General features: G+C 70.4%; 42 protein-coding genes and 1 pseudogene (2 of these 43 running past the window's edge). 20 read left to right on the top strand and 23 right to left on the bottom strand.

Annotated features, from left to right (window positions below):
* Both WMF19_RS41545 and WMF19_RS41540 read right to left on the bottom strand, forming a co-directional pair.
* A protein-coding gene (locus WMF19_RS41545; protein WP_437895434.1) for an RCC1 domain-containing protein crosses the window boundary here: on the bottom strand, window positions 1–724 show its start. 1,256 nt of this gene lie to the left of the window's left edge; only the first 724 of its 1,980 coding nucleotides appear in the window; it begins with the start codon at window positions 722–724; the stop codon falls past the left edge of the window.
* A gap of 530 nt (window positions 725–1,254) precedes the next feature.
* Window positions 1,255–1,693: pseudogene (locus WMF19_RS41540) on the bottom strand (helix-turn-helix domain-containing protein).
* A 349-nt stretch (window positions 1,694–2,042) separates the two neighbouring features.
* Here WMF19_RS41540 and tnpA point away from each other — a divergent pair.
* A complete protein-coding gene (gene tnpA / locus WMF19_RS41535; protein WP_437895433.1) occupies window positions 2,043–2,444 on the top strand; it encodes an IS66 family insertion sequence element accessory protein TnpA in 402 nt (133 codons plus the stop codon).
* A gap of 110 nt (window positions 2,445–2,554) precedes the next feature.
* Here tnpA and WMF19_RS41530 read toward each other — a convergent pair whose 3' ends face one another.
* The 6 genes from WMF19_RS41530 to WMF19_RS41505 form a co-directional block, all read right to left on the bottom strand.
* Window positions 2,555–2,680 carry a hypothetical protein gene (locus tag WMF19_RS41530; protein WP_437895432.1) on the bottom strand — a complete coding sequence of 42 codons (126 nt, stop codon included), beginning with the start codon at window positions 2,678–2,680 and terminating at the stop codon, window positions 2,555–2,557.
* A 74-nt stretch (window positions 2,681–2,754) separates the two neighbouring features.
* Window positions 2,755–4,389: a hypothetical protein gene (locus tag WMF19_RS41525; RefSeq protein WP_437895431.1), complete on the bottom strand. Its 1,635-nt coding sequence runs from the start codon at window positions 4,387–4,389 to the stop codon at window positions 2,755–2,757.
* A 279-nt stretch (window positions 4,390–4,668) separates the two neighbouring features.
* The gene (locus WMF19_RS41520) at window positions 4,669–6,399 is read right to left on the bottom strand and encodes a sialidase family protein (protein ID WP_437895430.1); all 1,731 of its coding nucleotides are present in this window, start codon (window positions 6,397–6,399) and stop codon (window positions 4,669–4,671) included.
* 757 nt (window positions 6,400–7,156) lie between these two features.
* On the bottom strand, window positions 7,157–7,936 hold the full coding sequence (locus WMF19_RS41515; protein WP_437895429.1) for a sialate O-acetylesterase: 780 nt from the start codon (window positions 7,934–7,936) through the stop codon (window positions 7,157–7,159).
* Window positions 7,937–8,596: 660 nt separating this feature from the next.
* On the bottom strand, window positions 8,597–13,747 hold the full coding sequence (locus tag WMF19_RS41510; protein ID WP_437895428.1) for an AAA family ATPase: 5,151 nt from the start codon (window positions 13,745–13,747) through the stop codon (window positions 8,597–8,599).
* A 331-nt stretch (window positions 13,748–14,078) separates the two neighbouring features.
* The gene (locus WMF19_RS41505; RefSeq protein ID WP_437895427.1) at window positions 14,079–14,885 is read right to left on the bottom strand and encodes a helix-turn-helix domain-containing protein; all 807 of its coding nucleotides are present in this window, start codon (window positions 14,883–14,885) and stop codon (window positions 14,079–14,081) included.
* A 251-nt stretch (window positions 14,886–15,136) separates the two neighbouring features.
* Between WMF19_RS41505 and WMF19_RS41500 the strand changes: the two genes are divergently transcribed.
* From WMF19_RS41500 to WMF19_RS41475, 6 genes are all read left to right on the top strand, one after another.
* The gene (locus WMF19_RS41500) at window positions 15,137–16,027 is read left to right on the top strand and encodes a glycoside hydrolase family 16 protein (RefSeq protein WP_437895426.1); all 891 of its coding nucleotides are present in this window, start codon (window positions 15,137–15,139) and stop codon (window positions 16,025–16,027) included.
* 226 nt (window positions 16,028–16,253) lie between these two features.
* On the top strand, window positions 16,254–18,632 hold the full coding sequence (locus WMF19_RS41495; RefSeq protein ID WP_437895425.1) for an alpha-amylase family glycosyl hydrolase: 2,379 nt from the start codon (window positions 16,254–16,256) through the stop codon (window positions 18,630–18,632).
* Window positions 18,633–18,783: 151 nt separating this feature from the next.
* On the top strand, window positions 18,784–19,269 hold the full coding sequence (locus WMF19_RS41490; protein ID WP_437895424.1) for a hypothetical protein: 486 nt from the start codon (window positions 18,784–18,786) through the stop codon (window positions 19,267–19,269).
* Window positions 19,270–19,356: 87 nt separating this feature from the next.
* Window positions 19,357–23,373, top strand: a complete 4,017-nt coding sequence (locus WMF19_RS41485) for a kelch repeat-containing protein (RefSeq protein ID WP_437901727.1) — start codon at window positions 19,357–19,359, stop codon at window positions 23,371–23,373.
* Window positions 23,313–23,639 carry a 2OG-Fe(II) oxygenase family protein gene (locus WMF19_RS41480; protein WP_437901726.1) on the top strand — a complete coding sequence of 109 codons (327 nt, stop codon included), beginning with the start codon at window positions 23,313–23,315 and terminating at the stop codon, window positions 23,637–23,639. Before WMF19_RS41485 ends, WMF19_RS41480 begins: the two co-directional genes overlap by 61 nt.
* Before the next feature lie 143 nt (window positions 23,640–23,782).
* Window positions 23,783–24,433 carry a hypothetical protein gene (locus tag WMF19_RS41475; protein ID WP_437895423.1) on the top strand — a complete coding sequence of 217 codons (651 nt, stop codon included), beginning with the start codon at window positions 23,783–23,785 and terminating at the stop codon, window positions 24,431–24,433.
* An 84-nt stretch (window positions 24,434–24,517) separates the two neighbouring features.
* On the opposite strand, the gene WMF19_RS41470 is transcribed toward WMF19_RS41475, so the two are convergent.
* A complete protein-coding gene (locus WMF19_RS41470; protein ID WP_437324704.1) occupies window positions 24,518–25,555 on the bottom strand; it encodes a D-alanine--D-alanine ligase in 1,038 nt (345 codons plus the stop codon).
* Between the two features lie 760 nt (window positions 25,556–26,315).
* Here WMF19_RS41470 and WMF19_RS41465 point away from each other — a divergent pair.
* Window positions 26,316–27,917, top strand: coding sequence for an ATP-dependent DNA ligase (locus tag WMF19_RS41465; RefSeq protein ID WP_437895422.1), 1,602 nt, complete (start codon window positions 26,316–26,318; stop codon window positions 27,915–27,917).
* Window positions 27,918–28,124: 207 nt separating this feature from the next.
* Here WMF19_RS41465 and WMF19_RS41460 read toward each other — a convergent pair whose 3' ends face one another.
* From WMF19_RS41460 to WMF19_RS41440, 5 genes are all read right to left on the bottom strand, one after another.
* Complete coding sequence (locus WMF19_RS41460) at window positions 28,125–29,567, bottom strand: hypothetical protein (RefSeq protein WP_437895421.1); 1,443 nt, start codon at window positions 29,565–29,567, stop codon at window positions 28,125–28,127.
* A 1,008-nt stretch (window positions 29,568–30,575) separates the two neighbouring features.
* Window positions 30,576–33,332, bottom strand: a complete 2,757-nt coding sequence (locus tag WMF19_RS41455) for an ATP-binding protein (protein WP_437895420.1) — start codon at window positions 33,330–33,332, stop codon at window positions 30,576–30,578.
* Window positions 33,333–33,486: 154 nt separating this feature from the next.
* Window positions 33,487–34,086 carry a hypothetical protein gene (locus WMF19_RS41450; RefSeq protein WP_437895419.1) on the bottom strand — a complete coding sequence of 200 codons (600 nt, stop codon included), beginning with the start codon at window positions 34,084–34,086 and terminating at the stop codon, window positions 33,487–33,489.
* Window positions 34,087–34,202: 116 nt separating this feature from the next.
* Entirely contained in the window at window positions 34,203–35,234 is a 1,032-nt protein-coding gene (locus WMF19_RS41445) for a hypothetical protein (protein WP_437895418.1), read from the bottom strand.
* 101 nt (window positions 35,235–35,335) lie between these two features.
* Window positions 35,336–36,028 (bottom strand): hypothetical protein, encoded by a 693-nt coding sequence (locus WMF19_RS41440; RefSeq protein WP_437895417.1) that lies wholly within the window; start codon window positions 36,026–36,028, stop codon window positions 35,336–35,338.
* 744 nt (window positions 36,029–36,772) lie between these two features.
* Between WMF19_RS41440 and WMF19_RS41435 the strand changes: the two genes are divergently transcribed.
* From WMF19_RS41435 to WMF19_RS41425, 3 genes are all read left to right on the top strand, one after another.
* Window positions 36,773–37,897, top strand: a complete 1,125-nt coding sequence (locus tag WMF19_RS41435; RefSeq protein WP_437895416.1) for a hypothetical protein — start codon at window positions 36,773–36,775, stop codon at window positions 37,895–37,897.
* Window positions 37,872–38,444 (top strand): hypothetical protein, encoded by a 573-nt coding sequence (locus WMF19_RS41430; RefSeq protein ID WP_437895415.1) that lies wholly within the window; start codon window positions 37,872–37,874, stop codon window positions 38,442–38,444. The genes WMF19_RS41435 and WMF19_RS41430 overlap by 26 nt, the downstream gene beginning before the upstream one ends.
* A 61-nt stretch (window positions 38,445–38,505) precedes the next feature.
* Entirely contained in the window at window positions 38,506–39,660 is a 1,155-nt protein-coding gene (locus tag WMF19_RS41425; RefSeq protein WP_437895414.1) for a hypothetical protein, read from the top strand.
* Between the two features lie 20 nt (window positions 39,661–39,680).
* Here the strand turns inward: WMF19_RS41425 and WMF19_RS41420 are convergent, their stop codons facing one another.
* From WMF19_RS41420 to WMF19_RS41385, 8 genes are all read right to left on the bottom strand, one after another.
* On the bottom strand, window positions 39,681–40,235 hold the full coding sequence (locus tag WMF19_RS41420; RefSeq protein WP_437895413.1) for a hypothetical protein: 555 nt from the start codon (window positions 40,233–40,235) through the stop codon (window positions 39,681–39,683).
* Between the two features lie 373 nt (window positions 40,236–40,608).
* On the bottom strand, window positions 40,609–41,970 hold the full coding sequence (locus WMF19_RS41415) for a protein kinase domain-containing protein (RefSeq protein ID WP_437895412.1): 1,362 nt from the start codon (window positions 41,968–41,970) through the stop codon (window positions 40,609–40,611).
* A gap of 53 nt (window positions 41,971–42,023) precedes the next feature.
* Window positions 42,024–42,980, bottom strand: coding sequence for a hypothetical protein (locus WMF19_RS41410; protein WP_437895411.1), 957 nt, complete (start codon window positions 42,978–42,980; stop codon window positions 42,024–42,026).
* A gap of 310 nt (window positions 42,981–43,290) precedes the next feature.
* Entirely contained in the window at window positions 43,291–43,713 is a 423-nt protein-coding gene (locus WMF19_RS41405) for an arsenate reductase ArsC (protein ID WP_437324718.1), read from the bottom strand.
* Window positions 43,710–44,429, bottom strand: coding sequence for an aquaporin (locus WMF19_RS41400; RefSeq protein WP_437895410.1), 720 nt, complete (start codon window positions 44,427–44,429; stop codon window positions 43,710–43,712). The genes WMF19_RS41405 and WMF19_RS41400 overlap by 4 nt, the downstream gene beginning before the upstream one ends.
* Window positions 44,413–44,895 carry an ArsI/CadI family heavy metal resistance metalloenzyme gene (locus tag WMF19_RS41395; protein WP_437895409.1) on the bottom strand — a complete coding sequence of 161 codons (483 nt, stop codon included), beginning with the start codon at window positions 44,893–44,895 and terminating at the stop codon, window positions 44,413–44,415. Before WMF19_RS41395 ends, WMF19_RS41400 begins: the two co-directional genes overlap by 17 nt.
* 46 nt (window positions 44,896–44,941) lie before the next feature.
* Window positions 44,942–45,247, bottom strand: a complete 306-nt coding sequence (locus tag WMF19_RS41390) for an ArsR/SmtB family transcription factor (protein ID WP_437895408.1) — start codon at window positions 45,245–45,247, stop codon at window positions 44,942–44,944.
* A 127-nt stretch (window positions 45,248–45,374) separates the two neighbouring features.
* Entirely contained in the window at window positions 45,375–45,656 is a 282-nt protein-coding gene (locus WMF19_RS41385) for a cupin domain-containing protein (RefSeq protein WP_437324721.1), read from the bottom strand.
* A gap of 942 nt (window positions 45,657–46,598) precedes the next feature.
* On the opposite strand from WMF19_RS41385, the gene WMF19_RS41380 reads away from it, so the two are divergent.
* Entirely contained in the window at window positions 46,599–47,294 is a 696-nt protein-coding gene (locus WMF19_RS41380) for a hypothetical protein (protein ID WP_437895407.1), read from the top strand.
* Between the two features lie 215 nt (window positions 47,295–47,509).
* On the opposite strand, the gene WMF19_RS41375 is transcribed toward WMF19_RS41380, so the two are convergent.
* Window positions 47,510–48,412 carry a nucleotidyltransferase domain-containing protein gene (locus WMF19_RS41375; protein WP_437895406.1) on the bottom strand — a complete coding sequence of 301 codons (903 nt, stop codon included), beginning with the start codon at window positions 48,410–48,412 and terminating at the stop codon, window positions 47,510–47,512.
* Window positions 48,413–48,591: 179 nt separating this feature from the next.
* Between WMF19_RS41375 and aroA the strand changes: the two genes are divergently transcribed.
* The 8 genes from aroA to WMF19_RS41335 all read left to right on the top strand — a co-directional run.
* Complete coding sequence (gene aroA / locus WMF19_RS41370) at window positions 48,592–49,968, top strand: 3-phosphoshikimate 1-carboxyvinyltransferase (RefSeq protein ID WP_437895405.1); 1,377 nt, start codon at window positions 48,592–48,594, stop codon at window positions 49,966–49,968.
* Window positions 49,969–50,006: 38 nt separating this feature from the next.
* Complete coding sequence (gene cmk / locus WMF19_RS41365; RefSeq protein WP_437895404.1) at window positions 50,007–50,819, top strand: (d)CMP kinase; 813 nt, start codon at window positions 50,007–50,009, stop codon at window positions 50,817–50,819.
* Complete coding sequence (locus tag WMF19_RS41360) at window positions 50,803–51,786, top strand: hypothetical protein (RefSeq protein WP_437895403.1); 984 nt, start codon at window positions 50,803–50,805, stop codon at window positions 51,784–51,786. The genes cmk and WMF19_RS41360 overlap by 17 nt, the downstream gene beginning before the upstream one ends.
* A 4-nt stretch (window positions 51,787–51,790) precedes the next feature.
* Window positions 51,791–52,939, top strand: a complete 1,149-nt coding sequence (locus WMF19_RS41355; protein WP_437895402.1) for a hypothetical protein — start codon at window positions 51,791–51,793, stop codon at window positions 52,937–52,939.
* Entirely contained in the window at window positions 52,840–54,924 is a 2,085-nt protein-coding gene (locus WMF19_RS41350) for a 30S ribosomal protein S1 (protein ID WP_437895401.1), read from the top strand. The genes WMF19_RS41355 and WMF19_RS41350 overlap by 100 nt, the downstream gene beginning before the upstream one ends.
* A 189-nt stretch (window positions 54,925–55,113) precedes the next feature.
* Window positions 55,114–55,677, top strand: a complete 564-nt coding sequence (locus tag WMF19_RS41345) for a hypothetical protein (protein ID WP_437895400.1) — start codon at window positions 55,114–55,116, stop codon at window positions 55,675–55,677.
* Window positions 55,678–55,799: 122 nt separating this feature from the next.
* On the top strand, window positions 55,800–56,351 hold the full coding sequence (locus WMF19_RS41340; RefSeq protein ID WP_437895399.1) for an HIT family protein: 552 nt from the start codon (window positions 55,800–55,802) through the stop codon (window positions 56,349–56,351).
* 23 nt (window positions 56,352–56,374) lie between these two features.
* Window positions 56,375–57,671, top strand: the 5' portion of a protein-coding gene (locus WMF19_RS41335) for an AI-2E family transporter (RefSeq protein ID WP_437895398.1). 137 nt of this gene lie beyond the right edge of the window; 1,297 of the gene's 1,434 nt are visible here — the first part of the coding sequence; the start codon lies at window positions 56,375–56,377; the stop codon falls past the right edge of the window.

Raw genomic sequence — 57,671 nt, 5'->3', positions numbered from 1 at the left:
CGCAGACGCACCCCGCGCCCTCCTCGTTGGCCTGCCCGTCGCAATCGTCGTCCGCGGCGCTCGTGCACGTCTCGACCGAGGGCAGCACCTCGCCCGTGCAGGCCTCGTAGCCCGTCCCCAGCGCGTTGCAGGTCTGCGTGCCCGCGTGGCAGGCGCCCACGCCCTCGGTGCCAGCGGGGCCGCCATAACAAGGCTGCGCCGATCCCGGGACGCAGGCGCACCCCGCGTCCTCCTCGTTGACCTGCCCGTCGCAATCGTCGTCGGTGATCGTGCCGCACGCCTCGGCCGAGGGCAGGACCTCGCCGGTGCACGGGCCATAGCCCGAGCCCAGCGCGTCGCAGATCGTGAAGCCCGCCGCGCAGGCGCCCACGCCCTGGGTGCCGGCCGGGCCGGTGTAGCAAGGCGCCAGGGCGTCGGGCTGGCAGAACGTGCTGGGCTCTCCCCCGCCATGCCCGCCGGCCCCATCGCCGCCCTGCCCCCCCGCGCCGCCCTGCCCCCCCGCGCCGCCCTGCCCGCCGTCGCCGCCCTGCCCGCCGTCGCCGCCCTGCCCCGCACCCCCGGCGCCGTCGCCGCCCTGGCCCTCGCCGCCGTGACCGCCGCTGCTCGTCGTGGTGCTGGAGCCCGTGGGCCCCGGCTTCGGCTCCTCGGCGCTGTTCTCGCAACCCGCGCTGGCCGCGGCCAGCCAGGTGCCGAGCATCACCGCCGGGATCTTCAACGTTCGCATGAATTTCCGCTCTCCGTTCAGGTGGGCGCGGACAGAGCAAGATGGGAGCCAGCGCTCGAGGCTTCCTGGACAGGCGTGAGATCCCGGGGAAAATGCCCGGCAAGCAAGGTGTTGCTTGCGCCGAGTCTGCTCAACTTGAGCAGACTCGGACCAATCCGCCATCTCCCCGAGGAGGTGCAACCATCCCTCCGAGGAGGTGCGGCTATCTCCCCGAGGAAGTGCAGCCATCTCCCCGAGGAGGTCCGGCCATCTCTCCGAGGAGGTCCGGCCATCTCTCCGAGGAGGTCCGGCCATCTCTCCACCTCCTTGTACGAGCGGAGCCCTGGTAACACTTCTGACCGGGAGCCGCGGTGACACTTCCTTGAGCCACTGGCCCCTGCTCCGGGAGGACTCGAAACAGGAGCCGGATCCTCGTCGACGCGATACGCTCGCCGCGCTTTCTCGGACCGCCAGGATCTATACACAAAACGCTCACCACGGTCTCGGTCTACACGAGCCTGTCGTCACGATCCGGCGTGCGCGCTCGCAGGTCAGCGCATCTTCGAGAGCTGCAGCTCCTTGTTCTTCAGGGTGACCTGCGCGAGCAGAACAGGACCGTAGTACAGCTCCCAGACGTCGTCCGCGATCGGAAGCAGCCCCACCGGCTCATTGGCGATCAGCTTGGAGACGAACGTGTGCGCGCCCCCGAGGTTCACCTTTCGCGTGTGGTCGAGGCGTCGAATGGTCATCGTGTCCGGGTACTCCGGCGACGAGGGCGTGCTCGGCAGCATGCGGGAACGTGTGCGCCACAGGCCGCCGCTCCTCCAGGCCGCGAGGTCCGGCTTGCTCGTAGCGCTCCACCCACTTGTACCCCGTCTTCCGGCTGATGCCGAACCGCCGGCACAGCTCCGCGAACGTCTCGTCCGACTCGTTGACCTGCGCGATGAACTGAAGCCTCTCGTCCACTGAACATGTCTCTTTCCAGGGCACCGGCGCTCCTCCGTCGCCGGTCCTCTACGACATGTGTCACCTAAGCTCCCGGTCCGTCCAGGTGCTACCCAGGCTGCCGGTCAAAACCGTTACCCAGGCCACCGGTCCGTACCAAAATCCCCGGGGAAGCGACGGATCGCGACGGTTCAGCGCCGCGGAACAGTCCCGCCAGAGAAACCGGTCGATAGCGACCGGCAGCATCCGCCGGTTGGGCCGCTTGGATGAGAAAAGCGTATCTGCGATTGAACGACGCATGCGATGCTGGCGCCGTAGGATGTCGCGATTGGTGGTATCCGTTCGTGTAACCACGTCGTGACGAGCGCTGAGCCAGGGGCGCAGAGTGCCGGGCATGGCAGAAGAGCACTCTCGGGTCCCTCGGGAGGAGTGGCGGAAACGTGTCGAGCGGTGGCGTGACAGCGGGCTGACGGCGGCCGAATTCGCCGGCGAGCTCGGCATCAACCCGCGCACGCTGATGTACTGGAAGTGGCTGCTGGCGCGCGACGACAAGGCCTCTACGCCTGCGCTCGAGCGCAGACAGTCGCCGAAGCAGGCGCGCGTCGAAGCAGGCCCAGCTGGCTGCCGCGGTGCCGGTGGCTGGGGATCGCGCCGGCTTGATCGAGATCCGGTCCGCGCCAGCGGACGCGCGGTTCGGCTCGCGAGCTGGGCGCGATGGGGCTCCTCTGAGTCAGCGCGCGCGCCGGTAGTGCAAAGATGTGCAGCTGCAGGGATTCCTGAGTCCCCCCTACACTAGGTGGGACGTTTTCGGTAGCGGCCCAGGGGACAAGTCGGCTCACGTTCGAGGAGACTTGGGTCTCCTGCGTCGCCAAGGTTGATGTGAGCTTGTCTACCATCAGCGCAACGTCAAACCGGGTGCCTGCAGCTGCAGTGCCAGCGCGTAGGTAAATGCAGCTCTTCGCGGGTGGCCACCTCGACGTCGAACCCTGCGCCCACCACGCAGACGTCGGCTTCGATATTCGTCGCATTCATCGCGCGAACATACAGGAAGCGCGCAGCTTTGTCCTGGCCCCCCCGCCTGCGCGCTCCGAGGATGAGGCGCAGGATCAGCCGCCGCCCCGCCCGACCACCACGATGGTGTTGTTGATTCCGCTGTCGACGACGTCGGAGGCGTTGTGGACTTTCGCCGTGCAGGACCGCGAGCCAGGGCCCAGCAAGATGGGCTGCCCGCTGAAGTTGGCGAAGTTGTTCAGCGTCAGCAGGTCGTTCGTGCAGGGCAGCGGCGTGCCCACGAGGATGTTCGGCGCGCCCACGCTGATGCCCAGCGGAGCGCTGCCCGACAGCACGTTGTGGTCGGCCACCAGGCCGTTGCCCATCAGGTGCTCGATGAGGCTGCTGCCAAAGCCCGGCGCCGCATCGATATGGTTGAAGCGCACCGAAGGCTGGAGGTACGAAGGCGCCCCGTCGAGCTCGCTGAGGTCCGCGATGAACAGGGACGACGCGTTGAAGGGCCCTGTCGCCACCGCCTCGATCTCGTTGTGGGCGAAGCTCACCGTCGAGGGCTCCTTGGGCCAGCGGCTCGTCTCGGTGAGGCTCTGGCCCGCGAGCACGCCCACGGCGTGCCCGTTCGAGTCGAAGAAGCGGTTGTGCTCCACCGTCAGCGGCGCGTTCGACGGGCTCAGCAGCAGCGTCCCGAAGGCAATCAGAAAGGGATCCGTCGCCACGCCGTGCCCCGAATCGTCGAAGACGTTGTTCTCGATATCGGCGAACGCCTGTGGGTAGACGTCCTGCGGCGGGGACGGGAAGCGGAAGGCGCTTTGGGCCTCGAAAGCCTCCAGGCTGGCGGGCGGCGACAGGAACGTCTCCACGGCCACCGAGTGAAGCTGAGTATGCTCGAGAACACAGTTCTTCACCGTCACGAGCCCGTTCACCGGAAGGTGGTCGAACTCATTCCAGCCACCGTTGGCGGTGTCGGGCTCGACCGGCAGCCACTGTTCTCCGCCGATGAACACCAGGCCCTCCATCAGATTGCTGCCCAACGTCGGGCTCAGAATCTGGCCGTACACGCCCACGTTTTTGATCGACACGTCGTAATGCTCCACCTTGAAGTCCTTCGTCGGGTCGTAGTTGCCCTTGGATCCGGTCACCAGCACGGCCGCCCACACCGGCCTGACCTCGGTGCCGTAGTAAGTCAACGTGGGCCCCTCGCCCTCGACGGTGAACGACAGATTGCGCAGCGTGAGGTTCGTGCTGGTCAGCTGCCAGGGCGTCTTGCGCGAAGGCGGCTTGTTGAAGACCGCCAGGATCGGCGGAAAGCCCGGTGCGAACAGCCGTTCACGATACGCTTCATTCAGCAGGGGGAACACGTACGTGCCGTTCGCGGCGCGGCCGCGCGCCACCAGCACGGTCTCGTTCATGCCGGCGCCACGCACCTCCGCGTCCAGGCCCTCGGCCGCCAGCGTCTCGCTCACGTGGAACGTGCCGGCGCCGAGCGCGATGCGGCCGCCGCGCGCCACGTTGTTCAGCGCCCATTGCAGGTTCCTCGTGTCGGTCGCCATGGCCTGAAAATCGTCTTGCAGCCCCACCGGCGTCACCCGGATGACCCTGCCGTTCCCCACCACCTTCACGTGGTCGGGATCGGGAGGCACGGGTTTCGGCATGGCATGCGTCGTGGCAGCGGTGAGCAGCACGAAGAGCGCCGCGCCGACGGCCTTGGGGGTACCTTCGTTGACTCTCGTCATTCTTCTCCTCCGCGGTGCTTTGCCGGATACTCCCGGCTGCGGACGGGCCAAACGATGCCACTCGGCGGCGGCTGCGCCACGCCACCTTCGCCGTACTTGCGGGTCGTTCGCCTCCTGCTCCGGGTGCATTCGGAGCCTGACGGGACGTCGGGATCGTCAATTCAACGCGAAATGGCTCCGTGGCACGAAAGCTCCATGTGCTCGGCGTGACGGGCAAGCACGGCTCAGGCAACGCTCCGCTCGTACCCGAACGATGGGTGCTGCCAACCCATCTCTTGGTTACGGCGTCGGATCAGCGAAGGATCCTCCGAAGATATCCGAGTTGCCGAAAGTGGGCGGGCAGTCGGTGTTGGGCCTCGGCGTGGGAACCGGGCCTCCGGTGCGCAGCGACTGACGGAAGGCGTCTATCGCGGGGCAGTCTGCGGCGTTACGCACGTCGTTCCAGACAGCGACGCCGAAGTCCCTCGTCGCCGCCGCGTACACGTAGTCGCCCAGAAACTCGGCCACAAGGTCGTTCTGGCTGGAGCCGCGGGGATCGCCTGGATCACCGCGATGCAACTCAGAAAGCCCTGTCGGCGCGCCTCCCACTCCGATGTCGGCGTGGAGCACCACGCCTACGAGGCTCCGCGGATCTGTCGTGTTGTTACGGAACGGGGTGCGGAACGCGTTGTAGACGATATAGAGATCTGTTCCATCGGGAGAGAGGGCAGGTGCAGTATAGTACCCGCGGTCGCCGGGGCTTTGGATCGTCGTCGGACCGGACCAGGTCGCCCCACCATCGGTCGAGTGGCTGAGCATGACACGCTCATTGTTCAAGCCATCTCGGCCGTCGACCCACGTGTCCACGATCTCGTCTGTGGCGTCGCCCCCAGTCGGAGCACCGTTCGCGATATCGACATTGGGAGCGCCAGCGAGATCATTGCGTGCGCCTGCGATGCCATCCATGACGCAGCGGCCGATCACCGGATCGATAAAGAAGCACGGATCGGTGATACGAAAGAGCTCCCGTGGCCGTGTGAAGCTTCTCCCGCCGTCGAACGACTGGACCAGCATGTGCGCGCCGTGCGGAGGCAAGAATCGGAAGGGTGACTGGAGCTGCTCGTAGAATACATAAACCACGCCGATGCTATCGGTGCGGATGGTGCAGCCGGACTGCCCCCACATCGTCGGCGGGACGTTGTGCGCAGGGGTCACTTGCTTCTGCTCCCAGGTATCGCCGCCATCGGTCGAGCGTATCACTGTCAGCGGCGCCGCCGCGCCCTGTTGACCTCGGAACTGGGCAAAGCAGACGTAGACGTTGCCGAAGAACGGACTGCTCTCGGCATTGTCGGCCCAGATCTGCTCCTTGTCGGCGAACGTCGTTGAGCTCTGACGCTGCGAAGCGATGACAGGAGGCAGCCAGTTGTTCTGGTCGGCTACTATCTCGGGAGTAAGCTCCGGGTCTCCGTCGATGCGGGACACGGCGACGGCTTCGAAGCCCCTGAACGCCTGCTCGCCGCGCTCGGCACTGAAGTTGGCGGTCAGATTGGCATAGTACAGACGCGAGCCATTGTCCCACGAGAATCCGTCCGGACCTGGGCGAGGACCAAAGGCGACCGCCGGATCGCCGTCGGAGACCAGCCCGTTCTCGAAGTACTTGGGCAGCGTTCCGATTGGCCCGACATGCGGTGTACATTCCTCGGGTCCAAGACAATCTCTGGCCGTCCAGCCGGTGTAGGTCGGCTGCGTCCAGGTCTGGCCACGGTCGAAGGAGAAATAGACCCCGGAGGAGCCGACCCCCTGGGTGAACGGGCAGGTCGTCGGATCGCCGGCGTCGCACGCCTCCATATCGATATTGTCGTTCGCCCCGGCCGCAACCACGTTCGGATGGTTGGCATCCACCGCGACTGTCGGTTCATTCTGCTTGTTCTGCGAAAAAGGCGAGGCCGGGCTGCCGACAGAGACGAGCGTATCACCCCCTTGCGCGAACGCGGGGGCCGCCAATCCCAGCGTCAGATGCGCGTAGAGCACCACTCCAAGATGGCGGGCTATGCATGGGTGTCGCATGACCGATCCTTTCTCTTTATGAATCGACCGTCGACGTGGACGCGAAGTCGCGTCCGCGACAAGGCGCGCTGAGAAATCCCGCCTCGACGCACCGCTATCGTGGGGTGCGGGACCCAAGAGCCGCAGATGTAAGGCGCTGCTATAGCGTACGACAATTCAGCGTCAACTTTTTACGCAGAGTCGCCAAATTCACTTCTCGCGCGCATTCCTACTTTGGACAAGGCACGTCCGCGGCGTTGGCGCGAGCCTTTGAACCGGAGGCACCGCTCTGTCGTCCCGGCTGGGGAAGCGAGCACGCCCTCGTCACCGTCGCGGCCGTTGGAAGAGGAGCTGGGACGATCAGCGCCCGCCCACTGCGCATTCGCGCTCTCTGGCGGTGCCGACAGTGAGGCAGTCCCGGGCGTGGAGCTGCGTACGTTCGCCCCGATATCGCCGACTCAGGGGACACCGCACGACCTCCGGCACCCGTCCGTCCGAGCCAATATGAACAGGTCTAGGGAGGCGCACGAAACCCGGCGACGGATCGGTCACGGCGAGCGCCCCAGGCCCTGGGCTTGACAATTGGGCCCGGGTTGGGCCCACGCCTTCCGAGAGGCTGCGATCCGTCGTCACGTCCTCCCCAAATCCCCGGGATGCGACCGATCGCGACGGTTCGCCACCGCGGAACAGTCCCGCCAGGAGCCGTACCTGAACGCTCCACCGCGCGGCGCGCAGGGAGCGCTCAGAGACCGAGGGCGCCGATCATCTTCTCGGCGTAGCGCTTGCCCAGGGTGACCTGCGCGTCGTGGCCGAAGTGGAGGTTCCAGGTGTCGGCAGGATCGATGGCGAGCCCCTCCGCCGAAACGGCGTAGGCCTTGGGGATCAGCCCCGGGAGCTGGTTTACGAGCGAGTTGTGTTTTGCGCACGACCCCGAATGCAGGAGCTCTCCTGCAAGGAACGGCACGTCACCGATACCGAGATCGGCGCGCAAGTCCGAGACGAGCGTCTTCACCTTGCCGGGCCACGCGGGGTCGCCGCAGTTCGATTCGCCTTGATGGAACAGGATCCCCTCGATCACGCCGCCGATCTCCTGCGCCGCCTTCGCGCGCGACAGGATCCAACTGTACTTGCTCCCCCCCGCCTTCATGAACGTCTCCACCTTCTCCCCGCTGATGGCGGACGGGACGAGGCCGACGGTGTCCTGGGCGGGGTAATGCTCGAGGATCGTCCTGGAGAAGTAGTCGCCGGGCCCGATCGCGCCGTTCCAGCATTCGTGGAGCGGCGGGGCAGCGACGTCCCACGCGCCTTCGACGCGCCCGGTCGCGGCGCAGGCATCGAAGCCGAGGACCTTGATGCGGGGATTCTCGGTCTTGTCTGCGGCCAAGGCCTTCGGGTACCCGGCCATGTTCGATTGCCCGAGGAGGAGGAAGACATGAAACACGGGCTCGGCCGAGCCTCCGCCGCTGCTCCCGCCGACGCCCGGCTCATCCGCGCCGCCTGCCCCCGACGCCCCTCCACCCACCCCACCTGTGCTCGGCCCCGCGGCCTCTCCGCCCACCCCGGCTGTACTCTGCGCGCTCCCATCTGCGGGCCCTCCGCCAGCGAGAGCCCCTGTAGACGCCGAGGACACGACGCTGGAAGGCGCGCCGCCTGCCCCGCCTGCCTCGCCGGTGCCTGCGGATCCGGGCTCTTCGACCGGGGCATCTGCTTCACTGCAGGCAAGGAGCCCGATGAGCGAGAACGCGATGCGCGAAGGCGTGAGCCCGAGAGACCATCGAAATATGCTTTTCATGATGACTTCTCCGACAGCTGCCGCTTGCCCATGACGAGTCGAGCTCTCGCGCCCGGCGGGAGTAGGGCGCGACCGATGCCTCCACGCCGTTGCTCGCGAAAGGAGTCGGCGCTGAGCTCGATCCCGATCCCCAGGACGAAGGGCCCGGTGCGCATGACGCTATCCAGGGCAAAGCGGAAGGATGCCCAGACAAATGTGAACGCTCACATCAGCGGTGTCAACCCGAATCAGCCGGCCGGTGGCCCGCCGCCCGCCTCGACATCACATCGTTATGGCGTCTTATGGCGTCCTGGCGGTTCAAAAGACCCCACCTTCGGCCAAAGTACTCCATCCCCTCGGCTCCGCGCTGCAAGGCCCAGTTGGCACCAGGCGGCCCGCGCGCCCCTCTCCTCAGGACGGCTGCGCGAGGCCGAGCTCTCCCTCCGGCTCGACGGGCAGCTCGACGATGAACGTGGTCCCTGAGCCCAGCTGACTGCGCAGATCCACGCGCCCTCCATGCGCTCGCACGATCTCCCGGACAAGGTACAGCCCGAGGCCGAGGCTCTGCGCTTGATGAAGCCCCGTCGCGCGCTCGAACGCCTCGAACACGCGCCGCTGGTCGGCCTCGGAGATCCCGATGCCCTGATCCGAGACCGAGAGGCGAGCGACGGCCCCGTCCCCGTCGGCGACGATCCGGACCGGCTTGCCGGCGCCGTACTTCATGGCGTTCGTGAGCAGGTTCGTCGCGACCTGCTCGAGCCGCAGCCGATCCCACCGGCCCACGACGGCGCGCTCCGCTCGCACGTGGAGCGCACATCCAGCCAGCTCGGCCTGCTCGCTCAGCCGGCCGACGACGTCCCGCACGAGCGCCGTCAGGTCCATTGGCTCACGCGTCAGGGCGAGCCGCCCCTTCTGGACGCGTGAGAGGTCGAGCAGGCTGTCGATCAGCAGGTTGAGCCGGCCGAGCTGGCGCTTGAACGACGTGAGGGACGACGACAGCCAGGACGCGGAGACCGCCTCTTGCTGCTTGATCGATCGCGCGAGCGTGTCGAGCTTCAGGTGGAGGCCAGTCAGCGGCGTCTTCAGCTCGTGGGCGAGGAACGCCGTGCGCCGCTCCGCGGCCTCCGCCGCCGCCCGCGCCTCTCGCTCCCTGGCGAGCAGGAGCGCATTCTCGAGGGAGATGGCCGCCTGCGTGGCGAGCAGCTCGAGGGCGAGGAGCCGCTCGGGCGTGAACGCGTGCGTCGTGAGGTTGTTCTCGAGGTAGAGCAGACCGAGCACCTCGGCCTGCCGCAAGATGGGGACGCAGAGGACCGACCTCGGATTGTGCCGGACGATGTACTCGTCCCCCGAGAACCTGCCCGCCTTCGCGGCGGCGTCATCGAGGAGCACACGCTCCTTGGTGAGCCGCACGTAGTGGAGGAGCGAGGCAGGGAGGAGCGGAGAGGACGACACCGGCGACGACTGGAGAACCCTGGTCACGGTCCCCTGTCGCTCCTCGATCGCGGCTTCCGCCTCGATCGTCAGATCGCCGTCCCGCACGAGGATGAGGCAGCCCTTCTGGGCGCCTCCCTGCTCGAGGACGGACTCGAGCAGGGTCCGCAGGAGCTTCTCGAAGAGGATCTCGCCCGAGATCGTCTGCGACGCCTTGACGACCGCGAGCACGTCGAGCAGCTCCGTGCGGGCCGCGAAGGTGGCGGTCGGCTCGAGCGGCCGCCGCTCGAGGAGCTGCGGATAGCGCTGCTCGAGCTGCTTCACCTTGCCGTCGGCCCCCCAGCGCACGTAGCACGAGCGGGCTTCACGCAGGTACGTATCGGAGAAGCGCTCGAACCCTCGCGCTCGATAGAACCGAGACGCGAGCTCGTAGGCGAGCGCCTCGACGTGGACGAAGCCGCTCTCGCGCGCCGAGCGGATGGCCTCTTCGTAGAGGCGCATCGCGTCGAGGTCCCGGCCCTCGATGCGCGCGACCTCGGCGGACACCAGGGCGTAGCGGCTCTGGAAGTTCTCGGGGCAGCCCGCGGCCCAGCGCCTCAGCTTCTGGAGCGGCTTCTCGAGCGTCTGAGCGAATCGCCGCCGCTGCTCGGCCGGCGCCTGCGCGTGGAGCGCCGTCACCGTGAGCGCGTGGTAGAAGTGGTGCGTCACTTCCATGGCGAGAGACGCCGCCTGCCCCTGCATCAGCGCGGCGGCGGCCGCGGACTCCAGCGCTTCGGCGTGACGCTCGTGCGTGAACGCGGCGATCTGCTTCATGATATGATATATAGCGATTCCAAGGCCGAAGCCGGCCTTCTGGCAGATCGCGACCGAGCTCGCCTCGTCGAAGGCGCCGCTGTCGAAGCTCGTCGGCGCCCGCGTCGCTCCCTTCAGGCTCGCCGCGAGCTGCTCTTCGAGCCGGACCACGTGGTACACCACATCGTTGTGGGTCTGCCGGGCGAAGGCGGCGTATCTCCGCGCGACCTCGATCACGCGGTCGAGCGGGTCGCCGTTCTCCAGGACGAGCCACACCATGTTGTACGTCAAATAGCCGGCAAAGATGAAGTCTCCGACGTCGAGGCAATCGAGGAATGCCTTGTCCATGAGCGGGATGCTCGTCGCGTAGTGCCTGTACCAGATGCTGATGACGCCCGCGTGGTGGAAGAGCAGCCTCCCCTTCAGCATGGCCGTGACGCTCTTGAATTTCTCGTTCAGCCTGAGCGCCATCTCGGAGAACTGGAACGCGCCCGGGACGTCCCCGAGGATGGACACCATGACCGCGGCGTAGCAGCTATAAACGAAAGAGGACTCCTCGGCGGGTCCGTGCTGCAGGGACGCGTTCACCCCCTTGGCGGTGAGCAGCGGCCAGAGCGCCGGTCGCACGGAGAACACGAGGGGGGCCGATTCGGCGACAAGGCTGATGAACGCCCGCACGTCCTCGTCGGTCGCCACGGGCGCATCGACGAGATCGGCGATGCGGCGGCCGCGCAAGGCGATCGGGACCTGCCGGATCTCGGCCTCCACGGCGGCCTGGATCTCCTCGTCGGTCTCCGGCAGCGTCGCCCCGTAGAGCCGCAGGGCCTCGATCATGACCGTCATGGCGTCGCGGTGTCGCCCGGCGATCTGGTAGAGCCGCATGCGCAGCCGGTGGGCCCTGGCGCGGTCGGGCCTGGAGCGGGCGTTCTGGAGGATCAGATCGAACAGCCCGTCGGCCGGCTGGAAGTTGCCGGTGATGGACTCGCATTCGGCGAGCTCCAGGTAGAGCATCAGCGTGTCCTCGTACCGCGCGCTCCAGGCGTCCGGCGGCAAGAGAGACGTCGCCTGCGCCAGGTAGCTGCGCGCCGAGGCGTAGGCGACCGAGGCCTTCGCCTTGATCCCTGCCAGGAGGTTGAGCCGGCAGAGCGCCTCCTTCTCGCGTGGATCGGTGATGAGGTGAGCGCCGTGATTGAGCTGGGTCGCGACGTCGAACGCCCGCTCCTCGACCGCCCCGCCTGGCAGACGAGACGCGAGGCGTCGGCCGATCTCGAGGTGCACCGCGGCCCGCCGAGCCTCCGGGATGAGCGAGTAGGCTGCCTCCTGGACGCGGTCGTGCAGGAACTTGTAGGTGCCTTCGTGGCAGAGGACGAGCCCCGCGAGGATGGCCTGCCAGACATCCTCGTGCAGCGCCTCCTCCGAGCGGTCGCACGCTATCGTCAAGACGCCGACGTCCGCGGCGCTCCCGAGACAGGCGAGCTGCTTCAGCGCCTCCTGGGTGCCCGCGGGGAGCCGCGCGAGCTTGTCGACCATCAGGTCGACCACGTTGTCGGTGAAGCCTTTGGCGCGGATCTTCGCCATGTCCCACCGGAAGGCGCCCGCGATCGGGTCGAGCTCGATCAGCCGCTCTTCGTGGAGGGCGAGGAGAAACTGGATCGCAAAGAAGGGGTTGCCGGCCGTCTTCTCGTGGACCAACGCCGAGAGCGGCGCGGCGTCCTCGGGGCGGCACTGGAGCATATCGCTGACGAGCATGGACAGGTGCTCGCGGGAGAGCGGGCCGAGCACGATAACCCGGACGCGCGCGCCCTCCCTCCTCACCTCGCCCAGCGCCGTCATGAGCGGGTGCGAGGGGGTCACCTCGTTGTCGCGATACGCGCCGACGACGAGGAGGTGCCCCGTGTCGAGGTGCGTCACCAGATCCTGCAAGAGCGAGAGGCTCGCCGAGTCGGCCCACTGGAGATCGTCGAGGAAGAGCACGAGGGGGTGCTCCTTCCGGGCGAACACCCCGATGAAGTGCCGGAAGACGATGCGGAACCGGTTCTGCGCCTCGACCGGCGGCAGCTCGGGAGCCGGCGGTTGCGGGCCGATGACCAGCTCGAGCTGCGGGATCAAGTCGACGATGAGCTGCCCGTTGACCGTGAGGACCTCGAGCAACCGCTGCTTCCATGCGGCGATCCGCGCGCTGTCGGCGAGGAGCTCGAGCACGATCTCCTGAACGGCCTGCACGATGGTGGAGTAAGGGATCTCGCGCTTGTGCTGATCGAATTTTCCCGAGGCGGAGAACCCCCGCTCGCGGGCGACGGCCCTGTCCAGCTCGTGGACCAGCGTCGATTTGCCGATGCCGGAGTAGCCCGAGAGGAGCACGAGCTCGGGAGATCCGGTGTCGATCACGCCCTCGAAGGCGCGCAGCAGCGCCGCGATCGCCTCGTCGCGCCCATAGAGCTTCTGCGGGATCCGCAGGCGGCCCGACGCGTCCTGCTCGCCCAGCGGGAAGGGCGCGACGCTCCCACCGCGGCGCCATGAGTCGAAGCACCGTTTCAGGTCATGGCCAAGGCCGCGGGCCGTCTGGTAGCGCTCCTCGGGCATCTTCGCGAGGAGCTTGATCACGATGTGCTCGATCGCCTCGGGCACTTCGGAGACCACCTCGGACGGGGCCGCGAACGCGCGGGCGACGTGACAATGGATCCATTCCAGCGGGTCGCGGGCGTCGAACGGGAGCTTCCCCGTGAGCATCTGGTAGAACGTGACGCCCAGGGAATACAGATCGGTGCGGCTGTCGATCCCACGGTTCATCCGCCCTGTCTGCTCGGGCGACATGTAAGGCAGGGACCCCTCGATGAGGCGTGCTGGCCCCAAGGCGTGCTGTTCGCCGGAGAGCCGTGAGGCGAGCGCGAGATCGGCGATCTTCACCTCGCCCGTCGCGGGAATGACCAGGATATTTGCGGGCTTGAGGTCTCTGTGAACGACGCCTCGCTGATGGATGTCGGAGACGGCCTCCGCGATGCGGACGGCGAGCGCGAGGAACCTGCCGATCGCCATCGGCGCGCCGAGCCGTCGATCCAGCGGCTCGGCGCCGGAGTCTTCCATGACGAGGGCGAGCGCCCCATCGTACATCTCCAGGGCGAGGGGCCTGACGACGGCTCCCACGTCGAGCATCTTGCCCGTCTCGTACTCCCTCTTGAGCCGGGCGAGGTCCTGCGGCCGGCAGCTCCTCGGGTCGAGCACCTTGAGGACCACCGGATGGCCGTCGGCGTTTCGAACAGCACGGTACACGGCGGTACCGCGGCCCTCGTGAATGGTCTCGCGAATCGTGTAGGGAAAGGGAGGGGACGGGCTCGTCATTCAGGCGCTGGGCGAGGCAGCCTCGGCAGTGGCAGCAGGAGCCCCCTCCCCGGCAAGGTATACCATTCCCCGCCCCCGCATCATGGCCAGCGTTGCGGGCGATCCTGCACGAATTCGCATCAGCCGACGGGCTCGGCGGCGTGCGCGCCCGAGGCGTCGTCGCCAGGCTGCCTCGGCCGAGAGCCGCTACGTTCAACGCGCCTCGGGCGATCGAGGACGGCACGCTCGACGCGCTGGGCGTGCGGGCTATCTGGCGCATGTCGTTCCAGGAGAACCCTGCCGGCGCCTACCTGACGAGCGACGGAGTCCGCCAGGTCACCGGAGTTCACGGTTACCATCCGTGCATCGGCACGGTCATTTCGGTCAGCGCCGCGCGCTGGCCGCCGAAATAGTCCTGGGGCGCGCAGCCGAGGGCGCGCGTGAAGACGCGGTGGCATTGCGCATAACTCCCGAACCCGACGGCGTACGCCGCGCGCGCGAAGCTCGCGCCGCGATCCACCTCGGCGACGAACTGCATCAGCTTGAGCCGCGCACGGTACTCGACGACGTTCACGCCCACGTCCTTGCGAAAACGCCGGCTGATCCCGCTCTCGCCCGTGTGCAGGCGCGCCGCGAGGGCCGCCCCGGGGAGATTCGGATCGAGCCGCAAGAGCTCGAAGATGCGGCGGCTTACCACGTGGGGGAGCGGCACGTTCGACAGCGACCGCTCGAAGAGCTCCGCGAGGCGATGCTCCACGACCGAGATGTCGCGCGCTCGGTCGAGCGCGCCGAGGAGCGCGAGCTCGTCGGCGAGCACGGCCGGCGCGAGCTGCACAGCGTCGAGCGCGACCTTCGACGCGGCCCCCGCGACGCGAGCCCCCAGCTCGGGGCGGAGCGCCGCGACGTACAGAACGAAATCGCTGCTCTCCTCGAGGAGCGCGTGATCTTGCCCCGGCGCGAAATAGAGCAGCGTGCCCGCCACGAGCGGCACCACGCGCTTCCCCACGCCCATGATGCCCGTGCCGCGAGCGACGAGGTTGATCTCCGGCTCCTCGTGGAAGTGCCGGGGCCGACGGTACTGCGGCTGGTGGCGGAAGACCTGGGCGCGCCGGCCGGCGAGCATCGGAAAGGGCTGGAACAACGCGGGCCGAGCGCTCAAGGCCAGGTCAGTGTGCGGCAGCGGTGACGCGGACAGGAAGCAAAAAATGCGAAGCGCTCTCGCACCCGGCGCGCCAAGTGGAGCCCATGATGTCTTCGACGCGCTGCACGGTCGCTTCGCTTCTGTTCTCCGCATTCACCGCGCTGGCCTGTGGCGACTCCAGCCAGCCCCCGGGCTCTGCGACGGGGGCTGGCGGGGACGGCACCGGCGCGGGTGCTGGTGGTGGTTCCAGCGCCGGAACGGGTAGCTCCATGACGGGGGCTGGGGCTGCGGCTGGCGCCTCCGGCACCGGAGCCGGCGCGGGCGGGGCGGGCGGCGCGGGCGGCGCGGGCGGGGCGGGCGGCGCCGGGGGAACGGAGGATGGCACAGCAGCGGCAGGCGCCACGGGTAACGGCGGCTCAGCGGGCGGCCCTCCCCCGGCCGAAGAGGCCTTCACCCTGCTCTTCCGCGACGATTTCGATCAGCTGGACGCAGCTCGCTGGCAGCTGATGACACATTCCTGGACGGGCAATCTGGCGCTGTTTTCGCGATCCGCCGCTACCATCGAACGTGGGCAGCTGGTGCTCCGGCTCACGCCGGCCCCCCAGGGCACCGCCGACAGCTCCGGAGCCGCCAAGACCTTCCTGGGCGCCGAGGTTCGCTCCATCGACTCGCTCACGTACGGGCGCGTGCGCGCTCGCGTCAAGTTGGCCCGAGGCTCGGCGGTCGTCTCGTCACTGGTCACGATCTACACCCCCTGGCCAGCGGACAACTGGAACGAGCTCGACATCGAGTGCCTCGGGGCCGAGCCGAATGACGTGCAGTTCAACGCCATGGTGTACACTGGCGCTCCGGTACGGCCCCCGGTGACGCAATCCGTCAGTCCGACTCAGCATCCGCAGAAGGTGGACCTCGGCTTCGACCCGAGCGCGGACTTTCACACGTACCAGATCGAATGGACACCGTCCGGCGCCCGCTTTTCCGTCGACGACGTGCTCCGACACGAGTGGACGGAGCGCATCGACCTCATGATGCTTCCGCAGAATGTGCTCATGACGATCTGGGCGTCGTCGAGCGCGGAGTGGGCCGGGGCCGTGACGGCCGAGACGGGCAAGGCGAGCGCGACCTACGATTGGATCGAGCTCTATCGGTACACGCCTTGATCGGGTCGCGAGACCAGGCCGCTCCGAGCGCGTGAGCTCACGCGGTTCGGCCCGACAAAGCGCGAAGCGAACGCCTGGGTGCGGGGCGAGCCCCGACGGAAACTGCGCGAGTCTGTTAGCGACGCGACAGCATGGGCGGAGCATCGCTGTTCTCCGCAGCGGCTGCGGTGGTTCAGGGCGACGCGCGCGCTGACATGCCCCTCGCGATCGGATACTGCTCGAGGCCATGTCGCGCCGCCGTTCTGCCGTCGTGATCGCCGCTGTCTGCGCCGTCATGCTCCCTGCCGTCCCGCTCGCGTGTGGGGGCGATCGCGAGCTCGACGCGGGCCAGGAGAAGGGTACGAGCGGCGCCGGGACGGCAGGCGCCGGTGCTGCCGGCAGCGAGGCGGCTGGCGTAGGCGGCGCAGGCGGCGAGGCCGCAGGCGCTGGCGGGGCGGGCGGAGGAGCCCAGTACGGGAACGTGCTCTGTCCGACCTCGTTCACGTTCAACGCGCCTCCCGGGGCCACGGACGTCCGCGTCCCTGGCGAGTGGAACGGCTTCGATCTCGGCGCTGCCCCGCAGCTGCAGGGCGGTACGCAGGGCCGGCTCGTGGCCACCGTCGACCTGCCGCCGGGGCTGCACGGCTACAAGATCGCCTATCGGTCGGGCGGCGAGATCTCGTGGGTGCTCGACCCGGCGGAGGGGCGACGCAAGTACGTCGACGGGGTCGAGAACTCGGCCGTCAAGGTCCCTGACTGCCGCCTCCCGTCGTTCTCTGTCGCGTCCAGCCAGGCGACGCGGCCTGCCGCCGGACAGGGCGCCTTCGAGGCTCGGCTCGTGTACAAGGACGGCATCGAAGGCGCGGGCCCGGAGGCGGCCGCGTTCGAGGCGGTTCTACAGGGCCAGGACGGCGGGGCGCGCCCGCTCACGGATCGGGAGCTCTCGATCGACGCGCGCGGCGACGTGCGGATCCAGCTGGGAGGCCTCGGCGACGGCAAATACCGCGTCACCCTCCGCGGGGCGACCCGGAGCGGCCGCGCCGGTGAGCCGCTCCGGCTTGTGTTCTGGGTCGAGGCCGAGGCGTTCTCCTGGGAGGACGCGCTCATCTACATGGTCGTCACCGATCGTTACCGCGACGGCGATCCGACCTTGAACCCGCCCGCCACGCCGGGCGCCGATCCGCGGGGCGACTGGGCCGGCGGGGATCTCGAGGGGCTGAGGCAGGCCATCGAGGAAGGCACGCTCGACGCCCTGGGCGTGCGGGCCATCTGGCTCACGCCATTCCAGCAGAACCCTGCCGGCGCCTACCTGGCGAGCGATGGAGTCCACCGGGTCACCGGATATCACGGTTACTGGCCCATCAAGGCGCGCGAGGTGGATCCGCGGCTCGGCGGCGCCGGGGCGCTCCGCGCGGTGGTGGCCGAGGCGCACCGCCACGGGATCCGCGTCCTCCAGGACTTCGTGGTGAACCACGTGCACGAAGATCACGAGTACGTCTCGTCTCACCCGGGCTGGTTCAGGACGGGGTGCGTCTGCGGGACCGACGGGTGCGACTGGACGTCGCACGCGCTCGATTGCATGTTCGCGAGCTACCTCCCCGACGTGGATCACACGGTGCCCGAGGCCAACGCGGCGTTCGTGGCGGACGCGATCTACTGGCTCGACGCGTTCGATCTCGACGGGCTCCGCGTCGACGCCGTGAAGCACGTGGAGGAGATCGCGACGCGCAACCTCGCCGCGGAGGTCCGGGAGGCGTTCGAGCCGGCCGGCACACGTTATTTCCTGATGGGCGAGACGGCGATGGGCTGGAGCGACTGCGCCGACCCGTGCAACGACGAGAACTACGGGACGATCGCGAGGTACATCGGCCCTCAGGGGCTCGACGGCCAGTTCGATTTCGTCCTCTATCACGGGGTCTCTTACCGAACGTTCGGCTGGGGCGAGGAGGGCATGCTGCACGCCGCGTACTGGGTCGAGCACGGGCAGCGGCGGTGGCCGGAGGGCGCGATCATGACGCCGTACCTCGGCAGCCACGACACGGCCCGCTTCGCGACGCTCGCCGACTACCGCGACGATGCGGGGCCTCGCGGCCGGGATGTCCCGGGCCGCCAGTGGTCGGACACCGCGGAAGCGCCCGGGTCGCCCGAGGTGTACGCGCGGACGCGCCTCGCGATGGCGTGGCTCCTGGGCCTCCCGGGCGCGCCGCTGCTCTACTACGGGGACGAGTACGGAGAGTGGGGCGGCGCCGACCCGAACAACCGCAGCGTGTGGCGTCCGGAGGCGGAGCTCACGGCGGACGAGCTGGAGACGCTCGATTTCGTGCGCGCGCTCGGGACCGCGCGGCGGGCGATCCCCGCGCTCCGCCGCGGCGCCTACGTGAACCTCACCGCCACCGAGGACACGCTGGTCTTCGGCCGCCGGCACGGCCGGGGGGAGTCGGCCGTGGTGGCGCTGACGCGCGCGGGGACGGAGCAGCGCATCTCGGTCGAGGTCGCTCAGGCGCTCGGTCTCCCGCCCGGCACCGAGCTCAGGGACGCGCTCGGCGGATCGAGCGAGATCGTCTCCGCGACCGGCGTGCTCTCGATGAGCGTCCCGCCGGGCGGGGCGGTCATCTTCGCGCCGTGATCGCCGGCGTGCCCGGGAGAGCGGGCTCCGGCGGCGAGCGCAGGCGCATCGGGAGCGGCGAAGCGGCTGGAGGAGCGCGGGAAGACGCGGCGACTCGCGCGCTGTCCGATTGAGCTCCGCTGCCGCCCCGGGTATGCCGGAGCGGTACGCCATGGAGCCCCCCAACGCGATCCAGTTGCCCGAGGAGCTCCGCGCGCCGCCCCCGCGCCCCTGGGCGGCCTTGCGGCACGTCCGGCACCAGCTGGCCGGCGTGGGGTACTCGCTGCTCTTCTGGGCGGGGCTGCTCGGGGTCGGCGCCTTCTACCGGCACGTCGATTTCGTCGCGATGCTCCTCACGGTCTCGCTCGGCGTCATGCCGTTCGTGCTCCTGTATCAGCTGCTGGGCAGCTATGCCGCGTGCCGCCTGGCGCTCCGCGGCGCGCCGTCGGCGGCGCACATCTACGAGGGAGCCGTCGTGACGAGGTACGGGACGGTGAACATCTGGCACGTCGTCGTCGCCGGCCAGCACGTGCGGATTCGCGCGAACGCGCCGCTCGACAGGAGCGTGGTCGTCCTCGTGACGCCCGAGACGCGGAGCGGCAAGCGCCGAGTCGGGGTCTATCATCCCCGGTTCGGGATCTGCACATCGCTCGTGTGAGCCGCGCTCGCGGCGCTGTTGTTGCGGGCGTGACCGCGTGAGACATTCGCTGGCATGCGAGCTGGGTCGGGTCTTCGCGTGCTGGTCATGGCCGTCCTGGTGCTGGCCGTCGTGGGGTGGATGGGCGCGCTCGGGTGCGCGGCGGGGCACGACGGCGCGGCGGCGGCGGCGCTCGTGCAGCGCCGGTTCCCGGCGCAGGCCGCCGAGGTGCTGGGCAGCGGTGCTCCCGGCGCGCCGGCGGCGACCGAGGGTGGCTTCGCCCTCGGCGCGGCCGGCCCGGGCGGCGGACGGCAGCGGCTCCAGGCCGAGCTGCCGCGCGACGGCGGCGGCTGGATGCGGCTCTCGGGCGCGGGCGGCTTCGAGGTGCGGGTGCGGGAGGCCGGCGCGTCCGGCCAGGGGGCGGTGGTCGACGGCGCGGTGATCTATGGCCGCGCGGGCGGCGCGTCGTTCTGGCGGGCGGCCGCCGGGGGCATCGAGGAATGGCTCACCGTGGCGCCGGGCGCCGCGCCGGCGGGTGAGCCCGCGGCCGTCTGGGAGGTGGACGGCGCGGCGCTGCGGCAGCGCGGCGAGGCCGTCGAGGTGGTGGACGCGGCGGGGACGCCGCGGCTGCGCGTCACCGCGCCGCGAGCGTTCGCGGAGGGCGGGCGGCCTATCGCGGCGCGCCTCGAGGCGCGCGGGGCGGAGATCGCGCTGCTCGTCGAAGCGTCGGGGGAGCTCGTGCTCGTGGATCCGCTGTGGCGCCCGCTCGGCGCGATGGCCATGAGGCGGGACGGGGGGCATACGGCCACGCTGCTGGGCGGCGACGACGGGCGGGTCCTGGTCGTGGGCGGCTATGGCGGCGAGGGCTATGCCGCGAGCGCGGAGCTGTACGATCCGGCGGACGACAGCTGGGCGCCGGCTCAGCCGATGATCGCACCGCGCCTCGAGCACGCCGCCGTGCTGCTGGACAGCGGGCAAGTCCTCGTCGCGGGCGGCTCCGACGGCTCGGGCACGACGGTGGCGAGCGCGGAGCTGTACGACCCGGCGGAGGACCGCTGGACGCCGGCGCGGCCGATGAACGGCGCGCGCCAGGGCCCCACGGCGACGCGGCTGGACAGCGGGCGGATCCTCGTCGCGGGCGGCTGGAGCAATGGCAAGTTCCTCGCGAGCGCGGAGCTGTTCGACCCGCGGGAGGGCATCTGGACCGCGGCGGCACCGATGAGCACCGCGCGTTATGCGCACACCGCGACGCTGCTGGCCGACGGGCGGGTCCTCGTCACAGGCGGCACCGGGGCGGCGGGCGAGGTCTCGACCGTGGACGTGTACGATCCGGCGACGAACACCTGGACCCCGGCGCGATCGATGAGCACCGTGCGCCGAGGGCACACGGCGACGCGGCTCGACGGCGGGCAAGTCCTCGTCACGGGCGGCTTGACGAGCGACGGCACGTTCCTCGCGAGCGCGGAGCTGTTCGACCCGGTGAACGGCAGCTGGACGCCGGCGGCGCCCATGAGCTTCGGGCGCTTCGACCACACGGCGACGCTGCTCGACGGCGGGCGGGTCCTGGTCACAGGCGGCCTCCACTCGTCCCTCCACCTGGCGGACGCGGAGATCTACGACCCGGCGGAGGGCTCCTGGTCGAACGCGCCGGCGATGGCCGTCGGCCGCAGCGATCATACGGCGACGCTGCTCCCGCGCGGCGGCGTGCTCGTGACGGGCGGCAATCAAGGCATCGAGGCGAACGCCGAGGTCTACGACCCGCCGGGCACGAGCCCGTGGTCGGAGACCGCGCCGATGCGCGACGCGCGCTACGTGCACACGGCGACGCTGCTGGGCGACGGGCGGGTCCTGGTCGCGGGCGGCTACGGGGCCGACGCCATCGACCTCAAGACCGCGGAGATCTACGACCCGGCCGACGGCACCTGGACCGCGGCGAAGGAGATGCATGACGCGCGCTACACGCACACGGCCACGCTGCTGGGCGACGGGCGGGTCCTGGTCGCGGGCGGCTACGCGAGCAGGGCGGAGGGCGCGCTCGCGACCGTGGAGATCTTCGACCCCATGATGCGCGACTGGACAGAGGCAGCGCCGATGATCGCCGCGCGCCAGGGGCACACGGCCACGCTGCTGGACGACGGGCGGGTCCTGGTCACAGGCGGCGTCGGGGCCAACTACAGCAACCTCGCGAGCGCGGAGATCTACGACCCGGAGGAAGACACCTGGACGGAAACGGTGACGATGATCGCCGCGCGCAATGCGCATGCGGCGACGCTGCTGGGCGACGGGCGGGTCCTGGTCACAGGCGGCTACGGGCCCCGCGGTGAGGCCCCGAACGCGGAGCTCTGGAGCCCCGACGCGCGCAGCTGGACAGCGGCAGCACCGATGAGCGCCGGGCGCCGGGCGCACACGGCGACGCTGCTGGACGATGGGCGGGTCCTGGTCACGGGCGGCTCCCCGGATTCGGAGGGGATCAGCGGGCTCGCGAGCGCAGAGCTGTACGACCCGGCGACCGATCGCTGGACGCCGCGAGCTCCCATGAGCACCGGGCGCCAGAACCACACGGCGACGCGGCTCCTGGACGGGCGGGTCCTGGTCGCGGGCAATGCCTCTGTCTATGGCCATGGCAGCGCGAGCGCGGAGGTGTACGACCTGGCCACGGACAGCTGGTCTCCGGCAGGGACGATGTACTCCGAGCGATCTCAACACGCAGCGACCCTGCTGCGCCATGGCAAGGTCCTGGTCACCGGCGGCGTGGGCCCCGGCATATATCTCGCCAGCGCCGAGCTCTACACCGCGGCCTTCCCCGGCGACCCTTGCGACACCGACGCGGACTGCGCCGGCGCCTCCTGCGTCGATGGCGTCTGCTGCGATACCCCTTGCGCGGGCGTGTGCATGGCCTGCTCCGCCGCGAAGAAGGGCGCCGGCCCCGACGGCGCATGCGGCCCCATCCAGGCCGGCGCCGATCCGGACGACGACTGCGCCGCGGAGCCTGCCTCCTCCTGCGGCACCAACGGCCTCTGCGACGGCCGCGGCGGCTGCCAGCTGCGGGCGCAGGGCAGCCCCTGCGGCGCGGCCTCGTGCAAGGACGCCTCCGAGCTCGTCGAGGCCCCCCTCTGCGACGGGCGCGGGGTCTGCGCCGAGGGCGACACCCGATCTTGCGCCGAGTACCGCTGCGTCGCGGGCGCCTGCCTCACGGGCTGCACCTTCGACACCCAGTGCGCCGACTCGGCCTACTGCTCGGCGACCGGGGGCGACTGCCTGCCGAAGAAGCCCGCCGGCGCCCCGTGCGCGCTCCCGAAGGAGTGCCTCAGCGGGCAGTGCAGGGGCGGAGCCTGCGAGCTCGACAGCGACGAGGACGGCATCGCCGACAGCGAGGACAACTGCCCTGCGGTCCCGAACACGCTCCAGGCCAACACCGATGGTGGCCTGCCGGCGGGCGATCTCCTCGGCGACGCCTGCGACGAGGACGACGACGCCGACGGCGTCGGCGATACGGTGGACAACTGCCCCCTGATCGCGAACCCCGACCAGGCCGACGTCAACCGCGATGGGGTCGGCGACGCCTGCGATTGCAGCAACCCGCGCAAGCCCGACGGCAGCCCCTGCGACGACGGCAACGCCTGCACGCAGACCGATACCTGCCAGAACGGCGCCTGCGTCGGCGGCGATCCCTTCGTGTGCCCGCAGCCCGACACCTCCACCTGCAGGCGCGCCGTCTGCGCCCCGGCCACCGGCGCCTGCGAGCGGCGCTACAAGCTCGACGGGGCGCCCTGTCCAGGCGGCGAGTGCATCGCCGGGGGTTGCTTGCTCGCGGAGGCCGCCAGCGGCTCCGGGGGCGGCGCTGGCGGCGGCAGCCAGGGCGGCGGGGGCCAAGGCGGCGAGGGTCACGGTGGCGGGGGCCAGGGTGGCGACGCAGCCGCAACGGGCTCTGGCGGCTCCGGCGGCGACGCCGGTGGCGCGCCTCCGGCGCCTGCACCGGAGGGGAGCGCCCCGCCGCGCGCGCACGGCAACGGCTGCGCCCTGGCGCGCGGCGCTGGCCTTGACCCGGCCGGCTCGTCCGCGCCCTGGCTCCTGCTCGCCGCGCTGCTCGCCGCGCGGTCCAGGCGTTTCCGCGAGGCAGCCTGACTCACCGCCGGTTCAACATCGGCGACATGATGGAGTTCATCAGCAACGGTCGCCTCAAGGCCACGAGGCACCAGGTCGTGACGCCCAGGGAGCGCGCGGGCAGCGAGCGGCTGAGCATCGTGTACTTTGGCAACCCCAACGATGATGCGGTGTTCGAGACGTTCCCCTCGTGCCTTTCCACGGGGGCTGAGCCCCGCAAGCTGAACTACAAGGTATTTCTCGAGGAGCTGCTCGGCAAGATGACAGTCTCCACCCCGAGCGCGTAGGACAGCTCGAGCGGAGCCCGCCGTCGATCGCCTGACCGGGCGGCGCGCCCGCCCTGGCGCTCGCTTTCCCGACGACCCTCCCCCTCGACGCCGGCACGTCCCTTCTTGGTGCAGCCGAGCGCCTGGGCGCGTACCCTCGATGCATGGCACGTCCGCACCTGCTCCCGTTCACCGTGATGTCGATTGCTGCGCTCGCAGCCTGTGACCGCTCCGAGTCCGCGAGCGCGCCTGCGTCCGCGGGCGCGACCGCCGCGGCCGCGCCGGCCGCGCCTGCTCCGAGCGGCGCGTCCGCCGTAGCGCCGGCGGCGAGCTGCCCGGCGGGCAAGTGGGAATACGACTATGCCGATCAGTTCCTCGAGACGCTGGCGCGCAGCTCGTCGGGCGCGCGCGTCGTCAGCGAGCGCGGGAAGTACATCTGCACGTTCAGCGGCAACGAGCGTGGCAGCTACGTGTGCGAGACGAGCGAGGGCGGTGTCGAGAACGTGTTCGAGGCGCCCACGGCCGGGACGGCGCTGACGATCACGCTCAAGATGAACGGCCGTTCGAGCGCTGAATACGAGCCCGCGGGCCCCGGTCGCTGGAAGACGACGCGCGCCGACATGAGCGGACTGCGCGTCGAGACCAAGGCCACGCTCGGCGGCCGCGACATGCCCGTGCCCGCGACCAACGCCTTTTCGGGCATGGACCGCCCCGGGACCCTCTTCGAGTACCGCTGTGAAGGCGACGTGTTCAAGCTCAAGCCCCTCGTCGAGGGCATGGCGACCGACTTCATCACGATGAAGCGGGTGCCTTGAGAGCTTGACTGTTCGGGTTACGCTTGGATTGGCTGGCCGCGCCCAGGCTCCGGCATGGGCACCGGAGCCGCGCTCACCTTCGCTTCAGATCGCCGACTTCACGAGGCGCAGCCGCTTCTCGGCCTGTCCCCGCTCGCTGAGCCGCAGCTCCGAGGCGGCGGGCGCGCGGCGCCGCACCGGCTGGTGCAGCCTGGCGCTCGCCAGGATGGCCTCGCAGAGGTCGCCGAACTCGTAGCCTGCGGCCTCCGCGATCTTCGGCAGGAGGCTTGTCTGGGTCATGCCAGGCAGGGTGTTCACCTCGAGCACGTACTCGTTCTCTCCGCCGGTCACGAGCAGATCCACCCGCACCGCGCCGGTGCACCCGAGCGCCTGGGCCGCCCGCTCCGCCAGGTTCAGGACGCCGCGGTAGCGGGTCGGCGGGAGGCGCGCCGGCATGTGGTACTCGGTCATGCCCGGCGTGTACTTGGCCTCGTAGTCATAGAGCCCCTTCTTCGGGACGATCTCGATCGCGCCAAGGACCTTCCCGTCCAGGATCCCCACGTTGACCTCGGTCCCCGCCACGAACCGCTCCACGATGGCGGCGTCGTCGAACTCGAACGCCAGCGCGAGCGCCGACTTCAGCTCCTCGAGCGACCCGGCCTTGGTCACGCCCAGGCTCGACCCCTCGCCGCGCGGCTTGACGATGACGGGGAACCCGAACGAGCCATGGATGGCATCGAGCTCCTCGAGGTCCTGATTCGCACCCACAGTGTAGTAGGGAGGCGTCGGCACGTTGTGCAGCCGGAACATCTCCTTGGCCTTCAGCTTGTCCATCGCGAGGGCGCTCGCGAGCACGCTCGACCCCGTGTACGGAACCTGGGCGAGCTCCAGGACGCCTTGCACGCACCCGTCCTCACCGAGACGTCCGTGCAGTGCCAGGAAGGCTGCGTCGAGCCGCGCCCGCTGCAGCGTCGCGCAGAGCTCCGCGCCGAACCTGTCCCCGAGCGTGATCCGCACGACATCGTAACCGCGCGCCTCGAGCGCCTCGGCGACGGCCGCGCCCGAGCGCAGGGACACGTCGCGCTCACCCGACGAGCCGCCCATCACGACGCCCACCCGCTTCCGGACTTGCCGCTCCACCATCGAAGAACCTCCGTCGCCTTCCCGTGCGGACACCAACACCACGTCAGCTCCTTCCAGTACAGTCCAGCTGCCGGAGAGGTGCTGCGCAAAAACCAAGCCAGCTGCTCCCAAGGCCAAAACCGGCGGCCTTGTCAGCGGAGGGCGCTATTCCTGAGCTGTGGTTGAGGAAAACCGCGCCCGCCCGCCGTGTTCACCTGCCCACGGCGTGCCGACCGCCAATCCGGTATCAAGGCCCGCGTCGGAGGTCAACTAAACGGAGCGATCTCGCCGTCGAGGGAGACGGGCGCGGCTCGGGCCATCTCGCGGCGTGTTCGGGAGTCCGCGGCCACGGCGGGGCAGCTCCGCGCGCTCTCCCCCCCGCGCGGCGGCGCAGGCGCGTCATGCGCTTCGCACCTGGTGAATCGATGGCGAGCAGCACACGAGATCGTCTGATGGGCGATCGCGCTCTTGCCTGCTCGCGGCGCTGGCGGCGGCCGAGCGAGGAATTCGACTGCAGATGACGTGATAATTCTTCGCTCGCCCCCGCAAGTGGTTGCAATCGCGAATGGCCACGATCCCGGCGCGGGAGAGCGCTTTTCTGCTCCGCCGCCGTACACCCTTTGGTAGGCTCTCTTGGCCCATGCGGAGAACACTTGGCGCCCGTGGGCCAGGTCCGATCCTGCGGAGTTCCCCGGCTCGGTTGCGGAGGACACCCTGCAGCGGCCTCATCACGAGACCCGTCGAGCGTGAGCTCTCGAGGTGCCAGGGTAGGGTTGTCCGCGTGCTCGTTTCCGACTTCGTCGCCACCTCCGGGCGTGTCGCCGCGCTCTCTCGCCGTGTCGAGAAGATCGCCGCGCTCGCCGCGATACTGCGCCGCCTCTCGCCCGCGGAGGTGCAGATCGGCGTCGACTGGCTCGCCGGTCGGCTGCGCCAGGGACGGCTCGGCCTCGGGCCTGGGGTGGTCGCCGAGGCCCGCCGGGCCTCTCCTTCCGTCGCCCAGCCTGCGCTCACCCTGGGGGACGCCGACGCGGTCTTCACGGAAATCGCGCGCGCCTCGGGGCCGGGGGCGGCAGGGGCGCGCCGCGCGGCGCTGGGGGGATTGTTCGCGCGCGCCGCCGATCGCGAGCGCGACTTCTTCGCGCGGCTCCTCGCCGGCGAGCTCCGCCAGGAGCGGATCGAGCCGGTCATGATCGACGCGGTGGCGCGCGCGGCGCGGGTGCCGCCGGCCTCGCTGCGGCGCGCGGTGATGCTCGCCGGCGACGCGGCGGAGGTGGCCAAGGCCGCGCTCCTCGAGGGGGCGCTCGGCCTCCAGCGCTTCTCGTTGCAGCTGCTCCGCCCCGTGCAGCCGATGCTGGCGCAGTCGGCCGACGACGTCGCGACGGCGCTGAGCGAGCTCCGCGCGATGGCGCTGGAGTGGAAGCTCGACGGCGTGCGCGTGCAGGCGCACAAGGCCGGCGACGAGGTGCGCGTCTTCAGCCGCGGCCTCGGCCCGGTCACGAAGGCGGTCCCCGAGATTGCCGAGATCGTCCGGGCGCTCCCGGTCCGCTCGGTCGTGCTCGACGGCGAGGCGCTCACCTTTCGCGCGGAGGGCCCGCCGCACCCGTTCCAGGTCACGATGCGCCGCTTCGGCCGCGCGCACGACGCGGCCGCGCTGCGCGCCGAGCTGCCGCTGCGCGCCCTGTTCTTCGACGTGCTGCACCTCGACGGCGAGGATCTGCTCGACCGGCCCGGCAGCGAGCGCACCGCCGCGCTCCGGCAGGTGCTCGACCGGTCGCTGCGCGTCCCGCGCATCGAGCTGCCGACGGCGGCCGAGGCCGAGGCGTTCTTCGCCGACGCGCTCGCCCGCGGCCATGAGGGCGTGATCGCCAAGTCGCTCGCCGCGCCCTACGAGGCGGGGCGGCGCCGCGGCTCGTGGCTCAAGGTGAAGCGGGCGCGCACCCTCGACCTGGTGGTGCTCGCGGCCGAGTGGGGGACCGGCCGGCGCCGGGGGCTGCTCAGCAACCTGCACCTCGGGGCGCGCGATCCCTCGGCCGGGGGCTTCGTCCTGCTCGGCAAGACGTTCAAGGGCGTGAGCGACGAGGTGCTCGCGTGGCAGACCCAGCGGCTGCTGGAGCTCGAGATCGGCCGCGACGCCGGCACGGTGTACGTGCGGCCGGAGATCGTCGTCGAGGTCGCCTTTGAAGACGTGCAGGCGAGTCCGCGGTACCCCGGGGGGATCGCGCTGCGGTCTGCGCGGGTGAGGAGATACAGGCCTGACAAGGCTGTAGAGGGCGTCAGCACGATGGATGAGGTGCGGGCGATCCATGCGGGTGCGCTCGCGCGCGAGGCGGCCGAGAAGGGGCAGGCGGAGGGTGGAGGAGAGGAGTTGGAGGAGGACGGGTGACGCTCGGGGCGAGCCGTCCGTCTCAGAGCGGCAGGCGCGCGAGGAGGAAGCCGTTCCAGCCCTCACTCTGCTGTGCCTCGGTGAGGCTCATCACGCTCATCAGGTGTCCTTTCGCGTCTCGCGTCCGTACCGGTGCCTCCGGGGAACCGCGCCCCCCGTCGTTTCCGGGGGCTCTCGATCGCCTGCGGGCGAGGTTCGCCCTTGCTGCTATTGAAGCGCGCCGCGCGAAGGTGGGTCGTCGAAGCAAGCTCCATCGAGATCGGTCGACAGCGCCGCGAGCGGCGTCCCGCTGCTCACGGCGGGGCTGTCCGGCTTGAGGTGATAATCCTCACCGGCGACGTCGACGAACCCCGGATCGATCCCCGCCATCGAGCCGTCGTCCGTGAGCGGCGACCCGACCGGACTCGACGCCTCCGGATCGTCGGCCGCGTACCACAGGTTCGTGTGCAATGAATTCGTCGCCAGCGTCGGGAACGACGGGGAATACTCCTTCGCCCCGACGTCGCTGCGGCGATAGTACGTGATGTTGTTGACGAAGCGATTGTCCGCCGTCGTCCGAACCCTGGGGTTCTCGCCCACGCTTCCCGACCCGGGAAAGAACGACAGCAGGCTGTGGTTCGGGAACACGATGGTGTTGTTGGCGACCAGGCACCCCACACAGCCGTTGAAAGAGACCGCCACGCCGGGCGCCACGATCAGGTTTCCGAGCACGCGTACGTCCTGCACCTCGATGATGTCGGCCCCCGGCGCGACCGGCGGGCGAAACTGCTCGGGCGACACGATCGTGCCGAGCTGGACCCCGTAGCCCCCGATGATATCGAAGATGCGATTGTTGCGGATCTCGACGTCCGAGCTGCCGCCCCCGATCACGACGCCGTTGCCGAGCGCATTGCCGGCGACCACGCCGCGGTGCGACCCCATGATCTGCAGCCCTTCAGTCGTGTCCATGTCGATGAACTGGCTGTCCAGCAGCCAGAAGTCGTGGAGTCCGGCCAAGCGCACAGCCTTGGCGTAATACGTGTAAATGTCGCGTACGGACACGCGCTCGACAGCGACGAATTGCGTCGCTGTCGGATCGGCGTAGGCCTCGCCGTCATCGACGATGAGCGCGGGGACGTCTCTGGTAGGCAAGGTCTGGGTGATCTCGAGGTCGTGTATCACCACGTGGTGCAGCCGCGAGAAGTGCAGGACCGGGTCCCCACCGACGAATACCGGCCGCTCCTCCCCCGGTGCACCGCCGATCCAGATCGGCGCCTCGGCGGTGCCGGCGACGTCGCTGATCTGCTCGGGCTCGTACGTTCCGGCGTGGATCCGCACCGCCGTCCCCGGAGTCGCCGCGCTCACGGCCGCGGCGAGGGTCGAGCACGGTGCCTCCTCCGTCCCGCACCCCGCGGCGTCCGTCCCGCCGGGAGCCACGTGGAGGAACACCACCGGCTGCTTGCCGGCCGCGAAGTGGGGTAGGTTCGTGCAATCCACCGGCTCGCCGGACGGCTCTCCTCCACCGCGGCCATCGGAGCCGCCGCCTTCACCCGGACCGCCGCCCTCACCCGCGCCGCCGCCCTCACCCGCGCCCGCGCCGCCGCCTTCACCCGCGCCGCCGCCTTCACCCGGACCGCCGCCCTCACCCGCGCCGCCGCCCCAACCCCCCACGCCGTCACCGCCGGATCCTCCCGATCCAGCGCCATGAGCGCCGCTCGAATTGACAGCCGGATCGGCCTCACGGCTCTCACCGCATCCGGCGAGGATGATGGCAGGGGCGAGGAACAACAGGACAGAAGTGATAATGCGCATGGCGTGACCTCCGCGCAGCAGGCTACGTCCCCGCCCGAGGATCGCCCCTTAATCCCCTCTTAAAGCGATTCGCGCGCTCCTCCCCGCGGCGCCGTCGCCCTTGCTCTCTCATCCATTTCGCAGGCCCGCGGAGAGGGTGCTCGCGGGGCGGGGTGGGGATGTGTCAAGCGACAGTAACTTTTACTGACGCTCTACAGGATGTACCGATGCCTCCGTCGAGTTAGGAAACATTGCCTCCTTGTCGGGGTATGCGCCCCTCCGGACGGAAGGGCGGATGATCGAGAAGCGCCTCGGTCCACCCTGGGCTCTCTGGCCAGAGGGGAGATCGCGGCGCTCCCGTCGCGAGGCGCACCATGGATCCCACGGAGGCATGCGCAGGAGGGGCAAACGTTGCGTAGCTCACGTTGATGCGTGCGCAGGAGGGCACGTCGGACGCACAGGAGGGCGCTGAGGCGGCGCACGAGGGGCGGCGGGGCTGCGTAGGACCCACGCAATAGTAACGTAGGACACACAAGAAGGCGCACAGGAGGGGTGCCGAGGCCGCGCAGGACCCGCACGGGTGTGATGTAGGACACATAACAAGGCGCGCAGGAGGGGTGCCGAGGCTGTGCAGGAAGGCGTTGGGCCCGCGCAGCAGGGGCGTCAGGGGCGCGCAGGAGGGGTGCGGAGGCCGCGCAGGAGAACGCCGGGCCTGCGCAGCGGGGACGCCTGGATCGCGCAGCAGAGCGCCAGTGCCGCCCAGCAGGGGCGCCAGTGCCGCACAGCTGCGCGCCGCGGCCGCGCAGCTACGGATGGTGGTCAACTTTGCCCGGGAAAGATCACAGGGAGACGGGAGATTCACTAAGTTTTTTCTCCCTGCCTCCCTGTTCAAATTCGACCAGTACCCCCCGCGGCCGGCTCCACCGCGACGTAGTGGACCGGCAGCGCCGGATCCAGCGAGTACCCCTCTGCGTCTCTCCGGAGCCACGGCTTCATCCCGAGCTTCCGCAGCTGGTTCATCGCCACGTAGATCCGGTTCGCCGCCGCCTCCGGCAAGATCCGCTCGCCCGGCCACCCCGCCTCCTTCAGCGCCGCCAGGGAGAGCCCTCGCCCCGGCGCGCACCGCTGCTGCTCGGCCAGCGCGTGCAGCAGGCGCCGCGCCGCGTGGCGCTCGCGCAGGTCGTGCCAGCCGCCGCCCGGCGGGCGGACGAAGCGCGCCCCCTCGGTCAGGAGGAGCTCGCGCTCGCCCTCCGCCCGCGCCTCGGGCAGGCCGCCCAGCGCCGCCAGGCTGCGCTCCAGGATCCGGAGCAGCAGCCGCACGTCGTCGGATCGGCTCGCGCTCGACGGCGATCCCTCCCGGGCGCGCGCGATCCTGCGCCGCGCCGCGCCCGCGTGCGCCGCCGCCTCCTCCCCCTGCCCCGCGCGGCGCGCCGCCTGGGCGAGCGCCAGGTCGACGAAGCCGGACGCCACCCGCGCGAGCTCCACGTCGGGCTCGTCCCCGAGCTGCGCGAGCAGCCGCTCCGCGGGCTCGATCGCGCGCCGCGCCTCGTCCACCGCGCCGACCGACGCGAGCGCCGCCCCGAGGCGGCAGAGGGCGATCCCCTCGGAGCGGCGGTCCCCGACCTCGCGCAGCAGCCCCACCGCGCGGCCGTGGCACGCGCGCGCATCGGCGAGGCGCCCCTCCTCGTGGTGGAGCGCGCCGAGGTTGCCGAGCGTGATCGCGAGCAGCCGGAGATCGCCCACCTCGCCGAGGATCGCGGCGGCGCGCTCGTAGCGCCGGCGCGCCTGCGCGGGCGCCCCGCGCTCCTGCTCGAGCAGGCCGGCGTTCGTCGAGAAGATGCCCTCCATCCGGCCGTCGCCGATCTCCGCCGCGATCGCGATCGCGTGCTCGTAGTAGGCGGCGGCCTCGGTCTCCCGGCGCTCGTCGTGGTGGAGCGCCCCGAGGTTGCCGAGCACCCGCCCCTCGGCGCGGCGGTCGCCGAGGGCGCGGTGGAGCGCGAGCGCCTGCGCGTAGTGGTCGCGCGCGCGCTCCATGTCGCGCCGGCCGTGGTGGAGCACGCCGAGGTCCGCGAGGATCCCCGAGAGGAGCGCCTCCGCGCCGAGCGCCGCCGCCTGCGCGCGGGCGCGCTCGAGGTCCTCGAGCGCGGCCTCCGCCTGCCCTCGGAGCCGCCGCGCGCGCCCCCGCGCCGCGAGCGCGCGGGCCACCACGCGCGGATCTGCCGCGAGCGCCTCGGCCGCCGCGAGCGCGCGGTCGAGCAGCTCGAGCTGCGCCCCGAACGGCCCGCGGGTGCTGAGCACGGGCTCGATGGCGCAGAGCGCCCGCAGCGCGCGCTCGGCCGCCGCCGAGGCTCCGGCGCGCGGCGCCGTCGCCAGGGCGAGCGCGCCCTCGGCGACCGCCTCGGCGCCGGCGCGCGGCGCCGTTGCCAGGGCGAGCGCGCCCTCGGCGACGGCGAGCAGCTCCTCCAGATCGCCGGCGATGCGGTTGAGCGCGTCGAGCGCGCCGCGCCGCTCGAAGTCCGCGGCCGCCGCCTCGCCGGCGGCCAGGTAGAACGCCGCGTGCCGCTCGATCGCGGCCTCACGCTCCCCGCGCTCGGCGAGCTTCTCGGCGGCGAGCTCTCGCACCACCTCGTAGAGCGCGAAGCGCGTCGCCCCGTCGCTCCTCGGGGGCGCCGCGCGGAGCAGCGACTTGTCGCGCAGCGCCTCGATCCGATCGATCACGGCGGCGTCCGGCTCCGCGAGCACGGCGGCGGCCGCCGCGAGCGTGAACGGCCCGTGGAAGGCGGAGCAGCAGGCGAGCGCCCGTCGCTCGCGGTCGTCGAGCAGGTCCCACGACCACTCGATCGCGCTGCGCAGCGTCGCCTGCCGCGCCTCCCTCCCGCGCGCCGCGCCCGCGAGCAGGTCGAGCCGGCTTCCGAGCCGCGCGAGCAGGCCGCGCACGCCGAGCACGCCCTCGCGCGCGGCCGCGAGCTCGATCGCGAGCGGGATGCCCTCGAGCCGCCGCACCAGCGCGGCGACGTCGGCGAGGTGCTCGTCGCCGGGCGGAGGCAGCGGCGCGGCAGCGCGGTGGGCCGCGGCGCGATCGAGGAAGAGCGCCACGGCCGCGCTGCGCTCGGTCGAGCCCTCCGCGGGGAGGCCGAGGGGGCCGAGCTCGTAGCTGATCTCGCCTGCCAGGCGGGTGCGCTCGCGCGACGTCGCGAGGAAGCGGAGCTCGGGCGCCGCGCGCACCCACGCATCGAGGGCCGGCGCTGTCTGCTCGAGCACGTGCTCCAGGTTGTCGAGCACGAGCAGCGCCGGCCCCTCGGTCGCGAGGGCGCGGCCGATCCGCTCGACGAGCGTCGCTTCCCGGCGCCCTGCCGCGACCTGCGCCCCGATCGCGCGCGCGACAGCGCCGCAGACGGCGCGCAGGTCGCGGCATCCGGTGAGCTCGCAGAGCCACACGGCCTCGCCGGCCTGCGCCTCGGCCCAGCGGCTGGCGAGCTCCAGGGCGAGCCGCGTCTTGCCCATGCCGGCCGGGCCCCAGACGGTGACGAGCCGCTCGCCGCGCCGGAGCAGCCCGGCGATCGCGGCGAGCTCGCCCTCCCGGCCGATGAAGCGCGACGCGGGCAGGGCAAGGTGCCGCCTCCGCGGCCGAGCTGCGTCCGCCATGCGCCGACCTTCGATCGGACGGGGCCTGGATTCAACGCCAGAGCGGGCGGACGGCAGAGGTGCGGTGGGACGGGCGCGGCAGGACGGCGGAGGCGCGGTGGAGACGCGGCGGGACGGCGGAGATAGGGCGGGACGGCGGAGATGCGGCGGGGGCTCAGGGTCGCACGAGCGGGGTCACGAGCAGCTTCTTCCGTGCGCCGCTGAGCTCGACCTGCACCTCGATCCCATGCCGATCGAGCACCGACAGCGGGCGGATCGGCGTCACCTGGGCATAGAGATCGCCGGCGCCGCACCAGGTGCCCTGGAGCGCCGGCGCTTCGGCGTCGTCGGGCGTGAAGACGACGGCGCCGGTGCGGCAGCCGCCGTCGACCGCTGCGTAGAGGCCCTCGATGCGGTCGAGCGCCGCGGGGCGCGCGCGAAAGGCGAGCTCCGCGCCCACGGGCGTGCGCAGCCGGCCGGATTCCCCGCCCGCATCGGCGGTCGCCGTCCACCCGTCGCTCTCGAGCGAGAACGCGCCGCTCGGGTCCTCGGTTCCCTCGAACCATCGGGTCATGGTCGCGTAGCTGCTCACGCCGCCGCAAACGTAGAGCGTGACCGAGCCCTCGCCGCGCACGAGGGCGAGCACGGCGTCCGTGCCGTCGACCGTGCCGACCGAGATCTCGGGCGGCGGGGCTTCGGGGTCTGCAGCGCACGCCGCGCAGAACACGGCGCCGAGCACCCCGGCGGCGCGCGCGAGCGCGCGAGCGCTCTTCATGGAGAAAACGATCCCACCGGAGCGACGAAAGAAGCGCATGGGGCCTTATTTTAGTCGAGACCCGGGGCGGAGGGAGCGGCAGTTCCGTGCCAAAGGCAAATGGGATTCCGTGAGCGCTACGCCCCGCCGTCCGGCGGAACATCGCCGGACAGCCCCTTTCGTCGCGCGGCGCGGACCGCCGCGAGCCAGTGCACCTTGGCCGGGTCGCTGTCCCACGGCGGGGCCTCCCGGTAGAGCGAGTCGCAGAATTCGCGCGCTGCCGCCTCGGCGGTCGCGAGCTCGCTCTCGCCTTCGGGCGCGTCCTCGACGGCATCCACGAGAGCACGCCATGGGTCCGAGTCGTAGCCTCTCAGGTTCGGCCACGGCCTTGCGGGCTCTCCGTCGAAGAGCCCGTCGCTGCTCTGGAGAAAGCCCTCATATGCGCTCTGGGCCACAGCGTCTCGCCGGCGACGGTTGACCTCGTTCACGCAGGAGTGGCGGTAGGACTCGGCCCATTCGCGGTCCTCCTCCGGCACGTCGTCTCGCCAGGCGCTCGCATAGAGATCGCGCAGCTCCTGCTGGAGCGCCCGGTACTCCTTGGTATCCGTGCAGTGAATCGATGCGTCCCAGAGGGCTCGGTTGCGCGCCGCGCTCGGTCCGGGGAGATGGGGCAGCGTACGCATCGGCCAGAACCGCGCAGCCTCCAGCCTCTGAGGGATGGGCCTCGTCATGGAGCTCGGGAGCCCGCGGCGCCCACGCCAAAACCCCCTCCGAAAGGCGCGGAGCGCCGAGGGCCGGTCCACCTCGGGGGCGTCATCGACCGTCAGCGCCCGCCAGACGGACGTCCAATGAAGGCGCGCCGCCGGATCGCCCGTCACCCCCTCGCCCTCGCCCTCGACCGTCTGCCCGAAGTCCACGACGAAGGCTAAAAACGCGCTCTTAACGGCTTCGAGCAGCATCGGCCACGGCGGAGCGGGCTCCTTGCCGAGCCTGCCCGTGAGGCTCTGGGGAGAGCCCGCGTCTACCCTGGGACGGATGGCCTCGGGCCGAGAATCGTCGACCCACCTCCCGAATTTCTCACGATGCGCCTCGGCCCATGCGCGGTCCGCCTCGGGCAGGTCGTCGTGCCATGCTTCGGCGCACAGCCTGCCCAGGGTCTCGAGGTCCATGTTCCGACCCAAGGCATCCTGGGGCGAAAATAGGTGACTCGCCGTGCCCGCCTCGACCTCGATGCGCCGCATGAGGTACCATACGCGCGACGTTGTGAGCTTCATGGATGATCCCCTGGCTCACCGCCCGTCGGGTCGGTGGGTTGCTCGCCCGGAAGGTCCGTCGGCCGAGGTGGGCACCCCCAGCCTGGTCCAGCGCCGAGCGGGCAGAGGAGCGGGACGAGCTGAGGGGCAGCAAATCCCGGAGGCGGCGCCGGGAGCGAGATCAGCCAGTCGATCAGCTCGTCGACTGTGATCGATCTGGGGTTCGTCAGGTTGGACGGCACTTTCTCCGGCTCGTAGCGGGAATCCCAAACGAACCTGCACTCGACATTCGTCACCCCCGGCACCTGTTCCTCACGCAAGATCTTGCTCTCCCTGTTTTTGCCGTCCACGGCTTGAAGTTTGTCGGCACACATCGTGTAGGTTACGGCGATATCTCCTGATTCGAGGAGGCAGTCGAGCAAGTCGGCGACGGTGTACGTCGGCTCCTGGTCGTTCCAGCCGCTCCAGGTGCCGCCGGCCTTCAACCGGCACTGGAGCTTGCCCACCTGATCGTTGGGGTCCTTGTATAGTCTGAGCCACCGCACCGCGTTAACGTTCATGTTCCACCTATCCCAGGACGACAGCGTCTCGGGAGGCAGCATCGCGATCTGTTGTCTCAGTTCCTCACGGTCGCTGGGGTCCACGATCGAGCAGCCAAGGGCGATCACGGTGACCGCAGCGGCCACCATGGCCTTCAGGAGCAGCTTCATGCGCGCAGGATTCCATGGACAGGCGGTGAGCATCAAGCCATCCGTGCGTCCAGTCCCCGCGCCGCGCCTCCCGATGCGCACCTGCGGGCGTCGCTGTTCCTGAGCGAGCTCGCACGGGCAAGAGAGGACCGCGCTTCACGCCTGCGCTAGAGCATCGCCATCGCCCCAAACCCGACGCTTACGCCTGGGACGATATCGCCAGAGGCCGGAGCGATAAAAAATGCCCACGGGGTCATATTTCGGTCGAGACCCGGGGCGGATGGAGCCGGAGTTCCACGGTGGACGGCGCCGAGCGCGTGGTGCCCTCTCAACCCAGGTCGAGCGGCGCGAGCGTTCGCGGAGCCGCGCTCGAACGAACGGCGCAACTCTGCGCTGCTGGTGAAGGGCGGTTCGGGCGGGCTTCCTCGATCCGGCGATGTTGGGCAAATGGTTCGGCACCGTCACTGCCATTTCTTCGAAAGCGAAGCCCCGGCCAGCGGCGGCGCTTGGGCGCCGGTCACCGTCCTCCAGGTGGTCCGTCGCGGCTTGACCTACGGCGGCGACCGCTGGTAAGGTCGGCCACCGTCTGCGGGTACGTGGATCGGTGAATCAGGGGGGGGAACCGATGAACCATCGGCGCAGCGTTCTGCTCGTCATGTTTGCATGCGGCCGCTCAATCGTGGATCCCAGCGATCGCGACGAGCTGAGACACCGAATTGCGGCAATGCCATTCGATCCGCCCGACGGCCAACCGGGAGATCGGCCGTGAAGTGGTGGTCGAACTTCCCACCTGGAGGGGTTCAACTGCGCGAAGCAGTCTGCGGACACGGGCTCTTTACAACCAAAGACTCCAAATCATGGAACTGGGACCTCGAGAATCTGGGCAGGCATTGCGCCGAAGCGTGGCGAGACGACTTGCTGGAGGAGGACCGCACATGGGCCGAGCGGCACCGCGAGAAGTTCAGGCGGTGGATTGACGATTCGCTCCCCCTGGGCGTCGGCCGAAGAAACGCAGGCGCTCTCCCGAGCCGCCACGGACGCGTCGACGGACACCCGGCCCCACCTTGGCCGATGCTGCTGGAAGCCGTCCAGAGCGCGTTCTTTTTCATGCTCGAGGCCTTCAAGAACGAGCACGGGGGCACAAGCGAACTCGCTCCGACTGACCCCACGTCTCGCCTCCACGGGACCTATTTCTGGCGAACGCTGACGTCCGACGATACGGCCGTGGAGATCCGGGCCGAGGCGCTCCGCGCCTTTCGTAGGGGATTTCGGATCGGCCGCCGCGGAAAACCGAGGACGTTGACGCGGCCCATCCCGCCGATGCTGACGTCACCCCGTTACTGGGGGGGACCTGGATATCCTGAGTTCCCGGGACCGAGCGCCGCGCGCGAGCGCGCAATCAAGGCGCTGCCGTTTCCGGTGAATCGAGAGGAGCTTACGGCGCGCGACGAGGAACTGCGCACGCTGTATTCGACCGCATGGAGAGACGATGTGCCGGAGGAGGACCGCCTCTGGGCCGCAGAGTTCCGCAACGCGTGCACGATGTCGGTCAACAGTGCCCGGCGAAACGCCCTCGCGCAAAGCGCCTACGAAGGCTATCTACAGAGCAGCGATGGACGCTTCGGTGGGGAGCCTGCTCGGCCGTGGCCGAGCCTGTGCCACCTCGCCGCGGAACCATGGCGTTCGTTCGTGGACCGCGTCGAGGAGGCGCCCGAAGGCGAGAGCGAGCAGGCGACGACCGAGGCGGCCGTATGGGAATACTGGGACACGCTCTACCAGGAGGCCCCGCCATGGGACAGCGACCCCGACCAGTCGCACTGGCTCGCGGCGGTCCGCGCCGCTCGAAGGAAGGCGCAGGCCGACGATGGTCCGCCGGCGATGGGCAGGTAGTGCTCGGAGGGGGTCGCGCGCCGGGCTCGTCGCGCTGTCGCTCCTGCCCGCGGTCGCGCGGGCGGAAGAGGGCGCGCCGCCGCGCTGGGAGATCGACGTCAAGGCAACCTACGTCGTGCTGGGGTCGCGTGCCACGCGCGCGACGGGCGGCATCATGCCATCGGTCACCGGCTTGCGCCGATGGCCCGTCCGCAACGCCGTGGACATCGGCATCGGCGCCGACGTGGGCCTCTTCGGTCTGGGCGGCGACGCGCGCTGGCTCGGCGTGCTGACCGGCCCCACGGCGGCCGTCCGGAGCATGCCGTTCCGTGCGCCGCTGTCGTTCGAGCTCGCGGCGCGGCTCGACTTCGGGCGCATCCCTGTGTGCAACGCATGGGGGTTGTGCCTGCGGTATCTTGGATTCTTCCCGGCCATGGAGGCCGGCGCGGCCTATCTATCGACGCAGCATGTGGCGATCGTGGCGACGTGCGGTGTCCGCTTCATCACGACGCTCGCGTGGTCGGGTGTCAGCGTCGAGCCCGCAGCGGCGGGCCGAATCTTCTGGTAGGTATGACCTTGACGGGCGTAGAGCCCACCGACCCCACGTGCGGTCAACCCGGAGATTGCTCATGAACCCTTCGCTGGGGGAGACGAAGCCCTTCGTACCTCGCGTCGTGCGCGAAGCGGCGCTTGGACACGCGCTGTTCTCGACCCAGGATCCCGAACAATGGAGGTCGCGCTCGGAGGATCTGGGCAAGCTGTGCGCCGAAGTGTGGTACGACGATCTGCCGGAGAGGGACCGCGCATGGGCGGCGGCGCACCGCGAGAGCTTCAGGAAGTGGGTCGACGATCAGGGACCGAACGGCATAGAGCCGGGAGCCAGCGAAAGCGCTCTCCGGGGCAGCCAGGGGCACATTCCTCGGGCGTTCACCCCGCCGTGGCCGATGCTGCTCGCCGCCATCGAGAGCGCGTTCATCGCCTTCGTTGACGCGTTCGAGGAAGCGCCCGCCAGCGACAGTGAACAGGCCGCGGCCGCGGCAGCCTCGCGCCTCCACCGTACCTACCTCTGGCGGACCCTTGCTTCCGACGACACGGCCGAGCAGCACCGGCCCGGGATGCTCCGCGCCTTCCAGCGGGGTTTTCGGCTCGCTCTCCGCGGAACCCCGAGTTCGATGAAGAGGCCCATCCCTCCGATGCTGGAACCGCCGTGGTACTGGGGCGCCGGGCTGCCGGAGTACCCCGGACCGAGCGCCGCGCGCGAGCGAGCCCTCCGCGCCGCGCGCGACCAGGCCCTCCGGGCACCGCCGGTCCCCGACGATCGACAGGGGTGGCTGACACGCCAGCAGGAGATGCGCGATCTTTATGCGAGCGCATGGCGAGACGACGTGCCGGAGGAGGACCGCGAATGGGCCCAAGCGGTTCGTGATTGTTGCACGAGGCATGTCAACCGCCGCCGGCGCGATGCCATCGCTCAGAGCGCCTACGAGAGCTATCTCCAGAGCAGCGGTGAGGTTTTCGACGGGGCGCCCGGCCGGCCGTGGCCGAATCTGAGCCACCACGCCTCTGAACCCTGGCGTGCCTTCGCGGACCGCGTCGAGGACGCCCCCGACGGCGAGAGCGAGATCGAGACGGCCGAGGCGGCAGCGCGCGAGTACTGGGACACGCTCTACCGGGAGGCCCCGCCGTGGAACAGCGACCCGGACCAGGCGCACTGGCTCGCAGCGGTCCGCGCTGCTCGAGCCAAGGCGCAGGCCGACGACGGTCCGCCGGAGAGGGCGCGATAGCCTCAGGAGAGGCCGCCCGGCTACTCGGCCCCGCTGCAGTCCGAGACGTGAAATACCGCCGTCTCCAGGCGCGCCTTTGCACCGTCGAAGAGCCGGATCAGGTCGCACGGCCCCGCCGACACGTCGGCCTCGTAGGGGTCATCTTGCAGACCCTCGATGATGATCTCGCAAGCCCCCTGGTACAGTTCTCCGTCGATCTTCGCGGATGTGTGAGGCGAGCCGGGCTCGTCCATCACGTCAAAGAAGGAAAGCGACGCGCCATCCTTCGCGACCGCCACGCTCAGCTCACCTTGATCGCGCACGATGCACCACCCTGAAACATCGTCGCTTGCGTCCACGGCCCTCGTACCGTCGTCGCCGGTGTCGATCACCAGCGCTTCGCCGCCCCGCGAGACGGTGACCTTCCCCGCAACCTCGGGATCGGGGATACACCCGCTGCTCGAGGCGCTGACAGCACCCCAGAACAGGAGCCGACACGCACGCCTGAGGACGCCAGCGCCCCCGTCGCTCATGTCGTGCATCCGTCGTAGCTTTGAGCGGTCACCGTCGGCGGCGTCCCCCTGGGGGTGCAGCACATCTCGTGTTCTTCTCCATCCTCTTCAACATACGTTGTTCTGTCCTCGTATCCCTCCCAGCAGACATCATCCACCAGGCTGGGGATCACACAGAGGGTATAGCCCTCCGGAATATCACTTCGAACAACGCCGGCACAAGCACGTGAGAACGTCGGCGACTCCGGCGTGGTAGAGGTATCTTTCTGCCATCCGTCCCAGAGGACATCCGTATCTTCCGCGCAGTCGTGCGCCTCGTTCTGCGTACCCTTCCAGAGCCACACGGCTGGGTATCCCTCGCGGGGACCTCGACCGGGGCAGTCGCGAGCTGGGGCGCAACCTACCCCAGCGCTCACGGCGATGAACAGAAGAACGCATCGCATCGACAGAAGCCCTCCTAATACAACGCAGGACCACAGCTGAAATCGCCGCCCTCGCAGTACGGCCGGCGCCGTTCGGCCTTCACCGTCGCGCCTGCTCGCTGCGAGAGCGCAACACGCGGGTGGCTATCCGCTTCCGTCGGGGCGGCCCTCGCCGAACCGTCCGGCGACGGTAAACGCTGCTGCTCGCGCAGCGGCGATACCCGCTCCACCAGCACCGTCTCCAGCTTCTCCGCGCGGAGCGCCATCGTCGTCGGGCGCGCAAGCCAGAGAGCGCCTGCGCATAGCGCGGCCGTCGCAGCAAGCAAAACGGCGACGCGGCTCGCGAGCTTCCGGGGCGGCGTACCGCCAGGGCCGCTCCCGACCATCATGAGCTCTCGCCCAGGCTCTCGGCCGAGGGAGAGCGGCGGAAGGACGGGCTCCTTCGATGCGGGCGCCGTCGGCGATGGCACGTCAAGCGGAGGGACCTGCAACAGCAGAAGCTCATCCTCATTCGATGGCGCCGCCGACGGCCTTCTCTCGGACGGCCGGGTGCCCGACGCTTCTGTCACGGGCCCTGGCGCACACGGACTCTCCAGATGGGAGCTGCGCAAGGTCGACGGCGCCGCTCCGGTGACGGGGGCGTGCTCTTCGCTCCGGCACGGTGCCCGGTCCAGCGTGGGCCATGCATCCGCGAGGCCCCCGAGCACCGTGATGAAGTGGTCGACGTTCCTGTACCTATTGCGCGGCTCCTCTTCCAAAGCCATCTCGATGGCGGCAGCCACGGCACGCGGAATGTCGATGGGGATCGCAGGCTTAACCCGTTGTGCCCCCAACACACCTGAGTGGCCGACGTCGAGCGGGCGACGACAGACGAGCTCGTACAGCAGGGTCCCGAGGCCGTAGACGTCAGCCCGGGGCCCCACCCGGTCGCCGCGAAGGAGCTCAGGAGGCGCAACGAGCGGCTCCAGCGCGGCCTCGTGCGGCTCGATCCGGAACAGCCGGACGAGGCCGAACTGGCTGATGCTGTAATCCCGATTCGACGTGATGAACACGCGGTCTGGACCAAACGCCCCATGGCACCAGCCCAGCGCGTGACACCGCTGGATCGCCAGGGCAATCTCGATCACCATGTGCAGCGCGGTGGCTCCGAGATCGGCACCGCGCGTGGCATCTCTGATGCTGATCCCATGACTTCGCTTGCACGCGACCCAGGCAGAGACGCCGCCCGCATCTCCGTAGAGCACAGACTCCACCTGCGGGACCGCTCGTCCGACTTCCTGCAAGCGCTGGAGCTCCGAAGCGAAGGCCGTCCGGTCAATCGTCTGGCCCTCGCGCAAGTGCAGCCAGACGGTGGCGCCCTCACCACCTACCTGTTGGGCGAGGAACGTGCGGACCATGCCGTTATGAACCTCGCTGAGGATCCGGTGCCCTTCCCAGACGGTACCAGGCTCTACCACGAGAACCGCACCTCCGCGCCGCCCGCGCTTGCGCGGACCTGAGGGCCGCTCGGCAGCACCGCGATCGCCAGCGTCGCGGCCCCCAACACGCTACCAGCGACGAGGGCTGCCGTGCTGAGGTGCTGCTCTACATCGATAGCGCGCATCGCGCTTCGCGTCTCGCTGTTCTCCTCCCACTCGAGCCTGCACATCTCGGCCCTCAGAGCGCTGTTCTCAGTCGATGCCACGATGTGCAGCACAATCCCAGACACCAGGAGCGCGCCAGACGCAGTGGACCCCGTATAAAGCAGCCACGGGGCCGGGGGGCTTGCTGGCCGTACCGGCGCGCCCGCCGGCGTCGCCTTCAACGGAGCGACCGAGCGCACGCTCGCCGGTTCGGCGCTCAAAAGGACGACGCGCGACTCTCTCGCGGTGACGTGCACCATGGAGCGTGCCTTGCGGCCATCCGGCAACATCGTCGTGATCTCATGCTGCCCGGGCGCCACGTAGATCTGGCCGCTCTCGTCCACGAGGCGCCCGTCCACGAGCACGGGCGCCGCCCCGGCGGGCGCGAACACGTGGAGTCTCGCCACCTCGAGCCGCGCCGCCGCCAGGTCCGCATGCCGCGTCTCGTAGAGCCGCCGCTCCCTCGGCGTGGCCGGCGGGCGCATCTCCTGCACACAGCGCGTGAGCTCCACCACGGCGTCCACCCAGCGCCCGAGTCGGCGGTCGAGCTGCCCGAGCTGGCAGATCCCCACCGTGGATCGCTCGATATCGTAGATCTGCGCCCACAGGTCGCGAGCGCGCGCGACGTCGAGCCGCTCCAGGGCGGCCTCTGCCTCCTTGATCAAAGCTGTCACGCGCGGCGACCGCGGCGGCGGCTGCGCGGCGAACGCTGGCTCGAGCGCGAGGAGGAACATCGCGACGGCCGCCACGTGCGACCAACAGATGACCAGCGCAGAACGCAGCAAAGCGCACCTCGGCCCTACGAAGGAGACCGGATGCCGCGCCGGCCCAATCCGGCGCGGTACCGCCTTTTCAGCTCAGCCTCAGCCTCGGCCGGAGCGGCGTCCATCCCTCGGGCAGACGTGCACTAACATAGGTCTGCCTGCGCTTTGAATACCCCACAGACCGAATTTGCTCTCGCGAACGCATTGCAAATCGCGGTCACAATTTCTCACCAAATCGCCCTCCTGTGTTGCCGGCAGTCCCCTTGCGTCGAGGCGCCGCCCGGCGGCGATCGCCGGTGCGCCGCTGCGCCCGCCGGCTCGCGGCTCCTCCTCAGCCTTCCTCGGCCGGTCGCGCAGCAGCCCACCCCTCGCGAGACACGAGCTCGGACACGCGCACGCGGACCTCGTCGCGGATCTCTCGCACGCGCTCCACCGGCTTGCCCTTGGGGTCTTCGAGGGGCCAGTCGTCACGGCGCAGCCCTGGAACCACGGGGCACACCTCCCCGCATCCCATGGTGACGAGCAGCGCCGCCTGGCTGGCCAGCGCATCGGTCAGCCGCTGGGGCTTCACGGCCGAGAGATCGATCCCCTCCTCCGCCATCGCGGCGAGCACTTCGGGATGGACGCGCGGGCCGGGCTCCGTACCGGCCGAGATGGCGCGCGCCTTGGAGGGATCGGAGAGGGCGTTGAACCACGCCGCCGCCATCTGAGAGCGACCCGCGTTGTGAACGCAGGCAAAGAGCACGGTCTTCATCGAATATCCTCCGGAAGCGCGCGATCGACCACGCGATCGGCGACCTTGGGCAGGGCAGGAACGAGCCAGCGAAACGCCAGAGTTGCCGCCGCCGCCCCTGCGAGCTGTGCAACGATGAACCCCGGTGCGTCGGCCGGACGGATGCCGGCGAACGTATCGCTTGCGGCCCTGGCGAGCGTCACCGCCGGGTTGGCGAATGACGTCGACGAGGTGAACCAGTAAGCGGCCGTGATGTAGGCGCCGACGGCGAAAGGAACCGCCTCGGCCCGCCTCCGGACACCGCCCCAGATGACGGCGAGCAACCCGAACGTCGCCACGAACTCGCTCACCATCTGGGCGAGCCCTGAGCGCTCATGTTGCGATGCCGAGAAGAGGGCCTCGCCGAACATGACGTGAGCCACGGCGACGCCCGCGAAGGCGCCGGCAACCTGGGCCAGGAGGTAGGCAGGCACCTCGCGCCAGGAGAGTCCGCCCTGGCTTGCGTCGGCGAGCGTGACGGCCGGGTTGAAGTGCGCACCGGAGATCGACCCGAAGGTCAGGATGAGCGCCACCAAGGCGGCCCCCGTCGCGATCGTGTTCGCGAGCAGGGCAATCGCCATGTTCCCGCCAGCGAGACGCTCGGCCATGATCCCGGACCCGACCACGGTCGCGAGAAGCAGGGCCGTCCCGAGCGCCTCGGCGACGGCTCTGCGGGCGAGATCAGCGCGCGGCGGCATCGTCGAGCTTGGATGGGACGCAGCACCCAGGCGCGCAGCATGCGGCATCGCTCTTCGAGGGAATCGGGGGCTGGCTGGGCTGGCTCCCCATCACGGCCGCTTCGCCCTTCACCACGAACACCTCCCACGAGTTGCCGTCGGGATCCTCGATCCAGACCTTGTCCTGCACCGCGTAGCAGCAGGCCGTGTCCTCCTCCGTGAAGGTCTTGAGCTCCGCGGCCTCGAAGCGGCTCTTGGCCTCGAGCACATCCTCGGTGCTCGCCACCTGCACGCCGAAGTGGCTCGCGTTGACGCCGGTACGCGGCGCCTCCTGCATCGTGAGGTTCAAGGAAGGCGACGCGAGGTCGAACTTCGCGTAGCCGGGACGACGCTTCGTGGCGCGTACGCCGAAGGCCCTCTCGTAGAAGGCAACCGAGGTGTCGATGTTGGAGACGTTGAGGGAAATATGAGGCTTGAGGACATTCATCGCGCGCTCTCCTTCCAAAAATATCGAACTAGAGGGGCAAAAAAAATCAGCAGCAACCCTTGCCGCGCTTGCAGCAGTCCTCCCAAAGGTACGCTGTGAGGACACGGAGCGCCTCGTAGTCGGCGCTGTAGTAGTGAAACGTCCCTTCCCCGCGTGTCCTCAGGACGCCGGCATCGACGAGCCGCTTCAGGTGATGGCTCAGCGTCGAAGCGGCCAGTCCGACGTGCGCCTGGATGTCGCCGGCGGAGGCGCCCTCCGCGCCGGCCTGTACCACGAAGCGCAGGACCGCCAGCCGCACGGGGTGACCCAGCGCGGCGAGCTGTTCGGCGTGGCGCTCGAGCGTCGACGACACACCTTACTTCTAATAATGTCGAAGCATCGGCGCAAGCACTTCTTCCAAGTAAATAGAAATAAGAGCTGGTGCAGTGTCTGGTGCTCTGAGACAGAGCGCGGGGGGATCTCGGCGCCGCGACCCCCGCTCAGCCGAACCGGTAGTGCTTCCGCACCGGCGAGCGCACCTCCCAGGTGCAGCTCAGCCCCGCGGGGAACGTCACCAGATCCCCCGCCTGGATCCGCACCGGCGCGCCGCCGCCCTCCGCGGGCGTCACGAGGACGTCGCCCTCGAGCAGGTAGCAGATCTCCCGCTCGTCGTAGTGCCACGGGAAGGTCGACACCTCCTTCGTCCAGATGGGCCAGCCGCGCGCCCCGAGCTTCGCCAGCTGCTCCTCCGACGGACCGTGCTCCAGCTTGATCGACTCCATGGCTCCTCGTCCTCGCTCGATGTGTGCCTGGGGCCCGCACCCGCGGCGCCGTCGGCGACCATGGCGGCCGACGCCGGCAGTGGCGGCCTCGGCCGATGTTAGCAGATCGGCTCGCCCTGCCGGCGCAGATCGCACGTGAGCGCGCGCAGCGCCGCGAGATTGGGCGGCGCTCCGGTTCGTAGCGGCGCTCGGCCTCGTAGTAGATGCCGAGATCGAGTCCGAGGCCGGGTGGTCCGCGCCGCGGGCGCGCGAGCCCCCCCAGCACGACCGCTACGCCCGGGATCGCGCCGAGCCGAGCCGCCACGCGCCCAGGAAGTTCGGGCAGAGAAGCCCGAGTCTGTGGATTCTCCATGTGCTCGGATTCGCTGATCAAGTCAAGAATGCTGCTCGCCGCACGCTCGGTACCACTGCGCGCACAGCGTCCTTTTTGAAGTAGCTCGCCTCGGGCTCCGAGCAGTCTCTCTTCCCTCGATGGAGCCGAAAGAGGACGGGCAAACTCCATGTCCGTTGAAAATGGAACACGCACAGGCCCGATAAAAAGCAACAACAAGAGCGAAACCCGCGTCAGAGGGCGGCACGAACACGTTCCGGTCGCATCTCCTGCGGTGTTCAGACCGAGACGTTCGGAGCCGACCGGCGCATCCGTGGATCGGCCAGGTCGTCTCAGCACGTCGGCCGGACCTGGCTGTGGACACACGCGCATTTGGCCTCGACGATCCCCACTCGCATCTGTTCCAGGAGTGCACACATGGCATGCCACACATTGCCGATTATCCACCATTTCTGTGTTCTACGTGCAAACCGTGCACACGGCTGGACATTTGGAGGAACTTACAACACAGAAAAACATGGCAACCATGTTGCAGGCTGGATAATCAACACGGCCTGGAAGACATCAACAAGGCATCAACGAACAGGCTCAATGTCGAAGGGGGGACCAACATGATCCGAAGGAACGTAACCGCAGCAGCCGTTTATCTTGCGAGCGTCGCGTTTCTGGGCGGATGCGTCGTCGGCGGCGACGAGACGGATCCGGGCGATTTCGGCGATCTGGAGGGGGGCCTGGCGTCAGCCAAGGCGACCTACTGGACTGGCGACGTCGCCATTCTCAACCAGACGCAGCTCAATTGGTCCAAAATCATGGAAGCAAAGCTCAAGACGTCCGAACAGAAGGACCTCTTTATCAATGCCGCGTTCGTGTGTGGGCTTATAACGGAGACCACGGTGAAGAGCCAGGGGGGGACCAAGGACACATCGACCGCGGAAGCTGCCGTGGTTACGAAGGTGTTGGTCGACGGAAAGGAAGCCGACCCTGGAACCGTGACGTATTGCAAGCGAACCCAGACGCTGTCGGCGACGCTCTCCGGAATCATGCAGAAATGCACCGATACCAACGGCGATGGGACGATCCTGGCGAGCGAGTGCCAATGGACGCCAGAAGAAATTTCGCTTATGTTGAGCACGACGAGCGCGAACGCGTTCACCTGGGTGAGCAAGGATGTGGGCTCCGGTGAGCACACGATCCAGGTGTTCACCAAGATTGACACATCGACATCATCCCAGTTGGGAAGCGCCACGGCCTACGGGTCCATCGGGAAAGGCACTCTCACGGTCACCGAGCAGCGACTCGTGAAGTAGACCTGGCCGCGGTTTCCTGTCCGCTTTGGACGCGAAAGTTGAATCGCTCCCGAGGAGGGGCGGCGGAGAGGCCGGTGATGGCGCTCGCCATGGCTGAACTCCCGGTCGTGAGCCGCCGGCCGAAACGTTGCGCGGCGGTTCGCGCCGGCGCCCCCTCCAAAACCGCACCGAGATGTCGCTCCTGGTGCGCCGCTGCTTGCGCCGGCTCTCGCTAGCTAGCAGCTCGGCCCGTCGCGGCGGCACAGGTCGCGCACCTCGAGCGCGATCGCCTCCATGCGCCCGAGGCGCGCGAGCAGCGCCTCCGCGCCCTCGCCGGGCGCGGCGAGCGTCGCCTCCACCCTGTCGGCGAAGCCCTGCGGGCACCGCGAGAGCGACCGCGTCCTCGGCAGGGCTCCCTTCTCGTTCGAGAGGTAGCGCTCGTTCAGCGCGAACAGCGCCTGCACCAGGCAGGCCGCGGCGCGGAACAGGCAGCCGCTCACGTAGAACACATCGCCGCGCCGCCCGGCCTTCTTCGCTGTGTCGATGGCGAAGCCGGCCTCCCACAGGAACCTCTCGAGGAGCGCCCTCCGCAGGGCCGGCGGATAGGGCGTCACGAGCGCCTTCAGCGGAGCCAGCGCTCCCTCCGGATCGAAGAGCGGCCGGCAGTCGTGGATATCGGCCAGGTAGTTGGCGCTGAGGAAGCCGTGCGGGTGCCCTGGCTGGTAGTCGCACGTCACCTGCCCCGCCCGGCACTCCGCGATCACGCGCCGCACGCGCGCGAGATCCCGGTAGAGCCAGTCGACCCGGTGCCCCTCGATCTCGAGCCACGCGCCGCCGTTGATCCAGGGCCCCCACGCGCCGGGCGGCGTGACGACGTCCTCGGCGGCGCTCGTGTGGAGCTCCCGCGCGAGCGGCGCCACGTCGCCCTCGGCGCCGCCCGCGCAGAGCTCCCGCGCGAGCGCGCGCAGCGCCGCGAGGTCGGGCGGGCTCTCGGGCTCGTAATAGATGCCCAGATCGACGTCCGAGTCCGGGTGGCCCGCGCCGCGAGCGCGCGATCCGCCCAGCACGACCGCCACCACGCCCGGGATCGCCCCGAGCCGAACCGCCACGCGCGCCGCCACGTCCACTGCCTCGTCCATGCCGCCTCCTGTCGACCCGCCGCGACGCGCCGACCCTAGCATCGGGGCGCCCGCGCCGTCCCGCCGCACCCGCGCCGTCCCGCCGCACGCGCTGCGGCCTCGGGGCCCCGCCGCACGCGCTGCGCCCTCGGCGCCCCGCCCGCTGTGCCTGCGCCCGCCGTTCTGCTACACGGCAACCCGTGCCCGACCTCATCGTCCACCCGGCGGAGCGGCCGCTCATCGGGAGCGTGCCGGTCCCTGCGGACAAGAGCATCGCCCACCGAGCGCTCCTCCTCGCCGGGCTCGCCACCGGGCAGAGCCGCATCCGGGGCGGGACGCTCGGCGGCGACGTCCTCTCGACCGTGGGCGCGCTGCGCGCCATGGGCGTCCGCGTCGAGGAGCCGTCGCCGGGCGACCTCGTCGTCCACGGGGCCGGGCTCTCCGGCCTCCGCGCCCCGGACGGCCCCATCGACTGCGGCAACTCCGGCACCACGATGCGCCTCCTCGCGGGCATCCTCGTCGCCCAGCGCTTCGCCTCGCGGCTCGTCGGCGACCCGTCGCTCTCGCGCCGCCCCATGGAGCGCGTCGCGAAGCCGCTCCGGCTCCGCGGCGGGCACATCGAGGGGCAGCTCGATCCGCGCAAGATCGGCGAGATCTCGGCGCCGCTCGACGTCGGGCCGCTCCCCAAGCCGCACGTGCTCTCGTCGATCGAGCACGAGATCCCCATCCCGTGCGACCAGGTGAAGAGCGCCCTGCTCCTCTCCGGCCTCTACGCCGACGGCCCCACGTTCGTGCGCGAGCCGATCGTCTCGCGCGATCACACCGAGCGCATGCTCACCGCGCTCGGCGTGCCGATCGACTCGGTCGGCGCGATGGTCTGCCTCGACGCCGCCCGCTTCTCCGGCGCGCTCCCGGCGTTCGAGCTCGACGTGCCCGGCGACCTCTCCGCGGCCGCGTTCCTCGTCGCCGCCGCGCAGATCGTCCCGGGGAGCCGCGTGACAGCGCGGCGCGTGGGCCTCAACCCGACGCGCACCGGGCTGCTCGAGGTGCTGCGCGACATGGATGGCGGCGTCGCCGTCGAGATCAAGGGAGAGGCCCTCGGCGAGCCCACCGGCGATATCCACGTCGCGCCCGCCTCCTCCGGCGCCGGCCTGCGCGCCGGGCGCGCGGGCGGCGAGCTCGCGGCGCGCGCCATCGACGAGCTGCCGATCCTGCTCGGCCTCGGCGCGCGGGCGCGCGGCCTCACCGAGGTGTTCGACGCGCGGGAGCTGCGCGCGCAGGAGACCGACCGCATCGCGGCGATGGCGTCGGTGCTCGGCGCCTTCGGCCTGCGCTGCGAGGAGCGCACCGACGGGCTCCTCGTCGAGGGCAGGCCCGACCGGCCGCTCGACGCGGCCGACGTCGACAGCCGCGGCGATCACCGCATCGCGATGACGGCCGCCGTGCTCGGGCTCGCCGCGGGCGGGCCCACGCGCGTCCGCGACGCGGGCTGCATCGCGACAAGCTTTCCCCTCTTCGTCGGGACGCTGCGCGCCCTGGGCGCGCGCATCGAGGTCGAGGGCGCCCGCGCCGCGTGAGCGCGCGATCGGTGAGCGAGAGAGGAGGAGGAGCGCAGGTGACCGAACGACAACGACAGGACGACGCGCACCACCTCCCGGCCCGGGGCGAGCCCCGGCGGCTGCGCGTCGCGATCGACGGACCGGCCGGCGCCGGCAAGGGCACTGTCGCGCGGGGGCTCGCCGAGCGGCTCGGCTACCTGCTCGTCGACACCGGCGCGATCTACCGCGCCGTCGCGCTCGCGGCCCGCCGCGCGAGCCTCCTGTGGGAAGAGGAGGGCGCGATCGGCGCGCTCGCCGAGGATCTCGCGCGCGGCGGGCGCATCGCGCTGGAGCGGAGCCCGCACGGCGTGCCGCCCGACTCCTCCGCCCCCCCGCCCGCGAACGCCCCGGCCCAGTCGGGCCTGGGGGGCAGCGGCATGCGCGTGCTGCTCGACGGCGAGGACATCTCCAGCGCGATCCGCGCGCCCGAGATCAGCCTCGGGGCGAGCCGGGTCTCGGCCATCCCCGCCGTGCGCAAGGCGCTGCTCGCGATGCAGCGGCAGGCCGGCGCGGGCGGCGGCGTGGTGCTCGAGGGGCGCGACATCGGCACCGTTGTGTTCCCGGACGCCGAGGTGAAGTTCTTCCTGACGGCGCCGGCCGAGATCCGCGCGAAGCGGAGGTACGACGAGCTCGTCGCGCGCGGCATGAACGTCAGCTTCGAGGCGACGCTCTCCGACGTGCTCCGCCGCGACAAGGCGGACAGCGAGCGCGCCGTCGCGCCGCTCCGCAAGGCCGACGACGCGATCCTCGTCGACTCCGGGCACAGGAGCCCGCAGGAGATCATCGACGAGATGGCGACCCTCGTGGAGATCCGTGCGCGCGGCGGCTGAGGTCCGCGCCGCCGCCGTCGCCGCTGCCTCTGCCCTGATGGCGCTCGGGCTCCCGGCCTGCGGGGACGCCGCGCCGCAGGTCGCAGGCGCCAGCCACCCCGCGCGCGCGGCGAGCCCGATCGGCCCGCGCGTCGTCCGGCGCATCGAGCCGGCCGATCTGCTGCCGGCCGATCTCGATCTCGTCGTGCGCGTCGACGTCGCCCGCATGCGCGACGGCCTGGGCCAGGCGGCCTCGGACGAGCTCGCCCGGCGCGCGCTCGACGAGGTGCCCGACGAGGCGCTCGAGAGCGCCCTCCAGCGCGCCGACGTCGTCTGGCTCGGCCTGCGGCTCGCCGATCTCGAGGAGGGCGATCGCGTGGTCGTCCTCGAGGGCCGGATGGCCGGGCTCACGCCCGATCCCGGCCGCTGGGAGCCGGCGCGGGCGGCGCAGGACGGCGGCACTGTCGACCGCGTCGCCGTCTTCGACCGCCGCGGCGGCGTCGGGGGATCGCGCGCCGACACGGCGCGGATCATCGCGCTCGGCGATCGCGCCGTCGCGCTCGTGTCGGCGGTCGAGGTGAGCAGCGTCGCGCGCGTCCTCCGCGACGGCCCCGACGCGCGCCGCGGCGACCCAGCCGCCGAGGGGCTCGTGAGCCTCGACCTGCACGCGCGCCGGCTGCCCCCCTACCTCGCGCGGCGCTTCCCGTCGATCGGCGCGCTCGTCGCGGGCGTCGCGCGCGTCCGCGCCGTGGCGTCCCTCCACGACGAAGGGGTGCGCCTCGACGTGGAGCTCGTCGGCGTCGACGCGGCCGGCGCGGGGCGCGCCCGCCGGTTCCTCGAGGTGCTCCGCGACAACGTCGAGGATGTACGTTACGCAGATCTCATGAAGGAGCTCTCGATCGAGCAGGTGGAGAGCACCGTGCGGCTCCGCTGGCTCTTCCCAGCGCCCCTCGTGCTCGCCCTGCTGTCCGGGCGCTCCCCCGGCTAAGCCGATGCCTGACACCCTGATCGAAGAACCGATCCGACCGACCGTGACCGACGACCTCGCCGCGCCCGAGGGCGACCCCGCGGAGGCGCCGGGGGCCGCTCCCGCAGAGGCGCGCCCCGCGCCGCCCGGCGAAGGCGCCCCCGCCGCCCCGCAGCGCCCGGGCCGCCCCCGCGGAGCCGCGTGCCTCGTGCTCGCGATCGCGCTCGCCGCGCTGCTCGCCGGCGCGGCGCTCTGCGTCTACCTCTTCTTCTGGCGCTATGTGCCGACGGCCCGGCAGCACATCCCGGGCGACGCGAACATCGTGGTCCGCCTCGAGACCGCCGACCTCGCGCTCTTCGGCCCCGTGCGCCGGCACTTCCTCCCGCTGCTCGACGACGCGCCCGAGACCGCGTCGCGGAAGGCGCGCATCGAGGCCGCCACCGGGCTCGATTTCCCGTCGGATCTGCGCGAGATCGTCGTCGCGTCGACCGACGCCACGAGCTGGGTCGCGCTCGCGGGCGGGCGCATCCCGAAGGGCCGCTTCGTCGCCGGCATGGAGAAGGTCGCCCGCGACGAGGGCTGGACCGGCGTCCGCCGCGAGGGCGAGCTCCTCCTCATCGGACCGCGCGCCGTGCTCGGTCAGGCCGACGACGGCACGCTCGTCCTCGGCACGGACGCCGAGATCGTGAGGGCCGCGCTGCCTTCCTCCGATGAGTGGCGGCGCCTCGATCTGCCCGAGCAGGGCGCCGTCACCTTCGCGCTCACCAGCGCCGCGTGGTCCGGCGCCGCCGCCGCGGTCTCCGGCGTGCTGCCGCGGGCCGGAGCGCTGTTCCGCCGCGTCGACCACGCCTCGGGCACCCTCGCCCTCGGCGCGGAGCCCGCGCTCTCGATGCGCCTCGCGCCCGCGTCGGGCGAGGCCGCCGCGGCGCTCGCCCCGGACACCCAGGCGCTCCTCGGGAGCCTCAAGCTCGCCCTCGCCATGCTCCCCGACGCCGTCGACGTCGTCGGCGCGGGCGCCGCGCTCGAGGGAGCCCAGGCCCTCGCGCAGGGAGAGCTCGTCGAGATCCGGACGAAATGGCCCTACGAGGGCCTCGATCGGGCCTGCGCAGAGCTCGCACACCGCGCCCGCGACGCGCGCAACGCCGACGGCGCCGCGCCGGGCGCCGCGCCCTGAGGTCGCGCCGCTTTGAGCGGGCGGGCACATCCTTCCCACCAAAACGGACCGGACCTACAAAAACCTCCAGTGGCTCGGTCGTTGCATTGACAGAGGCCCCTCCTCAGACTACAGGCTCGCCTCTCCCGAGGGGCCCGGGTGCATCGGTACGCGTGTGCCTGCCCCTCCGCCGCTCGTGCGTGGCACCTAGGGTCCACGACTGCGCCCGCGCGGCGAATCCCAGGGAAGGAAAGGAAACAAGAACGAACAACATGACTAGTAACATCCATATGGAGGCTGGCTCGTCCGGGGCGAGCATGGAGAGCTTTGCCGCGCTCTTCGAACAGAGCGTGGAGGGGGGCGATTTCGCGCGTGAAGGAGAGATCATCTCCGGCACCGTGGTCGCAGTGAACCGCGACTCCGTCGTGGTCGACATCGGCGGCAAGAGCGAGGGCGTGATCGCGCTCCGCGAGTTCGCGGACGCCGCGGGCCAGAGCGCCGTCAAGGCGGGCGACAAGGTCGACGTCTACATCGAGAGCCGGGAGAACGACGACGGCCTCGTGACCTTGTCGAAGGAGAAGGCCGACAAGATGAAGGTCTGGGATGAGATCTCGAACGCCTGCGAGGCGGACGAGCTCATCGAGGGCACGATCAGCCAGCGCGTGAAGGGCGGCCTCTCGGTCACCATCCGCGGCGGCGTGAAGGCCTTCCTCCCGGGCTCTCAGGTCGATCTCCGCCCGATCCGCAACTTGGACAAGCTGATCGGCCAGACCTACAAGTTCAAAGTCATCAAGTTCAACAAGAAGCGCGGCAACATCGTGCTCTCGCGGCGCGTGCTCCTGGAGCGCGAGCGCGACGAGATGAAGGCCAAGACGCTCGAGACGTTGACGGAAGGGATGACCGTCAAGGGGACCATCAAGAACATCACCGAGTACGGTGCGTTCGTCGACCTCGGCGGGATCGATGGCCTCCTGCACATCACGGACATGTCGTGGGGCCGCGTGAACCACCCGAGCGAGGTGTTCCAGGTCGGCGACGAGGTCCTTGTGAAGGTCCTCAAGTACAACGCCGACACCGAGCGCGTCTCCCTGGGCCTCAAGCAGACCCAGGAGGACCCCTGGAACCACGCCGAGGAGGCGTACCCGGCGGGCAAGAAGGTCCGCGGCAAGGTCATGTCGATCACCGACTACGGCGCGTTCGTCGAGCTGGAGCCGGGCGTCGAGGGCCTCATCCACGTCAGCGAGATGAGCTGGACCAAGAAGGTCAAGCACCCGTCGAAGCTGCTCGAGGTGGGCCAGGAGCTCGAGTGCCAGGTGCTCGAGGTGGACGCGCGCGCGAAGCGCATCAGCCTCGGCCTCAAGCAGCTGGAGCCCGATCCGTGGATGCTGTTCACGGACAAGTACCACCCCGGCGACAAGATCGCGGGCAAGGTCCGATCGCTCACCGACTACGGCGTCTTCGTCGGGATCGAGGAGGGCGTCGACGGCATGGTCCACAAGAGCGATCTCTCGTGGTCGGTGCGCGTCAACAACCCGAGCGACCTCTACCACAAGGGCGACGACGTCGAGGCGATCATCCTCTCGATCAACCACGACGAGAAGAAGGTCTCCCTCGGCATCAAGCAGCTCTGGGACGATCCGTGGCCGAGCATGCTGACGGAGTACCCGCCCGGCCGCGTCCTCGACGACGCCCAGGTGGTGAGCATCGTCGACTACGGCGTGTTCGTGCGGCTGCGCGAGGGCGTCGAGGGGCTCATCTCCCAGAGCGACGTGCAGGAGCCCGAGGAAGGCAAGCTCAAGGTCGGCGACAAGGTGAAGGCCGAGATCTCGTCGCTCGACACGGTCGACCGCAGGCTCTTCCTGACGATGAAGAACATCGGCATGGAGCGCCCCGCCCCGGTCCGGCAGCAGCAGCAGAAGCGCAAGGACGACGACGACAAGCCGGTGGCCGGGACGATCGGCGATCTCATCAAGGAGAAGTTCGGCGCCAAGCTGGACCTGAAGTGACGCTGATCGGCGCGCGGCGTCGCTGACGCTGCCGCGCGCCAGGCGCTCACCCGCCGCACGTCAGGTGCGGCGGGCCGAGGGCGCCCCGGTGCCCTCGGCTCGCCGTGTGGACCCGATGTCGACAAGAGGCGAGGCCCTCCCCAGGGCCTCGCCTCTTGCTTTTTCCGCGAGGCCGCGGACGATGCCGCGATGAGAGGCCTCCTTGCGCGCTCCGCCCTCGGGGCGCCCGTCCTCACCGCCCTGGCGCTCAGCGCTCTTCCTGCCCGCGCCGACGGCCCCCGCGCCTCGGCCGCTCCCGTTGCCCGCGCCGGCGGCCCCCGCATCACGGCCGCTCCCGCTGCCCGCGCCGGCGGCCCCCGCATCACGGCCGCTCCCGCTGCCCGCGCCGGCGGCCCCCGCGCCTCGGCCGCTCCCTGGGCGGGGTTCCAGGCGCAGCCGCTGGCGCGCGCCTACGCCCCGCTCCGCGCCGCCGACCCGTGGTTCGGCGATGACAAGATGCGCCATTTCTGCGCGTCAATCGCCCTCGCCGGCGGCGGCTATGCGCTCGGCGCGCTCGCGACCAGCGACCTCCGCCAGCGGCTCGCGGTGGGCGCCGCGGTCGCGCTCGGCGCTGGGCTGGCGAAGGAGGTCTACGATGCCGCCGGGCACGGCACCCCCTCGGTCCGCGACTTCGTCTGGGATGCGCTCGGCACCTCCGCCGGGCTTGGCCTCTCGCTCTGGTTCGATCTCGCGGCCACGCCGATCCATTTCTGAGCCTCCATCGGCGGCGGGGCGGCGGAACGCGAGGCGCGCCTGCGCGGCGACTGCGAGGACGGCGCGGCGACGAGCGAGCGGTGGTCCCGCGCGCCATGCCGCCGTGCTAGCGTCTCCGCGACATGGGCAACCCCCTGTGGGCGCCCTGGCGCATCGATTACATCCTTGCGCCGAAGGGCCAGGCCGACTGCATCTTCTGCGGCATTCCCCGCGCATCCGAGCAAGAACAGCGCGACCGGCTGGTCGTGGCGACGACCCGCCGCGCGTTCGTCATGCTCAACCGCTACCCGTTCGCGTCGGGCCACCTCCTCATCGTCCCGCACGCGCACGTCGCCTCGCTCGATGCGCTCGATCCAGCCGATCACGAGGCCCTCTTCCGCCTCGTGCGCGAGTCGACGACCCGCCTGCGCGCCGCGCTCAAGTGCGAGGGCATGAACGTCGGGATCAACCTGGGCACCGCGGCGGGCGCCGGGATCGCCGAGCACCTGCACGTCCACATCGTCCCGCGATGGCCCGGCGACACCAACTTCATGCCGGTGCTCGCCGACGTCCGCGTCGTCCCGCAGGCGCTCGAGGCGACGCGTGACCACCTGCTCGGCTTCTTCGCCGACCTCCCAGCGTCGCTCGTCGACGAGGGCACCCACGGCCGGGCCGCGCGCGGCGGGGCGCTGTGAGCGAAGGCCCCTCGCGGCGCACCGTGTTCCTGACGGTTAGCGCCGTCCTCACGGCGGCGCTGCTCATCGTCTCCCACGCGGTGCTGCTCCCGTTCGTGCTCGCGCTCGTGGTCGCCTACGTGCTCACGCCGGCGGTCCTCCGGCTCGAGCGCGCGCGCGTGCCGCGGTGGGCGGCGATCCTCGTCGTCTACGCGCTCGTGCTCTCCGGGATCGCGGGCTTCTTCGCCCTCAGCGTCCCGCGCCTCATCGCCGAGGGGAAGGCGCTCACCGCCGAGGCCCCGCGCCTCGCCGCGCGCCTCCGCGAGGAGTACCTGCCCGCGCTCGACGCGCGGCTCAACCGCTGGTCGGGCCGCGAGCCCGAGGCGCCGCCGCCGGCGAACGCGCCCGCCCAGGAGCCCGATCAGGCCGCGCGGCCGCCCGACTCCAGCGCGGCCCCTGCTGGAGGAGAGGAGAGCGCCGAGCGCCCGCCGATCCGCATCTTGCCCGGGCCGGACGGCTCGTTCGACGTGCAGATCGCCGACGACGTCGAGGTCCGCGAGACGCGCGACGGCGTCTGGCAGATCGCGCAGGCGCGCCCGAGGCACCGCGGGCTCTCCAGCGCGAACATGCTCCAGGAGGGCTACGAGAAGGGTGCCACCTACCTGAAGGAGAACTCGCTCGCGGTCCTCCGGATCGGGCAGGCCATCGCGACGGCCATCTCGCGCGGCATCTTCAACCTCTTCATGACGTTGATGCTCGCCGGCTACATCATCCTGACGCACGAGAAGATCCTGCGCTTCTTCCGCGAGCTCTGGCACCCGACCTCGCGCGACTCGTTCGATCGGTTCCTGCGCCGGCTCGACCGGGGGCTCTCCGGCGTCGTCCGCGGGCAGCTCCTGATCTGCCTCGTCAACGGCGTCCTCTCCGCGATCGGCTTCTGGCTCTTCGACCTCAAGTACTGGCCGATCCTCTCCGTCCTCGCGGCGGTGATGTCGCTGATCCCGATCTTCGGCTCGATCCTGAGCTCGGTCCCGGCGGTCCTCATCGGCCTCACGCAGTCGTTCGGCACGGCGGCCGGCGTGCTCGCGTGGATCGTGGGCATCCACCAGCTCGAGGCGAACTTCCTGAACCCGAAGATCATCGGCGACTCGGCGAAGATCCACCCGGTCCTCGTGGTGCTCTCGCTGCTGGTCGGCGAGCACTTCTTCCAGATCACCGGCGCGCTCTTCGCGGTCCCCTGCCTCTCGATCGCGCAGACGATCTTCCTCCACTTCCGCGAGTCGACGCTGGGCCTCGCCGATCCGACGGCCACGATCCCGCCGCAGCGCGGCGTCCCGATCA

Origin of the sequence: Sorangium sp. So ce124, from assembly GCF_051525235.1 — a bacterium.
GTDB classification, from domain to species: Bacteria; Myxococcota_A; Polyangia; order Polyangiales; family Polyangiaceae; genus Sorangium; species Sorangium atrum.
Note: the sequence above shows the minus strand (reverse complement) of the source record. Positions and strands in the feature narration are given on the sequence as shown.

Coding starts and splice junctions, on each gene's coding strand:
- WMF19_RS41445 (WP_437895418.1), bottom strand. CDS start 35,234: ATGGACCTCGAGACCCTGGGCAGGCTGTGCGCCGAAGCATGGCACGAC.
- WMF19_RS41375 (WP_437895406.1), bottom strand. CDS start 48,412: ATGGACGAGGCAGTGGACGTGGCGGCGCGCGTGGCGGTTCGGCTCGGG.
- WMF19_RS41500 (WP_437895426.1), top strand. CDS start 15,137: ATGACGGGGGCTGGGGCTGCGGCTGGCGCCTCCGGCACCGGAGCCGGC.
- WMF19_RS41355 (WP_437895402.1), top strand. CDS start 51,791: ATGCCTGACACCCTGATCGAAGAACCGATCCGACCGACCGTGACCGAC.
- WMF19_RS41350 (WP_437895401.1), top strand. CDS start 52,840: ATGGCCCTACGAGGGCCTCGATCGGGCCTGCGCAGAGCTCGCACACCG.
- WMF19_RS41475 (WP_437895423.1), top strand. CDS start 23,783: ATGGCACGTCCGCACCTGCTCCCGTTCACCGTGATGTCGATTGCTGCG.
- WMF19_RS41510 (WP_437895428.1), bottom strand. CDS start 13,747: ATGACGAGCCCGTCCCCTCCCTTTCCCTACACGATTCGCGAGACCATT.
- WMF19_RS41340 (WP_437895399.1), top strand. CDS start 55,800: ATGGGCAACCCCCTGTGGGCGCCCTGGCGCATCGATTACATCCTTGCG.
- WMF19_RS41495 (WP_437895425.1), top strand. CDS start 16,254: ATGTCGCGCCGCCGTTCTGCCGTCGTGATCGCCGCTGTCTGCGCCGTC.
- WMF19_RS41470 (WP_437324704.1), bottom strand. CDS start 25,555: ATGGTGGAGCGGCAAGTCCGGAAGCGGGTGGGCGTCGTGATGGGCGGC.
- WMF19_RS41345 (WP_437895400.1), top strand. CDS start 55,114: ATGAGAGGCCTCCTTGCGCGCTCCGCCCTCGGGGCGCCCGTCCTCACC.
- WMF19_RS41455 (WP_437895420.1), bottom strand. CDS start 33,332: ATGGCGGACGCAGCTCGGCCGCGGAGGCGGCACCTTGCCCTGCCCGCG.
- WMF19_RS41380 (WP_437895407.1), top strand. CDS start 46,599: ATGATCCGAAGGAACGTAACCGCAGCAGCCGTTTATCTTGCGAGCGTC.
- tnpA (WP_437895433.1), top strand. CDS start 2,043: ATGGCAGAAGAGCACTCTCGGGTCCCTCGGGAGGAGTGGCGGAAACGT.
- WMF19_RS41485 (WP_437901727.1), top strand. CDS start 19,357: ATGGCCGTCCTGGTGCTGGCCGTCGTGGGGTGGATGGGCGCGCTCGGG.
- WMF19_RS41530 (WP_437895432.1), bottom strand. CDS start 2,680: ATGAATGCGACGAATATCGAAGCCGACGTCTGCGTGGTGGGCGCAGGG.
- WMF19_RS41440 (WP_437895417.1), bottom strand. CDS start 36,028: ATGAAGCTGCTCCTGAAGGCCATGGTGGCCGCTGCGGTCACCGTGATC.
- WMF19_RS41430 (WP_437895415.1), top strand. CDS start 37,872: ATGGTCCGCCGGCGATGGGCAGGTAGTGCTCGGAGGGGGTCGCGCGCC.
- WMF19_RS41450 (WP_437895419.1), bottom strand. CDS start 34,086: ATGAAGAGCGCTCGCGCGCTCGCGCGCGCCGCCGGGGTGCTCGGCGCC.
- WMF19_RS41525 (WP_437895431.1), bottom strand. CDS start 4,389: ATGACGAGAGTCAACGAAGGTACCCCCAAGGCCGTCGGCGCGGCGCTC.
- WMF19_RS41405 (WP_437324718.1), bottom strand. CDS start 43,713: ATGAAGACCGTGCTCTTTGCCTGCGTTCACAACGCGGGTCGCTCTCAG.
- WMF19_RS41385 (WP_437324721.1), bottom strand. CDS start 45,656: ATGGAGTCGATCAAGCTGGAGCACGGTCCGTCGGAGGAGCAGCTGGCG.
- WMF19_RS41400 (WP_437895410.1), bottom strand. CDS start 44,429: ATGCCGCCGCGCGCTGATCTCGCCCGCAGAGCCGTCGCCGAGGCGCTC.
- WMF19_RS41490 (WP_437895424.1), top strand. CDS start 18,784: ATGGAGCCCCCCAACGCGATCCAGTTGCCCGAGGAGCTCCGCGCGCCG.
- WMF19_RS41415 (WP_437895412.1), bottom strand. CDS start 41,970: ATGGTCCGCACGTTCCTCGCCCAACAGGTAGGTGGTGAGGGCGCCACC.
- WMF19_RS41425 (WP_437895414.1), top strand. CDS start 38,506: ATGAACCCTTCGCTGGGGGAGACGAAGCCCTTCGTACCTCGCGTCGTG.
- WMF19_RS41395 (WP_437895409.1), bottom strand. CDS start 44,895: ATGAATGTCCTCAAGCCTCATATTTCCCTCAACGTCTCCAACATCGAC.